56 protein-coding genes (1 of these 56 cut by a window edge) are annotated in these 55,069 nt (G+C 68.7%); 23 read left to right on the top strand and 33 right to left on the bottom strand.

Annotated elements, in window-relative coordinates; all coding sequences use genetic code 11:
* The 3 genes from H5395_RS18835 to H5395_RS07710 form a co-directional block, all read right to left on the bottom strand.
* Positions 1-161, bottom strand: a 161-nt coding sequence (locus H5395_RS18835) for an ATP-binding cassette domain-containing protein (protein ID WP_182791995.1), incomplete at its 3' end; no start/stop codon positions are given.
* Positions 158-1,363 (bottom strand): ABC transporter substrate-binding protein, encoded by a 1,206-nt coding sequence (locus H5395_RS07705; RefSeq protein ID WP_182791996.1) that lies wholly within the window; start codon positions 1,361-1,363, stop codon positions 158-160. The genes H5395_RS07705 and H5395_RS18835, both read right to left, overlap by 4 nt.
* 185 nt (positions 1,364-1,548) lie before the next feature.
* Positions 1,549-2,748 carry an ABC transporter substrate-binding protein gene (locus H5395_RS07710; protein ID WP_182791997.1) on the bottom strand — a complete coding sequence of 400 codons (1,200 nt, stop codon included), beginning with the start codon at positions 2,746-2,748 and terminating at the stop codon, positions 1,549-1,551.
* A gap of 262 nt (positions 2,749-3,010) precedes the next feature.
* Here H5395_RS07710 and H5395_RS07715 point away from each other — a divergent pair, with 262 nt between their 5' ends.
* A complete protein-coding gene (locus H5395_RS07715; protein WP_182791998.1) occupies positions 3,011-3,808 on the top strand; it encodes a peptidoglycan-binding protein in 798 nt (265 codons plus the stop codon).
* A gap of 55 nt (positions 3,809-3,863) precedes the next feature.
* Here the strand turns inward: H5395_RS07715 and H5395_RS07720 are convergent, their stop codons facing one another.
* The 3 genes from H5395_RS07720 to H5395_RS07730 form a co-directional block, all read right to left on the bottom strand.
* Positions 3,864-5,384 carry an aldehyde dehydrogenase (NADP(+)) gene (locus H5395_RS07720; protein WP_182791999.1) on the bottom strand — a complete coding sequence of 507 codons (1,521 nt, stop codon included), beginning with the start codon at positions 5,382-5,384 and terminating at the stop codon, positions 3,864-3,866.
* 591 nt (positions 5,385-5,975) lie between these two features.
* Positions 5,976-6,854 carry an NAD(P)H-hydrate dehydratase gene (locus tag H5395_RS07725; protein WP_182792000.1) on the bottom strand — a complete coding sequence of 293 codons (879 nt, stop codon included), beginning with the start codon at positions 6,852-6,854 and terminating at the stop codon, positions 5,976-5,978.
* Positions 6,851-7,618 (bottom strand): histidine phosphatase family protein, encoded by a 768-nt coding sequence (locus tag H5395_RS07730; RefSeq protein WP_182792001.1) that lies wholly within the window; start codon positions 7,616-7,618, stop codon positions 6,851-6,853. The genes H5395_RS07725 and H5395_RS07730 overlap by 4 nt, the downstream gene beginning before the upstream one ends.
* A 539-nt stretch (positions 7,619-8,157) precedes the next feature.
* Between H5395_RS07730 and H5395_RS07735 the strand changes: the two genes are divergently transcribed.
* Positions 8,158-8,835, top strand: coding sequence for a hypothetical protein (locus tag H5395_RS07735; RefSeq protein ID WP_220494901.1), 678 nt, complete (start codon positions 8,158-8,160; stop codon positions 8,833-8,835).
* Positions 8,836-8,929: 94 nt separating this feature from the next.
* Entirely contained in the window at positions 8,930-9,322 is a 393-nt protein-coding gene (locus H5395_RS07740; RefSeq protein WP_182792002.1) for a TRAP transporter large permease subunit, read from the top strand.
* A 167-nt stretch (positions 9,323-9,489) separates the two neighbouring features.
* Here the strand turns inward: H5395_RS07740 and H5395_RS07745 are convergent, their stop codons facing one another.
* The 7 genes from H5395_RS07745 to H5395_RS07775 all read right to left on the bottom strand — a co-directional run bounded on the left by H5395_RS07745 (position 9,490) and on the right by H5395_RS07775 (position 17,818).
* Positions 9,490-10,248 (bottom strand): SDR family NAD(P)-dependent oxidoreductase, encoded by a 759-nt coding sequence (locus H5395_RS07745; RefSeq protein WP_182792003.1) that lies wholly within the window; start codon positions 10,246-10,248, stop codon positions 9,490-9,492.
* A complete protein-coding gene (locus tag H5395_RS07750) occupies positions 10,245-11,069 on the bottom strand; it encodes a DUF296 domain-containing protein (RefSeq protein WP_182792004.1) in 825 nt (274 codons plus the stop codon). Before H5395_RS07750 ends, H5395_RS07745 begins: the two co-directional genes overlap by 4 nt.
* Before the next feature lie 137 nt (positions 11,070-11,206).
* Positions 11,207-12,820, bottom strand: coding sequence for an acyl-CoA synthetase (locus H5395_RS07755; protein ID WP_182792005.1), 1,614 nt, complete (start codon positions 12,818-12,820; stop codon positions 11,207-11,209).
* Entirely contained in the window at positions 12,817-13,986 is a 1,170-nt protein-coding gene (locus tag H5395_RS07760; protein WP_182792006.1) for an acetyl-CoA acetyltransferase, read from the bottom strand. The genes H5395_RS07755 and H5395_RS07760 overlap by 4 nt, the downstream gene beginning before the upstream one ends.
* A gap of 3 nt (positions 13,987-13,989) precedes the next feature.
* Positions 13,990-14,841 carry an IclR family transcriptional regulator gene (locus tag H5395_RS07765; protein WP_182792007.1) on the bottom strand — a complete coding sequence of 284 codons (852 nt, stop codon included), beginning with the start codon at positions 14,839-14,841 and terminating at the stop codon, positions 13,990-13,992.
* A gap of 1 nt (position 14,842) precedes the next feature.
* Positions 14,843-15,859: a TRAP transporter substrate-binding protein gene (locus H5395_RS07770; RefSeq protein WP_182792008.1), complete on the bottom strand. Its 1,017-nt coding sequence runs from the start codon at positions 15,857-15,859 to the stop codon at positions 14,843-14,845.
* 27 nt (positions 15,860-15,886) lie between these two features.
* Positions 15,887-17,818: a TRAP transporter large permease subunit gene (locus tag H5395_RS07775; protein WP_255440562.1), complete on the bottom strand. Its 1,932-nt coding sequence runs from the start codon at positions 17,816-17,818 to the stop codon at positions 15,887-15,889.
* A 182-nt stretch (positions 17,819-18,000) separates the two neighbouring features.
* Here H5395_RS07775 and H5395_RS07780 point away from each other — a divergent pair, with 182 nt between their 5' ends.
* A complete protein-coding gene (locus H5395_RS07780; protein WP_182792009.1) occupies positions 18,001-18,810 on the top strand; it encodes an SDR family NAD(P)-dependent oxidoreductase in 810 nt (269 codons plus the stop codon).
* Entirely contained in the window at positions 18,807-20,216 is a 1,410-nt protein-coding gene (locus H5395_RS07785; protein WP_182792010.1) for a coniferyl aldehyde dehydrogenase, read from the top strand. Before H5395_RS07780 ends, H5395_RS07785 begins: the two co-directional genes overlap by 4 nt.
* Here H5395_RS07785 and H5395_RS07790 read toward each other — a convergent pair.
* The 10 genes from H5395_RS07790 to H5395_RS07835 all read right to left on the bottom strand — a co-directional run bounded on the left by H5395_RS07790 (position 20,213) and on the right by H5395_RS07835 (position 29,536).
* Positions 20,213-20,443: a hypothetical protein gene (locus H5395_RS07790; protein ID WP_234450737.1), complete on the bottom strand. Its 231-nt coding sequence runs from the start codon at positions 20,441-20,443 to the stop codon at positions 20,213-20,215. The genes H5395_RS07785 and H5395_RS07790 overlap by 4 nt on opposite strands.
* Positions 20,427-22,019 (bottom strand): nitrite reductase, encoded by a 1,593-nt coding sequence (locus tag H5395_RS07795; protein ID WP_182792012.1) that lies wholly within the window; start codon positions 22,017-22,019, stop codon positions 20,427-20,429. Before H5395_RS07795 ends, H5395_RS07790 begins: the two co-directional genes overlap by 17 nt.
* Complete coding sequence (gene nirJ / locus H5395_RS07800) at positions 21,994-23,217, bottom strand: heme d1 biosynthesis radical SAM protein NirJ (RefSeq protein WP_182792013.1); 1,224 nt, start codon at positions 23,215-23,217, stop codon at positions 21,994-21,996. Before nirJ ends, H5395_RS07795 begins: the two co-directional genes overlap by 26 nt.
* Positions 23,218-23,229: 12 nt before the next feature.
* Positions 23,230-23,715: an AsnC family transcriptional regulator gene (locus H5395_RS07805; protein ID WP_182792014.1), complete on the bottom strand. Its 486-nt coding sequence runs from the start codon at positions 23,713-23,715 to the stop codon at positions 23,230-23,232.
* Complete coding sequence (locus H5395_RS07810) at positions 23,712-24,194, bottom strand: Lrp/AsnC family transcriptional regulator (RefSeq protein WP_182792015.1); 483 nt, start codon at positions 24,192-24,194, stop codon at positions 23,712-23,714. Before H5395_RS07810 ends, H5395_RS07805 begins: the two co-directional genes overlap by 4 nt.
* A complete protein-coding gene (locus tag H5395_RS07815) occupies positions 24,191-25,171 on the bottom strand; it encodes an AsnC family transcriptional regulator (RefSeq protein WP_182792016.1) in 981 nt (326 codons plus the stop codon). The genes H5395_RS07810 and H5395_RS07815 overlap by 4 nt, the downstream gene beginning before the upstream one ends.
* Complete coding sequence (locus H5395_RS07820; protein ID WP_182792017.1) at positions 25,168-26,361, bottom strand: cytochrome D1 domain-containing protein; 1,194 nt, start codon at positions 26,359-26,361, stop codon at positions 25,168-25,170. Before H5395_RS07820 ends, H5395_RS07815 begins: the two co-directional genes overlap by 4 nt.
* Entirely contained in the window at positions 26,358-26,681 is a 324-nt protein-coding gene (locus H5395_RS07825) for a cytochrome c (protein ID WP_182792018.1), read from the bottom strand. The genes H5395_RS07820 and H5395_RS07825 overlap by 4 nt, the downstream gene beginning before the upstream one ends.
* Positions 26,674-27,459, bottom strand: a complete 786-nt coding sequence (gene cobA, locus H5395_RS07830) for a uroporphyrinogen-III C-methyltransferase (RefSeq protein ID WP_182792019.1) — start codon at positions 27,457-27,459, stop codon at positions 26,674-26,676. The genes H5395_RS07825 and cobA overlap by 8 nt, the downstream gene beginning before the upstream one ends.
* Positions 27,460-27,541: 82 nt before the next feature.
* On the bottom strand, positions 27,542-29,536 hold the full coding sequence (locus H5395_RS07835) for a nitrite reductase (RefSeq protein ID WP_304612830.1): 1,995 nt from the start codon (positions 29,534-29,536) through the stop codon (positions 27,542-27,544).
* Between the two features lie 199 nt (positions 29,537-29,735).
* Here H5395_RS07835 and H5395_RS07840 point away from each other — a divergent pair, with 199 nt between their 5' ends.
* The 9 genes from H5395_RS07840 to H5395_RS07880 all read left to right on the top strand — a co-directional run bounded on the left by H5395_RS07840 (position 29,736) and on the right by H5395_RS07880 (position 39,624).
* The gene (locus tag H5395_RS07840) at positions 29,736-31,934 is read left to right on the top strand and encodes a NosR/NirI family protein (RefSeq protein WP_182792020.1); all 2,199 of its coding nucleotides are present in this window, start codon (positions 29,736-29,738) and stop codon (positions 31,932-31,934) included.
* Positions 31,931-33,133, top strand: coding sequence for an NnrS family protein (locus H5395_RS07845; protein WP_234450735.1), 1,203 nt, complete (start codon positions 31,931-31,933; stop codon positions 33,131-33,133). The genes H5395_RS07840 and H5395_RS07845 overlap by 4 nt, the downstream gene beginning before the upstream one ends.
* Positions 33,133-34,011: an FAD:protein FMN transferase gene (locus H5395_RS07850; protein ID WP_182792021.1), complete on the top strand. Its 879-nt coding sequence runs from the start codon at positions 33,133-33,135 to the stop codon at positions 34,009-34,011. The genes H5395_RS07845 and H5395_RS07850 overlap by 1 nt, the downstream gene beginning before the upstream one ends.
* A gap of 108 nt (positions 34,012-34,119) precedes the next feature.
* The gene (locus H5395_RS07855; RefSeq protein WP_182792022.1) at positions 34,120-34,572 is read left to right on the top strand and encodes a cytochrome c; all 453 of its coding nucleotides are present in this window, start codon (positions 34,120-34,122) and stop codon (positions 34,570-34,572) included.
* A 16-nt stretch (positions 34,573-34,588) separates the two neighbouring features.
* Positions 34,589-35,977: a cbb3-type cytochrome c oxidase subunit I gene (locus H5395_RS07860; protein ID WP_182792023.1), complete on the top strand. Its 1,389-nt coding sequence runs from the start codon at positions 34,589-34,591 to the stop codon at positions 35,975-35,977.
* A 5-nt stretch (positions 35,978-35,982) separates the two neighbouring features.
* Positions 35,983-36,786 (top strand): CbbQ/NirQ/NorQ/GpvN family protein, encoded by an 804-nt coding sequence (locus tag H5395_RS07865; protein ID WP_182792024.1) that lies wholly within the window; start codon positions 35,983-35,985, stop codon positions 36,784-36,786.
* 65 nt (positions 36,787-36,851) lie between these two features.
* On the top strand, positions 36,852-38,807 hold the full coding sequence (locus H5395_RS07870) for a nitric oxide reductase activation protein NorD (RefSeq protein WP_182792025.1): 1,956 nt from the start codon (positions 36,852-36,854) through the stop codon (positions 38,805-38,807).
* Positions 38,804-39,352 (top strand): cytochrome c oxidase subunit 3, encoded by a 549-nt coding sequence (locus H5395_RS07875; protein ID WP_234450734.1) that lies wholly within the window; start codon positions 38,804-38,806, stop codon positions 39,350-39,352. Before H5395_RS07870 ends, H5395_RS07875 begins: the two co-directional genes overlap by 4 nt.
* Positions 39,352-39,624, top strand: a complete 273-nt coding sequence (locus tag H5395_RS07880; RefSeq protein WP_182792026.1) for a cytochrome C oxidase subunit IV family protein — start codon at positions 39,352-39,354, stop codon at positions 39,622-39,624. The genes H5395_RS07875 and H5395_RS07880 overlap by 1 nt, the downstream gene beginning before the upstream one ends.
* Positions 39,625-39,628: 4 nt before the next feature.
* On the opposite strand, the gene H5395_RS07885 is transcribed toward H5395_RS07880, so the two are convergent.
* A complete protein-coding gene (locus H5395_RS07885; RefSeq protein ID WP_182792027.1) occupies positions 39,629-40,330 on the bottom strand; it encodes a Crp/Fnr family transcriptional regulator in 702 nt (233 codons plus the stop codon).
* Positions 40,331-40,441: 111 nt separating this feature from the next.
* Complete coding sequence (locus H5395_RS07890; protein ID WP_182792028.1) at positions 40,442-41,143, bottom strand: glutathione S-transferase N-terminal domain-containing protein; 702 nt, start codon at positions 41,141-41,143, stop codon at positions 40,442-40,444.
* Positions 41,144-41,230: 87 nt separating this feature from the next.
* Here H5395_RS07890 and mscL point away from each other — a divergent pair, with 87 nt between their 5' ends.
* Entirely contained in the window at positions 41,231-41,683 is a 453-nt protein-coding gene (gene mscL / locus H5395_RS07895; protein ID WP_182792029.1) for a large conductance mechanosensitive channel protein MscL, read from the top strand.
* A gap of 73 nt (positions 41,684-41,756) precedes the next feature.
* Positions 41,757-42,221, top strand: a complete 465-nt coding sequence (locus H5395_RS07900; RefSeq protein ID WP_182792030.1) for an Lrp/AsnC family transcriptional regulator — start codon at positions 41,757-41,759, stop codon at positions 42,219-42,221.
* A 213-nt stretch (positions 42,222-42,434) separates the two neighbouring features.
* Here the strand turns inward: H5395_RS07900 and H5395_RS07905 are convergent, their stop codons facing one another.
* Positions 42,435-42,818, bottom strand: coding sequence for a hypothetical protein (locus H5395_RS07905; RefSeq protein ID WP_182792031.1), 384 nt, complete (start codon positions 42,816-42,818; stop codon positions 42,435-42,437).
* Positions 42,819-43,114: 296 nt separating this feature from the next.
* On the opposite strand from H5395_RS07905, the gene H5395_RS07910 reads away from it, so the two are divergent.
* Positions 43,115-44,284, top strand: a complete 1,170-nt coding sequence (locus tag H5395_RS07910) for an HPP family protein (RefSeq protein WP_182792149.1) — start codon at positions 43,115-43,117, stop codon at positions 44,282-44,284.
* Here H5395_RS07910 and H5395_RS07915 read toward each other — a convergent pair whose 3' ends face one another.
* Together H5395_RS07915 and rpsU are read right to left on the bottom strand one after the other, a co-directional pair.
* A complete protein-coding gene (locus H5395_RS07915) occupies positions 44,285-44,641 on the bottom strand; it encodes an OsmC family protein (RefSeq protein ID WP_220494903.1) in 357 nt (118 codons plus the stop codon). It lies immediately after the preceding gene.
* A 212-nt stretch (positions 44,642-44,853) separates the two neighbouring features.
* Positions 44,854-45,060 carry a 30S ribosomal protein S21 gene (rpsU, locus tag H5395_RS07920; RefSeq protein ID WP_182792032.1) on the bottom strand — a complete coding sequence of 69 codons (207 nt, stop codon included), beginning with the start codon at positions 45,058-45,060 and terminating at the stop codon, positions 44,854-44,856.
* 102 nt (positions 45,061-45,162) lie between these two features.
* Here rpsU and H5395_RS07925 point away from each other — a divergent pair, with 102 nt between their 5' ends.
* Positions 45,163-45,819: a COQ9 family protein gene (locus H5395_RS07925; protein WP_182792033.1), complete on the top strand. Its 657-nt coding sequence runs from the start codon at positions 45,163-45,165 to the stop codon at positions 45,817-45,819.
* Positions 45,819-46,808, top strand: coding sequence for an NAD(P)H-quinone oxidoreductase (locus H5395_RS07930; RefSeq protein WP_182792150.1), 990 nt, complete (start codon positions 45,819-45,821; stop codon positions 46,806-46,808). The genes H5395_RS07925 and H5395_RS07930 overlap by 1 nt, the downstream gene beginning before the upstream one ends.
* 306 nt (positions 46,809-47,114) lie before the next feature.
* Here H5395_RS07930 and H5395_RS07935 read toward each other — a convergent pair whose 3' ends face one another.
* A complete protein-coding gene (locus tag H5395_RS07935; RefSeq protein ID WP_182792034.1) occupies positions 47,115-47,741 on the bottom strand; it encodes a ribonuclease T2 in 627 nt (208 codons plus the stop codon).
* Between the two features lie 156 nt (positions 47,742-47,897).
* On the opposite strand from H5395_RS07935, the gene H5395_RS07940 reads away from it, so the two are divergent.
* Positions 47,898-48,632, top strand: coding sequence for a DUF1013 domain-containing protein (locus H5395_RS07940; RefSeq protein WP_182792035.1), 735 nt, complete (start codon positions 47,898-47,900; stop codon positions 48,630-48,632).
* Positions 48,633-48,638: 6 nt separating this feature from the next.
* Here H5395_RS07940 and mutS read toward each other — a convergent pair whose 3' ends face one another.
* The gene (gene mutS, locus H5395_RS07945) at positions 48,639-51,266 is read right to left on the bottom strand and encodes a DNA mismatch repair protein MutS (protein WP_182792036.1); all 2,628 of its coding nucleotides are present in this window, start codon (positions 51,264-51,266) and stop codon (positions 48,639-48,641) included.
* Positions 51,267-51,392: 126 nt separating this feature from the next.
* Between mutS and H5395_RS07950 the strand changes: the two genes are divergently transcribed.
* Positions 51,393-52,226 (top strand): 2-keto-4-pentenoate hydratase, encoded by an 834-nt coding sequence (locus H5395_RS07950; protein ID WP_182792037.1) that lies wholly within the window; start codon positions 51,393-51,395, stop codon positions 52,224-52,226.
* A gap of 104 nt (positions 52,227-52,330) precedes the next feature.
* Entirely contained in the window at positions 52,331-52,645 is a 315-nt protein-coding gene (locus tag H5395_RS07955; protein WP_182792038.1) for a multidrug efflux SMR transporter, read from the top strand.
* Here H5395_RS07955 and H5395_RS07960 read toward each other — a convergent pair.
* From H5395_RS07960 to H5395_RS07970, 3 genes are read right to left on the bottom strand one after another with little or no spacing between them, the layout of a single operon-like run.
* Entirely contained in the window at positions 52,642-53,388 is a 747-nt protein-coding gene (locus H5395_RS07960; RefSeq protein WP_182792039.1) for an amino acid ABC transporter ATP-binding protein, read from the bottom strand. The genes H5395_RS07955 and H5395_RS07960 overlap by 4 nt on opposite strands.
* Positions 53,385-54,035 (bottom strand): amino acid ABC transporter permease, encoded by a 651-nt coding sequence (locus tag H5395_RS07965; protein ID WP_182792151.1) that lies wholly within the window; start codon positions 54,033-54,035, stop codon positions 53,385-53,387. Before H5395_RS07965 ends, H5395_RS07960 begins: the two co-directional genes overlap by 4 nt.
* 24 nt (positions 54,036-54,059) lie before the next feature.
* Positions 54,060-54,812 carry an amino acid ABC transporter substrate-binding protein gene (locus H5395_RS07970; protein ID WP_182792040.1) on the bottom strand — a complete coding sequence of 251 codons (753 nt, stop codon included), beginning with the start codon at positions 54,810-54,812 and terminating at the stop codon, positions 54,060-54,062.
* 128 nt (positions 54,813-54,940) lie between these two features.
* On the opposite strand from H5395_RS07970, the gene H5395_RS07975 reads away from it, so the two are divergent.
* Positions 54,941-55,069, top strand: the 5' portion of a protein-coding gene (locus H5395_RS07975; protein WP_182792041.1) for an NADP-dependent malic enzyme. It continues 2,154 nt past the right edge of the window; only the first 129 of its 2,283 coding nucleotides appear in the window; its start codon is at positions 54,941-54,943; its stop codon lies beyond the right edge, outside the window.

Consider the following 55,069-nt stretch of genomic DNA (forward strand, 5'->3'; position numbering starts at 1 on the left):
GTGGTCTTGCCGGCCCCGTTGGGGCCGATCAGCGCGTGGATGCGGGCATGGTGGACGTCGAGGTTCACGTTGTTGACGGCCGTGAACCCCGAGAAGTCCTTGCCGAGGCCGCGGGCGGTAAGCACCACCCGCGGTTCGTCGTCGTTCAGGACTTCTGTCATCCGGTGACCAGCGGGCAGCCGGATTCGGCCGGGTCCATGTAGGCTTCCGCACCGGGGATGGTGGCCCGGACGTGGTAATAGTCCCACTCGCCCTGGCTTTCTTCCGGCGTCTTCACCTGCATCAGGAAGACATCGTTCATCAGCCGGCCGTTCGGGGCCACGGTGGCGTTGCGGGCGAAGGCGTCGTTGATCGTCATCCCCTTCAACTGCTCGGAAACCTTGGCGCTGTCGTCGCTGCCCGCAGCCTCGACCGCCTTCAGATAGGACAGCACCGTCGAGTAGGTGGCGGCATGGACCATCGTCGGCATCCCGCCGGTCCGTTCCTTGAAGCGGTTCCCGAACTCGCGCGATTCGTCGTCGCGGTCCCAGTAGAAGGTTTCGGTCAGATACAGGCCCTGCGCCGCCTGCAGCCCCAGGCCGTGAACGTCCGAGATCATCAGCAGCAGACCGGCGAGGTTCTGGCCTGCCTGGGTCAGCCCGAATTCGGCCGCCTGCTTGATGGCGTTCTGGGTATCCGTCCCGGCGCTGGCGAGACCCACTACCTTGGAACCGGATGCCTGTGCCTGCAGCAGGAAGGCCGAGTAGTCGGTCGAGTTCAGCGGATGGCGGACCGCGCCCAGCACCTGGCCGCCCGCGGCCTCGACGGTCCTGGTGGTGTTTTCCTCAAGCGAGTAGCCGAAGGCATAGTCGGCCGTCAGGAAGAACCACGAGTCTCCGCCCTGCGCCACGACCGCGCCGCCGGTGCCCACCGCCAGCGCATGGGTGTCATAGGCCCAGTGGAAGCTGTAGGGGGTGCAGGCCTTGCCGGTCAGTTCGGTCGTGCCGCCGCCGGTGATCATCGTGACCTTGTTCTTCTCGGCCGCGACTGCCTGGACGGCCAGTGCCACCGAGGATGTCGTCAGGTCCATGATCGCATCGACCTGGTCGGTGTCGAACCACTGGCGCGCGATGGACGAGCCGACATCGGCCTTGTTCTGGTGGTCGGCGCCGACGATCTCGACCGGGGCGCCCAGCACGGTGCCGCCGAAATCCTCGACCGCCATCCGCGCGGCCTCGACCGAGCCGACGCCGCCCACGCCCGAATAGGGGCCGGACTGGTCGTTCAGGATACCGATCTTCACCTTGCCGTCGGTGAGTTCCTGCGCCGTGGCCGTGCCAGCCACAAGCGCCGCCGTGGCGGCGGTGATGTATAGAAACTTCATGTAGTCCTCCCTGTCATTCTTATCCGGACGCGGGTCCGGGGGTGACGGCGCCTTGCGTGACGCCGGTCACTGTTCCACTGCGGATGATTGCCGCAGTCCTTTGTCTTCGCAAGACTTTTGGATGGCATTTTCTGCATTTGCACAGGTCCTGGAAGCGCGCCTGCGGGGTTCTGCCGCGGCCGTCCTTACTGCACCATCGGGCAGCCCGACTGCGCCGGGTCCAGATAGGCCTGTTCGCCCGGAATCGTCGCCTTGATCTCGTAATAATCCCACTCGCCCGTGCTTTCGGCGGGGGTCTTCACTTCCATCAGGTAGACATCCGAGATCATCCGCCCGTTCGGCCCGACCCGCCCGTTTTCGGCAAAAGCGTCGCTGACCGGCAGTTCGCGCATCTTGGCGGCGACGGCCTCGGTTTCGTCCGTTCCCGCGGCCTCGATGGCCTTGAGGTAATGCAGAACGCCCGAATAGGTGCCGGCCTGGATCATGTTGGGCATCTTGCCGGTGCGTTCCTTGAAGCGGTTGGAAAACTCGCGGCTGGCCTCGGTGCGGTCCCAGTAGAAGCTTTCGGTCAACGTCAGCCCCTGTGCGGTTTCCAGCCCCAGTCCGTGGACCTCGGCCAGTGTGAACAGCAGCCCGGCCATGCGCTGGCCGCCCTGCACGATCCCGAACTCGGCCGCCTGCTTGATGGCGTTCTGGGTATCCATCCCGGCATTCGCCAGCCCCACCACCTTCGCGCCCGAGCTTTGCGCCTGCAGCAGGAAGGAGGAAAAGTCGGTCGCCGCCAGCGGATGCCGGACCGAGCCCACCACGGTGCCGCCCTTTTCGGTGACGATGGCGCCGGTATTTTCTTCCAGCGAATAGCCAAAGGCATAGTCGGCGGTTAGGAAGAACCAGCTGTCGCCGCCATCCTCGACCAGCGCGCCGCCGGTGCCCACGGCCAGCGCATGGGTGTCATAGGCCCAGTGAAAGCCGTAAGGAGAGCACGCCTTGCCGGTCAGGTCGGCGGTGGCCGCGCCGGTCACGAGGTCGATCTTCTTCTTCTCGGCGCTCAGCGCCTGCACGGCCAGCGCCACAGACGAGGTGGTCAGCTCCATGATCGAATCGACCTGCTCGGTGTCGTACCACTGCCGCGCGATGTTGCTGGCGATGTCGGCCTTGTTCTGGTGGTCGGCGCTGACGATCTCGATCGGCGCCCCCAGGACGGTGCCGCCCATCTCCTCGACCGCCATGCGCGCGGCCTCGACCGAGCCGAGGCCGCCGAAATCCGCATAAACCCCCGACTGGTCGTTCAGGATGCCGATCCTGACCTTGCCATCCGAGACCTCGGCGAAGGCGGGCGCGCCGAGAAGGGCCGCCACCGCGACCGACGTGAAAAACCGTGCCATCAATTTCCTCCCTGTGGGTGTCTTGCGCCGCAATCGCGGCACAGCCCCTTTCCTCCGCCGCGCAGACTGACCAAAGCGCAGGTGCCTGACAAGCGCCGCGATGGGGCATGGCCCGAGATGCCGTAACGTCGCATGATGGCCCGCCATTCCATCCGCGGAACCAGCGCACCCTTGCGGCGCTATACCTTCGGACGCCCCTTGGGGGCATGAGGGTCCGCGGGCGCCGGCCCCGGATTGCGGGACATGAGGAAAGGGCCACCCGATGGTCAGGACGATGCTTTCGGCGGCGCTTGCCGCCACGCTGCTTGCCACGCCCGTGCAGGCGCAGGACGTGGGCGAGATCGTGGGCGGGATCGCGCGCCAGTATCTGCAGCAGGAACAGGACCGTGCCGCATTCGCGCAGACGCAGAGCGCGAACACGCTGTCGGCCTACCAGTCCTACCTGCGGCAGTTCCCGAGCGGGATGTATGCCCAGCAGGCGCGCGAGCGGGTGCAGCGTCTGGGCGGCGCAGTGGCGCCCCTGAGCAATCAGGCGGGCTCGGGCGTGACAACGGGCACCCAGGCGGGTTCGGGGACGACCACAGGCACCCAGGCCGAGGTGGCCGGGGCTGCGCTGACCGCAGATCAGCGTGTCGCGGTGCAGCGCCGCCTGAATGCGCTGGGCTACAACACCAATGGCCTCGACGGCAATTTCGGTCCCGGCACCCGCCGTGCCATCTCGCTGTGGCAGCGCGACCGCGACTATACCCAGACCGGGACTCTGACCCAGGCGCAGGCCAGCGAGATCCTGCGCGGGCAGGCGCCAGCGGCCTCTGAGGGCACGGGCGGCAGCGCCGCCGCCAGCGGTCCGGCGCAGGACGAGGCGGGTCTGGGCCTCAGCCGCCAGCAACGCGCCGAGGTGCAGGCCGGGCTGACGCGGCGCGGCTTCGACACGCGGGGCGTGGACGGCGTCTTCGGGCGCGGCACCCGCAACGCCATCGCGGCCTGGCAGCGGGCGAACGACCTGTCCGCCACGGGCTACCTGACCGCCGCGCAGGTCGAGCGGCTGACTGCCCGCTGATCCACAAAAAAGGCCGCCCTGCCGGGGCGGCCTTCGTGATTGGGACTGCGCCTCGTCATCCTGCCAGATCGCCGCTGATCAGGTAGTCGGGCAGGTTCTGGAAGGCGACGGGCCGCAGGAAGCGGCGGATCGAGAGTGTGCCGACCGAGGTCGCGCCGAAGTTGGTCGAGGCGGGATAAGGCCCGCCGTGGACCATCGCGTCGGCGACCTCGACCCCGGTGGGGTAGCCGTTCGCCAGCACCCGCCCGGCCTTCTGGGCGAGGATCGGCAGCAAGCGGCGGGCAAGGTCTGCGTCCTCGGGGTCGGTGTGCAGCGTCGCGGTCAACTGGCCGGGGAAGCCGCGGGCGATGCGTTCCATGTCCTCGGGCGAGCTTGCGCGGACAACCAGCCCGAGGGGCCCGAAGACCTCCTCGGCCAGGTCGTTCTCGCCGAGGAAGGCGTCCGCCGTCGTCTCGTAGAGGTTGGGCGAGGCGCTGCGCTCGGCGCTGTCGGTGGTCAGCACCGGCTTGACCGCGTTGGACTTGCCCATGCGGTCCACGCCCTCGCGGTAGGCCTGTGCGATGCCGGGGGTCAGCATGGTTTGAGGTGCTGTCTGCTCAAGCGCGGCGCGGGCCGAGGCGATCAGGCGGTCGGCATCAGGGCTGTCCAGCATCACGGCGATGCCGGGGTTGGTGCAGAACTGGCCCGCGCCCATGGTCAGGGAACCTGCCCAATTCGTCCCGATCTCCTCGCCGCGTGCGGCGGCGGCTGCAGGTAGGACAAACATCGGGTTGACCGAGCCGAGTTCGCCGAAGAAGGGGATCGGCTCGGGACGGGCGGCGCAGAGGTCGAACAGGGCGCGGCCGCCCTGCAGCGAGCCGGTGAAGCCCACGGCCTTGATGCGCGGGTCCGTCACCAGCGCCTCGCCGACCTTGCGGTTGCCGCCCTGGATGAGGGAGAAGACGCCCTTCGGCATCCCGGTCTTCTCGATCGCGGCCAGCACGGCCCCGGCCACGATCTCGCCGGTGCCGGGATGGGCGGAATGGCCCTTGACCACGACCGGGCAGCCCGCCGCCAGCGCCGCCGCCGTGTCGCCGCCCGCGGTCGAGAAGGCCAGCGGGAAGTTCGAGGCGCCGAAGACCGCGACCGGGCCGACGGGCAACTGGATCATCCGCAGTTCGGGCCGGGCCGCGGGCTTGCGGTCGGGCAGGGCCGCGTCATGGCGGCGGTCGAGGTAGTCGCCCTTGCGGATGTGATCCGCGAACAGCCGCAACTGGCCGGTCGTGCGCCCGCGCTCGCCTTGCAGGCGGGCCTCGGGCAGACCGGATTCCTGGGTGCCGATCTCGGTGATGGCCTCGGCGCGGGCCTCGATCTCGTCGGCGATGGCGTCGAGGAAGCGCGCCCGCTCCTCGCGAGAGGTCGCCGCATAGGCATCGAAGGCCCCGGCCGCCGCCTCGCAGGCGCGGGCGACGAGTTCGGGGGTGCCGACGGCGAACTCATGCGCCGGACCGTGCGCGGGGTTGGACGTGAAGGTTTCCGTTCCGCCGACCCATTCGCCCGCGACCAGATGCTTGCCGTGAGGGGTGAAGCCTGACATTCCCTGATCCTTTCGCTGGTGCGCCGGCAGATGCAGCGCGAGAGCGCCCTGTGCCGGCAGATGGGCCGGTCATCCCCCGTCGGCGCCCTGGCTGCAAGGGTCAAGGGGAAGTGAAGGCGCGGCTTTGATGGCAGAGGTCGGCAGGAAGCGGCAGACGAGGCCGCCCTGCATCGGCTCTCGACCGGCAGACAACATCGGGTTCCTCGCTGGCCGGGAGGCTTCATTTGCAGGGCTGCATCCGGCGGGCCTGTTGGTTAAGGCAAACTCGGTCAAGATGGTGGCGAGTCGCCCGAAGATGGGTATTTGGGCCAGAAAGAAGCCTTGGAGGCGGGGCGAACCGATCGCTCGGGATTGCAGGGGCGACGGTCACAAAGTTTGTTCCGGGAGGCAGGCCATTCTGCCTGCAGTGCCGGACGGGCCGGGAGCGAAGTCGGCCGCGACGAGGGGCGGGTCGCCCGATGGGGTGGCCGGGCCAGAAGGGAACATGAAGGGGACTGCCGAAGCAGGTGTTCAAGACTGTTCCGCGGGAATGGTGCGGATGCCGAAGAAGGCCACCGACGCCTTGCCCGCATTCCCCGGCAATGATCCCGCCTAGATGCCGCGCATCAGGCTGGGCACCTCGGCAGGCAGTTCGCGGGCCATGAAGCCCATGGGACCCAGACGCTCGGCCAGCCGCCGCCCGGCCTCGCCATGCAGCCAGACGCCCCAGCAGGCGGCCTCATAGGCAGGCAGGCCGCGGGCGCAGAGCCCGGCGATGATGCCGGTCAGCACGTCGCCCGAGCCGCCCGTGGCCAGCCCCACGCCACCCCCGCCATAGGCCGCGACCTCTCCGTCCGGGCTGGCGATCAGGGTCGTGGCGCCCTTCATCACGATGACCGCCTTCAACCGGGTGGACCATTCCACCGCGATCTCGTCGCGCCGCGCCTCGATCTCGACCGCTTCCAGCCCGGTCAGTTGCGCCATCTCGCCCACATGGGGCGTCAGGATCGCGCCGCCCGCCAGCACCTCGACCTGAGCCAGCCGCGCGGCGGCCGCCCCCACGCAGGCGGCGTCGATCAGCACCGGCCCTGCGTCCGCCGCAGGCAGCAGCGCGTCCATCATTGCCAGCGCGGCCGAGGGCGAAGCCATCGCCGGACCCAGCACTAGGCAGCCGCAGCCGTCCAGCCGTTCGGCCAGCGGTGCGGCATCGGCGATCTCGCCGTCCTCGTCATGGGGCAGGGCGAAGATGCCCGCCTCGGGCATGGCGATGCCGGTGGGGATCGCCAGCGGCTCGGGCAGGCCCATCTGGACCTTGCCCGCGCCCGCGCGGAAGGCCGCCAGCGCTGTCAGGATCAGCCCGCCCGGCACCCGCAGCGAGCCGCCGACCAGCATTACCCGGCCGCGGCTGTTCTTGTCGGTGTCCTCGGGGTGGACAGGCAGGGGATGGCGGCGCAGCCAGGCCGCGTCGAGGATCGAGGACGCCTCGCTCATCCCCGGTTCCCCACGATGGCGTCGGGTTCGCGGGTGACGGGGGTGTCCTCGGCCTCCATCGGGGCGGTGACGTTGTAGCGCACCAGTTTCAGCCCGCCATCGGTGCCTTCGGCACCCGCTTCCCAGCAGTATTCGGTGATCGAGCAGTTGGCGACATCCGCCTGCCGGTCGATGTCGAGGATCTGCTGTTCCGTCATCCCCTCGATGACGTAGCGCAGGCAGAGGACGACGACCTGGTGGGCCACGATCATCACCCGGCAGCCGCCGTGGTGCAGGGCCACCGTGTCCAGCAGCGCCCGCAGGCGGAAGATCACGTCGCACCAGCTTTCACCCCCCGGGGGGCGGTGGTAGAACTTGCCGATCATCGCCCGCAACTCGGCCTGCTGGGGGAACTCGGCGCGGATGCCCTTGCCGGTCAGCCCGTCGAGGATGCCGAATTCTTTTTCCCGCAGGCGCTCGTCCAGATGGATGCGGGTGTCCGCCGGGCAGCCGCCAGCGTCCCGGAAGATGCGGGCGGTTTCCATCGCCCGCAGGTAGGGCGAGGCCAGGACCACGTTTGGCCGCCCGTCTTCCTTCCCCTGCGAGAACCAGTGGCCGAGCGCGCGGGCTTGCTGTTCGCCCAAGGCGGAGAGCGGCACGTCCACGTCGCGCCCGGTCAGGTCGATCCGGGCCATGCCCTGCTGATAGGCGAAGTCCCGGGCGACATTGCCCGCGCTTTCCCCGTGCCGCACGATCCACAGCCGCTCGGGCCATCTTGGCGTCATGATCCGTCTCCCGTCCGTTTGCAGCGACAACACGCGGCGGGGCTGTCCGGTTGCCGCATCGCCCCTTTGGAGGCCGGAGTGTTTCCGTCGATCTCTGGGGCACTCGGGCCGCCGGTCCGGGGGGACGGGCCTTGCCCGCACCGCAATGCCCGCCAATGGCCCGGCCTTTCGGACGGCGCCCCTCTGGCCAGCCGGCGCCCTGCAACCCGGACCTCCTCGCGCCCTTCCCGTGCGCCGGATCGTGATCGAGAGCGGCATGACCGCCATCCTCCGTTCCGCCCTTGCGCCCTGATGCTGATGGCGACGCCCGCCCTGGCCGAGACTCTGACCATGTCCTCGTGGCTGCCGCCCGGCCACCCGGTGCGGGTCAACGCGATCCTGCCCTGGGCGAAGGATGTCGAGGCGGCGACCGGGGGCCGGGACAGGATCGTGGTGCCGGGCAAGCCTCTCGGCACCCCGCAGGCGTATTTCGACCTGGCCGCGACGGCATCGCCCATGGCCAGAACCCGTCGTCCGAGGGCGACCGCTTCGCCGGGGCGATGGTCGGGCCGTTCAGCCGCATGGGCGACGACGCGGTGGCAATCTGGCAGGTCTATACGGGCCAACTCGACCCCCATGCGGAACATGCGGTCACGCATCTGCCGGGACTGTGGATGCATGGGCCAAGGCTGATCCACACCGGAAAGGTCAGAATCGGGACGCCCACGGATTTCGCCGGCCTCAAGCTGAGCGTCTCCGTCGGCAATGTCCGCGACCTGCTGGAGGCTCTGTGCGCGACGCCCCTGTTCATGCCGGCCCCCGTTATCTACGAGAAGCTGTCGCGTGGGGTCATCGACGGCGGCGCCTTCGGCTACGATTCGGTGACCGCATTCAACCTGACCAACCATGTCCGCTACGCCATGCGGGTGCCGGGGCATGGTAATGAACGAGGACCGCTGGGCCGCGATTTCCGAGGAAGACCGCGCCGCCATCGAGGCGCGGTCCGGCGAGGCGCTGGCCCGCCGCAAGGACGAGGCCTGGAGCGCCGCCGACGCCGCCACGATCGATCGGATGACCTTGGCCGGGATCGAGATCCACGATGCCTCGGACCCATCGCCGCCAGGGTGGACGAGATCGCCGGGCGGCTGGAATCCGAATGGATCGCGCGCATCGGCGCTGGGCATGACGCGGGCGCGGCGCTGGCCGACTACCCCGCGCAGACAGCCGCCGCCCAATGAGCCTGACGGGTGAGGCGCCCCGCGCCGCGATCATGCCCGCACCGCCCGCCTCGGTGGGCGGCTGCTGGCCGCGACGGGGGCAGGTCTCGGGCTGATGGTGGTCGTGACCGGCATCGACGTGGTCGGGCGCCACATGTTCAACCGCGCCATCGCCACCGGCATGATCTTCAGCATTATCATCGGGGCCGAGATCTTCGGCGAATTCGTGACGGTGGCCGGAGTGACGCAGGGAGTGTCGGCCCTGATCGCCGGCCGCGGGCCTTGGACGGCGATGCTGTGCATCGTGGTGATCTACCTGCTGCTCGGCTGCGTGCCGGAATACCTGTCGATAATGCTGCTGAGGGTGCCGGTGTCCTTCCCGGTCGTCGCCGGCATGGACTGCGGGACCGAGGCGCTCGGCTCGCAGGAGGCGACCCTGATCTGGTTCGCGGTCGTCGTTGTCGTGACCATGGAAATTGGGCTCATCATCCCCCGGGGGCCGGGATGAACGTCTTTTTTTGGGTTCGGTGGTGCGGGACGTGCCGCTGGCGACGATTTTCCGGGGGATATTTCCTTCTGGGACGCCGACATGCTGCGGCTGGCGCTGATCGTCGAGGCCCCGGAATCTCGCTGAGGCTGGTGACCCAGGGCTGCATGACGCCCCGCCCCCCTGCTTCACTCGGCCCGGCGCAGCGCCGGCAGGCCCACGCCCGTCGCATCGAAGCCGCCGTCCACGGCCAGCGTCTGCCCGGTGACGAAGCTCGCGTTCTCAGAGCATAAGAAGACGATGCCTTCCGCGATTTCGCGCGCCTCGCCATAGCGGTTCAGCGGGATCGCGTCATAATAGGCAGCGATGATCTCGGGCGCATGGACCGCCATCGCCAGCTTGGTGCGGACCGGACCGGGGGCAATGCAGTTCACGCGGATGCCCATCTCGCCCAGTTCGGCGGCATATTGCTTTGTCAGGTGGATGACGGCGGCCTTCGAGGTGCCATAGGCCACCCGCAGCGTGGACGCCCGCAGCCCCGAGATCGAGGCGATATTGACGATCGCGCCCTTCGTCTCCGCCAGCGCCGGGGTCAGCGCCTGGGTGCAGAGGAACACGCCGTCGAGGTTCGTGGCCATCACCTCGCGCCACTGCGCGAAGCTGACCGTCTCGGCGCGGGCGAACAGCGCCACGCCCGCGTTGTTCACCAGCGCGTCGATGCGGCCGAAGTGCGACAGCGCCTGCTCGCGCATCTGCTCGACCTGTTCGGGGATGGACACGTCGGCCACGATGGGATGAACCCCCTGCAGCGTGCCCGAGGCAGCGGCCAGTTCGTCCCCGTCGCGGTCCACCATCGCGACCTGCCAGCCGCCTTCGAGGAAAAGCTCGGTCGTGGCAAGGCCGATGCCGCGGGCGGCGCCGGTGACGAGGGCTACTTTGGTGGTCATGGTCTGTCCTTGAAAGGTTCGATCAGAAGTTCCAGCGTCACGCCCACGGGATTCGCCCCGCGCGCGAGGACGCCGTGAGAGATGGCGCCATCGATATCGACGACATCGATGGGCAGATGGGCGCGGCCGTTTTCCAGCCGCGCGCCCGCAAAGCGCAGCTCGGTTGCAAGGCAATCGACGCGGGTGCCGTTCTGGAACAGGATATGGTCGATGCTGCCGAGGCCGTGGACACGGGCCGCGCTCCAGCCTGCTCCGGCGCAAAGGCCTTCGACGGCGGTGACGACATCCTCGCCCGGCGCAATGCGGGCGATCAGGCCGGGGGCGTCGGGCAGGCCGCCGGAAATCTGGAACAAGGTGAAGTTCGTTTCCGCATCGGGGCGCGAGTCGAACCATGCGTCCCGCGCGCCGATGCCGGTCACTGCCGTTTCCTCGGCCACCACGCTGTCGAAGGGCAGCAGATGCCCCATCGCCTTGCCCTCAGACGTGGTCCACAGCCCGTGACAATGCAGAAACGCCGCGCCGTCGCGCCGGCCGACGCTTGCCGTTGCAGCCTCGATCCACACCCGACCTTCCGGTGCGAAGGTGGTCGAATACCATGCCGCATGAGAGGCATCGCTGGATAGCGCAGGCAGCACGTAGCGCATCGGATCGCAACTCACGCCCTCAAGAAAGACCACGCCCCCCGGGCAACCCGCCCTGGCAAAGAGCCGCGCGACCCCGGCCATCACCGTCTCGCCCGCCTGCAGCACTCCTGCGACGGGCACCAGCCGCGTCTTTGCCGCCTGCAGCCGCTCGGCCGCGCGCGGCCCCGGATGGATCATGCGCGCGTCCTTCGTCTCTTCGGACGGTTCCAAATCTCCCGGACTGGCGAGCGCCCGGGAAACGATCCGGTGGACCGTTTCCGGCGAGTCAGAGGTGGAGCCCGAGGGAGGCAGCGCCCCGGTCGCAGCATCCGACGTCATGCCGATGCTTCCCCGGTCAGCCCTTGCCGCTCCAGTTCCTCGCGGATCATCTTCTTGGTGATCTTGCCGTAAGCCGACTTCGGCAGCGCCTCCCACATCACAAAGCGACGCGGCATCTTGTAGCGGGACAGCTTGCCGTTCAGATGCGCGGCCAGTTCCTCGGGCGTGACCTGTGCCCCCTCGCGCGGGACGCAGACGGCCCAGCCGACCTCGCCCCAGAGGGGGTCGGGCATCCCCAGCACGGCGACCTCGCTGATGACGGGGTGCGTCAGGATCTTCTCCTCGACCTCACGCGGATAGACGTTCGAGCCGCCCGAGATGAACATGTCCGACTGCCGGCCGGTGATGTAGAAGAACCCGCGCTCGTCCATGTGGCCCAGATCGCCGGTTCGGAACCAGCCGTTTCGGAAGGATTCCGCGTTAGCCTTGGGGTTATTCCAGTAGCCCGCAAAGACGGCGGGGCCGATCACGCAAAGCTCGCCGGTCTCCCCGGGCGCGAGTTCATTGCCATGGTCGTCCTGCACCTGCACCTCGACTCCCGTGCGGGCAAAGCCGCAGGTGCCGGTCAGGCCGTCGTCGGTTGCGCTGTGCAGATACGTCGGCAGGACGGTGATCGCGCCCGTGACCTCGCCCAGCCCGAAATACTGGACCAGCACGGGGCCTAGCACCTCCAGCGCGCGCTTCTGGTCCTCGCGATACATCGGCGCGCCCGCGTAGATGACATAGCGCAGCGAGGAGAGGTCGGCCTGCGCCGTCGCCGGATGCTCGACGATCAGCTTGAGGATCGTCGGCACGGTGAAGATGGTCGAGACGCGCCATTCCGCGATCAGCGCGCAGACGGTGTCCACGTCGAACCTCTCGGACGGCATCAGCACCGTCTTCACCCCGCGCGCGACCTGCGTCAACTGGTGGACGCCCGCGCCATGCGACAGCGGCGCCACCACCAGCGAGGCATCGGCGGGCGTCAGCCCCGGCATCAGGTCCGCAAGGTGGTTCGTGACGACAAAAGCCATCTGCCCGTGGGTCAGGACGGATGCCTTGGGTCGCCCCGTGGTGCCCGAGGTGAAGAAGAACCAGCAGGGATCGTCGCGGTCCACCACCGCCACCTGCGGGCGCTGGCCCATGTAGTCCTCGGTCAGCGCCTCCAGCGAGGTGCCGAAAGCCGCGCCGCCGATCGTCAGCTTGAAGCCCAGATCGCCGCAGGCCGCCGCGTGGTCGGGAAAGGCGGCGTTGCAGATCAGCCCGGTCGCGCCCGAGGCCTGCACCTGATACGCCACCTCGTCGGGCGTCTGGCGGAAGTTCGCGGGCACCCAGACGCCGCCCGCGCGCCAGACGGCGAACATGGCCTGCATCATCTCGGGGCAGTTCTGCGACTGGCAAAGGACGCGGTCGCCTTTCTTCAGCCCCAGCCGGTCCTGCAACGCGGCGGCCAGCGCGTCGGTGCGGGCCTCGAACTCGACCCAGGTCCAGCGGCGCTCGCCCATGACCAGCGCGATCTCGTCGGGCAGACGGCGGGCGGACTGGGTGAGGAAGCCCGCGAGGTTCATCACCCGCGTGGACATCGGCAGGGCGGTCGCCGCAGCGGCTCCGGGCAGGGTCGCGTCGTTCATTTCACCCTTTCGAGGATCGAGCAGTAGTTGGCGACCGCCGCACCCCCCATGTTGAAGACTCCGGCGAGCTTGGCGCCCGGCACCTGCATCCCGCCCGCTTCCCCTGTCAGTTGCAGGCAGGCCATGACGTGCTGCGAAACGCCCGTGGCCCCGATGGGATGGCCGCGCGACTTGAGCCCGCCCGAAGGGTTCACCGGCAGCGCGCCGTCCATCCGAGTGGTGCCGTTGCGCACGACCTTCCAGCCCTCGCCCGGCGCGGCGAGACCCATCGCCTCGTATTCGATCATCTCGGCGATGGTGAAGCAGTCGTGGGTTTCCACGAGGTCGAGGTCCATGATGCCGACCCCCGCCTGATCCAGCGCATCCGCCCATGCGCGGTGCGCGCCCTCGAAGGCGATGGGATCGCGGCGGGACAGCGCCAGCACGTCGCCCGCCTGCGCGCGCGCGCGGAAACGGATGGCGCGGGACAGGGTCTCGGCCATCTCGACATCCGCCAGCACGATGGCCGCCGCGCCGTCCGAGATCAGCGAGCAATCCGTGCGCCGCAGCGGCCCTGCCACGCGCGGGTTCTTGTCGGACGGCGTGTTGCAGAACTCGACGGAAAAATCCTTCTGCATATGGGCAAAAGGGTTGCCGGTGCCATTCTCGTGGTTCTTGGCGGCGATCATCGCCAGTTCCTCGGACCGGTCGCCATGGCGCTGGAAATAGGTGTTGGCGATCTGGCCGAAGACGCCCGCGAAGCCGCCTTCGACATCCGCCTCCTCGGGGACGTAGCTGGCGGCCAGCAGGATGTCGCCGACCTCCGAGACCGGGGTCGCGGTCATCTTCTCGGCCCCGATCACCAGCGCCACCCGGCCCCGCCCAGAGGCGATGAAGTCGGCGGCGGCATAAAGCGCGGCCGAGCCGGTCGCGCAGGCGTTTTCCGTCCGCATGAAGGGCACGCCCGCCAGTTCCGGCGTGCCCATCGCCACCAGCGCGCCCTGAAAATCCTGCCGCGAGAAGCCGTTGTTCCAGACGCCGACGAAGATTCCGTCGAGTTGGTCGGCCGTCACCCCTGCGTGGGCGAGCGCGGGACCCGCGACCTCGGCCATCAGGGCGGTGGTGTCGGGGGCCTCGGACTTGCCGAAGCGGGTATGGGCCCAGCCCACGATCAGCGGCTCGGTCATGGTCTATCCTCTCGCGGTGCGTAGTGGTGGCGGCGCGGGTGTCGCGCCGGGGGTGAGGGGGCGGGCCAGCCGCGCCTCGATCAGCGCGGTCTCGGTCCGCAGCAGGCGGACGAGTTCCGGTTGCCGCGCCGCGCCCATGCGGGACTCGACGGCGGCGATGGTCAGCGCGGCGGCAGGGCGACCGTCGGGCCACAGGACCGGGACAGCCACGCCCCAGCTTCCCGGCACGACCCGGCCGGGGTTCAGCGCAAAGCCCCGTTCCCGCGCCAGCGCCACATCGGCGGGCAGATGCCTTGCGGCCTCGCCCATCCGGGCGGCGGTCGCGGGGACGATGCGGTCCAGTGTGGCCACCGCTTCCTCGGGCGGCAGGGCGGCCAGCAGGGCGAGCCCGCCCGCGCCCACGCCCGCCGGATTCCGGTCGCCCGCCAGCAGGGCATGGGTGCGGATCGGATAGGCTCCTTCCTCGCGCATCAGGCAAAGGACCTCGTCGCCCTGCGCCACCAGCAGAAAGGCGCTGTCGCCGCTGTCCCGCGCAAGGCGGGCCACGCAGTCGGCGGCCTGTTCGGTCATGTTATGCCGCCGACCCGCGTGCAGGCCCAGAAGGAACGCGCCCGCACCCAGATGATAGGCCCGCGTGCCCGTGTCCTGTTCGACCAGATCAGCGCCCATCAGCGAGATCAGCAGCCGCCGGGCGGTGGGCTTGGCCACCCCCGCCGCCTGCGCCAGTTCCGACAGGGGCGCGCCCTCAGACGGGGCACGGCCCACGGCGGCCAGCAGCGCAAGCGCCCGGTCCACGGCCTGCGCCCCGCCCGGAAGGGCGGGGGAGGCTGCGGAAAGTGGCGCCTGCGCCACCATGTCAGGCCAGCGGCCTTCCGACTGAGCGTTCCAGGATCGCCCAGGCCTCGTCGCCGAACTTGCCCTTCCATTCGGCGTAGAAGCCGGCCTCGCGCAGCTTCTGCTCGAAGGGCGCGGGATCGACGTCGTTGAAGGTCATGCCCGTGGCTTCCAGGTCATCGCGCAAGGACTGGTTCAGTGCCATCACGTCCTGCCGCTGCGCCATGCCCGCGTCGTTGAGGTTCCTCGACACGATCGCCTGCAGGTCCTCGGGCAGCGCGGACCAGGCGCGGCGGTTGCCCAGCATCCAGAAGCCGTCCCACATGTGGTTGGTCATGGAACAGTAATCCTGCACCTCGTTCAGCTTCGAGGTCGAGATGATCGCCAGCGGGTTTTCCTGCCCGTCCACGATCCCCGTCTGCAGCGCCGAATAGGTTTCGGCGAAGTTGATGGATGCCGGCGCCGCCCCGAAAGCCGTGAACATTGAGGTCCAGAGCGGCGAGACGGGCACCCGGATCTTCATCCCCTCGAAATCGGCGGGCGTCGTGATCGGCCCGCGCGAGGAGGTGGTCTGGCGGAAGCCGTTGTCCCAGATCTTCTCCTGCACGATCAGCCCGCCCGCCTCGATCTGGGCGCGGGCATAGGCGCCAAGCTCGCCGTCCATGGCGGCCCAGACGGCATCGTAGTTCGGGAAGGCAAAGCCGATGCCGCTGATGGCGGCGTTCGGGATCAGGGTGGAGAGGATCAGGGGCGAGAGCAGGAAGAACTCGACCCCGCCCGAGCGCAACTGCCCCAGCACGTCGGTGTCCGCGCCAAGCTGGTTCGAGGGGAAGACCTGGATGTCCACGCGACCGCTTGATTCCTCCAGGATCCTCGCCACGGCCTCGGCCGCGCGGACGTTGGTCGGGTGGGTCATCGGCTGGTTGTTGGCCAGCTTGTAGGTGAACTCGGCAGCCCGAGCGGCACCGGGCCGGACGAAGGGCGCGGCAAGGCCGAGGGCTGCAGCCCCCATCAGCAGGGTGCGGCGGTTGGTTTTCACGGGTTTGTCTCCTCCCAGAGATCAGCTTCAGATGAAGGCGGTGGAAATCGCGGGCACGGCGGCGATGACGCCAAGGCCCACCAGCAGCGCGACGAGGTAAGGCCAGATGCGGCCCATCACGGCGTCGGGCGAGATATTGGCGATCTTGCAGGCGATGTAGAAACCGATGCCGATGGGCGGCGCCATCAGGCCGATGTTCATCGCGGTCACGATCACCATGGAATAATGAATGTCGTTCACGCCCAAGGTGCGGGCCAGCGGGAACATGATCGGCGCCAGCAGAACGATGGCGGGCAGCCCTTCCAGCACGCAGCCGAGGATCAGGAAGATCACGATGGACGCAAGCATGAAGATCACCGGACCCCCCGGAAGGTCGGTCATCATCGCCGTCAGGTCACGGGCAAAGCCCGACTGCGTCAGCGCCCAGGACATGGCCGAGGCGGTGCCGAGGATCAGCAGGATCGCCCCCGACATGGCGACGGTTTCGACCAGCATCGGCACGATCCGGCGGCGCGGGATGCCGCCGTAAAGGACGACGCCGATCAGGAAGGCATAGACGACCGCGATGGCCGAGACCTCGGTCGCGGTGGCGATGCCGCCGCCGACGAGGCTGCGGATCAGGAAGGGCAGCACCAGTGCCGGGGCCGCGATCAGCAGGGTGCGGCCGATGATGCCGGGACGGGCGCGGCGGACGCCGGCCATGTCCTCGTCCCGCGCCTTCCAGCGGGCCAGCAGCGCGAGGACCAGCAGCAGCACCATGGCGATGACGAAGCCCGCCTTGAACAGCCCGGCGATCGAGACTCCGGCGGCCGACCCCAGCACGATCAGCACGATGGACGGAGGCACCGTGTCGGCCATCGCGGCACCCGTGGCCAGCAGCGCCGTCATCTCGGCCGGCGAATGGCCGCGGCGGCGCATTTCCGGGAACAGCGCCGGGGCGACGGTCGCCATGTCCGACACCTTGGACCCGGAAATCCCCGAAACAAGGAACATCGAGCCGAGCAGCACATAGCTCATCCCCGCCTTCACATGGCCCAGAAGCGAGGCGAGGAAGTTCACGATGGCCCGCCCCATCCCGGTTTCATCGAGGATGCAGCCCAGCAGCACGAAGATCGGCACCGACAAAAGAATCAGCGAGGACATTCCTTCGTCGATCCGGCCCATCATCACGAAGACCGGCGCATGGCTGGCGAATGTCAGGTAGGCGAGCGTGCCCGTGGCGAAGCAGAAGGCGATGGGCACCCCGATCGCCAGCAGCGCCGCCACGACCAGCCCGAGGAAGATCGGCAGGTTCCAGTTGCCGATGGCGGCAAGGCTCGGCCGGGCGACCCACAGCAGCCCGACGATGGCCCCGACCAGCAGCAGCGAGGATGTGATCGCGCCCCAGTTCCGGGTGCGGACCGTGGCAAGGACCATCAGCAGCGCCATCAGCCCGATGCCCGCAGGCAGGGCCGAGGCCCGCCACGACATCGGCAGCCCCAGCGCGGGCGAGGTGACGAAGGATTCTTCATAGGCATAGCTGACCGCCTCGGGCAGCAGCCGCAGCAGCAGGATGCAGGTGACGACCAGCCCCGCGACCTCGACCCAGGACCGGATGCGCCGGGGGATCATCGGCAGGAAGATGGTCAGCCGCAGATGCTCGTGCCGGTCCACGGCGATGGCCGCGCCCAGCATCGCCATCCAGATGAAGGCCAGCGAGGCGAGTTCGTCCCCCCAGATCAGCGGATGGTGCAGGACATAGCGGAAGACGACATTGGCCAGCACCGTGACCATCATCACCGCCAGAAGGGCGGCGGCGGCAAGCTCGACCGGACGCATCCAGGGTTCGGCCTTCTTCGGCGCGGCCAACGTCTCGATGCCGCCAAGAGCCACCTCGGCGCCGGGCTGTTCGGCCAGCTCCATCCCGTCTCCTCCGTCCTGACCGCGTTCCGAATGGCGGAGTGCCGCCTGTCGTTTCATTCGCGCGCGCCTATGAATACGACCCTTGGGTTTCATCGCAACCGGCAATCTGTCCGATCGTGAAAGGTCCGCCATATGAAACAGGCTTGGCGATCTTTGCGCGCCTTGGCGCTGACGCCACGTCCTCTCCCGCCACCTCCGCCCCTGCGTATAATCGGGGACGGCGGGACAAGGGGCTGAGGATGACCGAGATCAAGAGCGCCACGGCGCTGGTGACAGGGGGCGCATCGGGGATTGGGCTTCTGGTCACGCGGCGGATGTTCGCTGCGGGCGCGGCGCGGGTGGCCTTGTGGGACATCGACGCGGCGGCGCTGGACCGCGCCGTGGCCGGGTTCCACGCCGAAGGGCTCGACGTCACAGGCACCCGCCTGGACCTGTCCCGGCCGGATGAGATTGCAGCGGCAGTGGCCGAGGCCGAGGCGCAGGGCCTTGCCCCTGACATCCTGCTGAACAACGCAGGCATCGTCTTGGGCAAGCCCTTCGCCGTCCATACGGAGGCCGACATCCGCCGCACGATGGAGGTCAACGCCATCGCGCCGATGCTGGTCGCCCGAGCCTTCCTGCCCGGGATGGTCGCGCGAGGGCGGGGACACATCGTCAACATCGCCTCGGCCGCGGGGATGCTGTCGAACCCGAACATGTCAGTCTATTGCGCCAGCAAATGGGCGCTGATCGGCTGGTCGGATTCGCTGCGGCTGGAAATGCAGGCAGGCCGGACCGGGGTCCGCGTGACCACCGTCACCCCCACCTACATCGACACCGGGATGTTCGCGGGCGCGAAGCTGCGCCTGATCCCCGTCCTGCGCCCCGAGGCCGTGGCCGACGCCATCCTCCGCGCCATCCGCCGCGACCGGATCTTCCTGCGGTTGCCGGGGCTGGTGAACTTTCTGCCCTTCCTCAAGGGGATCATGCCGGTGCGCGCCTTTGACGCGCTGGCTGGACGGCTCTTCGGCATCTACGGCTCGATGGACCGCTTCCGGGGGCGCGAATGACCCTGACCGAGATCTTCGAACGCCAGCGCGCCGGCTTCGCCGCCGACCCGCGCCCCAACCTGAATACGCGACGGCAGGCTTTGGCTCGGCTGGCCTCGGCAGTCCGCGCGCATGAACCGGCGCTGATCGCGGCGGTGGATGCGGATTTCGGCGGCCGCCCGGCGGCGGAAACGCGGCTGCTGGAACTGCTGCCGCTTTACGACGCGATCGCCCACGCCCGCCGCCACCTGCGCGGCTGGATGCGGCGCAGGCGGGTTCCGGGCTCGCGCTTCCTGTGGCCGGCGCGGGCCTTCCACGAATACCAGCCGCTTGGGGTGGTGGGTGTGATCGGGGCCTGGAACTATCCTGTGCTGCTGACGCTCGGGCCGGCGGTAGACGCGATCGCCGCGGGAAACCGGGTGCTGGTCAAGCCCTCGGAAATCGCCCCCCGCGCGGCCGAGGCACTAGCGGCGTTGGTGGCCGATGCCTTTCCGCCCGAGCAGGTGGCAGTCGTCACGGGGGATGCCGGTCTGGCGCAGGCCATGACGCGGCTGCCGCTGGATCACCTCGTCTTCACCGGTTCGACCCGCGTAGGGCGCGAGGTGATGCAGGCCGCGGCCGACAACCTGACCCCGGTCACGCTGGAACTGGGCGGCAAGTCGCCCGCGATCCTGCACGACAGCGCCGATCTGAGCCGCGCGGTGCCGCGCCTGATGGCGGGCAAGCTGCTGAACGCGGGACAGACCTGCGTTGCGCCGGATCATGCGCTGGTCCCGCCCGCCCGTATGGCCGAGTTCGAGGCGCAGGCCCGCCGCGCCGTCACCGCCATGTTCCCCAACGGACTGAACGGCGATTACGCGCGGATCATCTCGGACCGGCACCTGGCGCGGCTGCAGGGCCTTGTTGCCGAGGCGCGGGAAGGCGGAGCGCGGGTGGTGGAACTGGCCCCCGTGCCGCCCGGCGCGAACGGCCGCATCATGCCGCCCACGCTGGTCTTCGACGCGCCCGAGAACATCGGCCTGATGCGCGAGGAAATCTTCGGCCCCGTCCTGCCGGTCATCCCTGCGGCCACACTGGAGGAGGCGCTGGACCATGTGAACGCCCGCCCAAGGCCTCTGGCGCTCTACTATTTCGACGACGACCGCGCCAGGCAGGATCTGGTGCTGGCCCGCAGCATGTCGGGCGGCGTCACCCTGAACGACTGCATGTTCCACGTGGGCCAGCAGAACCTGCCCTTCGGCGGCGTGGGGGACAGCGGCATGGGCGCCTATCACGGCTTTGATGGCTTCGCGCGCTTTTCCAAGAATCGTCCGGTGATGGCGCAGGCGCGATGGGCGGGGACGGCGCTGGCCCGTCCGCCCTGGGCCGCGCGCAGGCGGCTGATCGGGGCGATGCTGGCAATCGCGCGGCGCGGCGCCTCTCGCTAGCGTTCCGCCTCGTCCAGCAGCCCGCCGACCCAGCGGGTGGCGAGCCAGGTGGCAGGCACCGCCAGCGGCACCGCGACGATCAGCGTGGCGATGGGCGAGAGGTTCGGCCAGCCGACCGAGGCCGCGATCAGCCCCAGCATGAACAGGTTGATCGCCACCGCACCCCAGACGAAGGGCGACAGGATCAGCCCCAGCCGCAGCAGGTTCCTTTTAGTGGCTGGTTCCATCCGAGAAGGTGATCTTGTTCCAGACATTGTATTTCCCCGAGGGCTTGCGCATCGGCAGCCGCCGCACCTCCTCCAGCGTCTTGGCATCATAGACGACGACCGCCCCGTCATCCTCCCAGATCGAGACCAGCGCGTATTTGCCATCCTTCGTGAACTCGGTATGCGCCACGGTCTTGCCGGGGGCGGGGTTCACGGTCTTGACGATTTCCAGCGTCTCTTTGTCGATGATATGGACCTCGTCCTTGTGGGGACCGAAGAACACGTCCGCCCAGACGTAAGGCGAGGTCTCGTGGCTGCGCAGGAAGAAGCCGGGGCCGTTGGTCTCGATCTGCTTCACCAGCGTCCAGTCGGTCATGTCGATCACCGACAAGACGCCTTCGTTCAGGTGCGGCGTGGCCATGACCTTGTGGCCCTCGCGGTCCCAGGTGATGCCCGATCCCAGATGCGGCATCCCCGGCAGCGGCAATTCGGCCACCTTGCCGCCGCTGGTCAGGTTGATGACCACGCCCTTGGTGCCCTCGCGGTTGGTGCCGATCAGGTTCTTGTAGCCGGGGTCGAAGAAGAAATCGTCCAGCGGCTCCTCCGTGCGGATGCGGCGGCGGGCGAACAGCCCCTCCTGCGCGCCGAAGGCCTCGATCGCGTCCTTTTCGTAGGTATGCACATAGCCGTCGTAATAGGGTCCGGCCTCGGGGTCGGTTGCCACCTCCCAGATCTCGGGCGCGTCCTTCAGCGCAAGGATGAAGCTTTTCCGTTCGGGCGCCTGATAGACCGCGCTGACCCGGCTGGGGGTGCCGTCGCGGGCCGCCACATCGATCACGCGCACCGGTTCCAGCGTCTCGGTAGACAGGATCGTCAGTGTCTGCGGCAGGTAGTTGGCGACGGCGAGCCACTGGCCGTCATGGCTCATGGCGATGTTGCGGCTGTTCAGGCCCGCGCGGACGCGGCCCACCTCTTTCAGCGACCAGATGTCGTATTTCTCGACCCAGCCGTCGCGCGACATGACAAAGACATAGCGCCCGTCGGGCGAGAACTTCGGTCCCCCATGCACCGCATAGGGCGTGCCGAAGCGGTCCAGCACGTCAAAGGTGTCGCCGTCCAGCACGCTGACGTGATGGTCCCCCGTCTCGACTACCAGCGTGATGTTCATGGGATCGGCGGTGAAGACCGGCTTCTCGGCGGGGGTGTAGTCCGAGGCCATCTCGCGGCTCGCCTCGATGTCGGCGACGGTCCAGCTTGGGGTTTCGGCCAGAGGGGACTTGATGAACTCGACCAGCGCGGCGATGCGCTCGGGCGACAGCTCGTCGGCGAAGCCCTCCATCTGGGTCGAGGGGCGACCGTGGGCGATCACCTCGTCAATGCCGCGCACGCGCTTCAGCGTGTCGGGGATCAGCGCGGGGCCGGTGCCGCCCAGCCGGTTCTCGGCATGGCAGGACGCGCAATGCTCGGCATAATCCGCCGCCGCATCGGCCCAGGCCGCCAGCGGGGCCAGCGCCAAGGCTGCTGCACAGAGGATGTCTTTCGGCCCCAAATATCCCCGCCGGAGGCGTCTTTCAGAAGAAACGATGCGCGGGGTCATGGCTTTTTCCACGGAAGGGCGTCACGGTCAGCCGTTCGAGGTCGTCCTCGACCCCGATCTCGGCATTGGACATGTAGCAGGCCGGGTCCTCGGCCCAGGGGTCGCCGGTCAGTTGCAGGGCGCGGATGCGGGTGTTGCCGCCGCAGACGTCCTTGAAGGCGCAGGCGCCGCAGCGCCCCTTCAGCGGGCGCGGGCGGGTCCGCAGCGTGGCCAGCATCGGATCGTCCCCCGTCCACCATTCGGTGAACGGCTTTTCCTTGACCGAGCCGATCGTGTAGTCCGACCAGTAGGTGTCGGGATGGACCTTGCCCTGTGGGTCGATGTTGGCGACGCCCAGCCCCGAGGAGTTCCCGCCCCAAGCCACCAGATGCTCGCGGACATGGGCCACAGTGGCGGCATCGAAGTTGCGTTCGGCCCAGCGCATGAACCACACGGCGTCGGCGTCGTTGTTGCCCGTCACGATCTCCAGCGGGCGGCCATTGGACACCGCGTCCCAGCCGTGCTCGATCAGCAGGTCCATCGCGCGGCGGGTATGGGCGTGTTCCTGATCCTCGCCCCGGTGCTTGTCGCCGCGGCCGGCATAGACGAGGTGCGACAGGTAGAACTTGTCCACGCCTTCGGATTCGCACAGGTCGAGCATCTGCGGCAACTGGTCGCCGTTGTCCTTGGTGATGGTGAAGCGCAGCCCGACCTTGACGCCCCTCGCCTTGCAGGCGCGCACGCCCGCCAAGGCATTGGCGAAGGCGCCCTCGACGCCCCGGAACCAGTCGTTCGTGGCCCCGATCCCGTCGAGGCTGATCCCCACGTAGTCGAAGCCCAGCGCCGCCACGCGGTCGGCCACGTCCGGCTCTCCCAGCTTCGTGCCGTTGGTGGACAGCGACAGGTGGCGGAAGTCCAACTCACGCGCCCGTTCGGCCAGTTCCCAGAAGTCGAAGCGGCTGAGCGGCTCGCCGCCCGACAGGATCAGGGCGGGGATGCGGAAGGCCGACAGGTCGTCCAGCACGCCCAGCGCCTGCTCATGGGTCAGCTCGCCCGGAAAGACGTGGTCCGAGGACACGGTATAGCAATGCCGGCACTTGAGGTTGCAGGTCCGGGTCAGGTTCCAGATCACCACCGGCTTGACCGATCCGGGCGTGCCGCGACGCCGGACAGGGGACGGCTCGACAAGCTGGTGCATATACTGGGTCAGGCGGAACATGGGCGGCCCCTTTCATTCATCGCGCAGGCGCAGCCCGGTCTTCTTCAGGATGCGGGTCGAATAGAGGATATCGTGGCCCCGGCAAGTGTCACCAAGGATGGCGGACACTTCGCCGCGCTTGGCCTCGACTTCCTCGCGGCTGCTGCCGTGTAGCATGGCGAACAGGTTGTAGGGCCAGTCTGGCAGGGCGCGGGGGCGCTGGTAGCAATGAGTGACGAAAGGCAACGCCCCGATCCGGGCGCCGAGTTCGCTGATGCGGTCGTCGGCCACGTCCCAGACGCTCATCCCGTTGGCGGTCATGCCCAGCGCATAATGGTTCGGGGCGACAGCGATGCGGCGGATGATGCCCCGGTCCTGCATCGCGGACAGGAGGGCGATCACCTCGGTCTCGGTCAGCCCCACGGCTTCCGCGACCGCGGCGTAAGGCTCGGCCACCAGCGGCAGCCCGGCTTGCGTCGCCCGGATGAGTTGGCGGTCGATGGCGTCGAGCGGGGTCATGCCTGCACCCGGAAGCCGATGAAATATTCTTCCAGCTTGGGAAACAGCATCACCTTCAGCCCCGTCTCGTCCTCGATCGCCTGCGCCGTCCGCTCGATCCCCTTGGGCACATCGGTCGCCAGCACGAACCACATGTTCAGCGCGTGGGTGCGCTCATAGTTATGCGCGACCTCGGGATGCGCATTGACCTTGGTCAGGACCTCGTCGAAGCGGTCGGCGGGCACGGCCATCGCGCAAAGGCAGAAGGCCCCGCCCATCGCGGCCGCGTCGAAGAAGGGACCGAATCGGGTGATCGCGCCCAGGTCCCGCAGCCGGGTCAGGCGGGCGATCAGATTTTCGCCGGTGATGCCAAGTGCCGCGCCCGCGTCGTCATAGGGGCGGGGGGTCAGGGGAAAGCCGTCCTGCAGGGCGTTCAGGATGGTGCGGTCGGTCGGGTCCAGCGCCTCGGGCGGCAGGACGGTGCGGGAGGGTCGGGTCATGCGGCCTCGATCAATGCGCCGCGCTGCTTGAAGCAGCGGGTCGAGAACAGGATCTTGTGGGGCAACCCGGCCAGTTCCGGCAGGGCGCGGGCGCGGTCCAGCACCTCCATCGCTTCCTCGCGCGAGCGGGCATGGATCATGCAGAACAGCGGCCAGTCCCAGACACCCGGCACAAGCCGGCGCTGGTAGCAGAGCGTCACCCCCGGCACCTGCGACAGCGCCCGGCCTGCGGCTTCGATGGCACCTTCGGGCAGTTGCCAGACCACCATCGCATTCGCCGCCCAGCCCAGCGCCCGGTGGCGCACGATCACGCCAACTCGGGTCAGGATGCGAGCCTCGGCCAACGCCTTGATGCGGACGATGACCTCGGGCTCGTCGCGACCCAGCCGTTCGGCCAGCACGGCGAAGGGGATGGGGACGAGGTCCAGCCCATCGGACAGCGCCTGCATCAGCGGGCGGTCGTCCTCGCGCAGCACGTCCATGTCGGGGGCGCGGTCCAGCCCCAGCGGCTGGCGCGGGCCGCGCAGGCGGAAGCCGAGATCGATGTTGAAGGGCCGCACCAGCGGCAGCGACAGGACCGGCAGGCCGGAGGCCGTCTCGATCCGGGCCAGCGAGGCGGCAAGCTCAGGTTCCGAGGGCGCGGTGGCGACGAACCACAGGTTCCAACGGTCCTCGCGCAGGTAGGAGTGGTTCACGCCCGGCTCGGCGCTGACCACCGCCGCGACCTCCTCGATGCGGTCCTCGGGGATCGCCAGCGCCGCCAGCGTCGAGGCGCCCGCCGTGTTCGGCCGGCAGGTCGCGCCCACGCGGCTGATCCGGCCGCAGTCCTGCAGCCGTTGCAGCCGGTTCAGCACGTCCGTCTCGGTCGTCCCCAAAGCATCGGCCATTGCCGCAAAGGGTCGGGGGACCAGGGGAAGATCGCGCTGAAACTCGTCCAGCAGTCGGGTGTCGAGGCAGTCGGGCGAAAGTTCCGTCATAGCCCGGTCCTGTGGGCGCGGGCAGTGAAGAAGATGCCGGAAGGGGCCTGCGCCTCGATCTCGCCCAGCTTCTCGTAGGTGCGGGCGTCGTGGATCACGACCTTGTTGTCGTCGCGGGCGGAGAGCCAAACCTCTCGCCCGCGCGGCGTGAACTCCATGTGCAGGATGCCGTTTCCGGGTTCCAGCGTCTCTTTCACCTCATGGGTCATGCTGTCGATCACCTGCACGGTGCCGTTGTCGGGCATGGCGAAGTTCACCCACAGTTCGCGCCCGTCGGGGCGGGCGGTGACGAAGATCGGCTGGCCCGCGACAGCGGTGCGGCCGGTTTCCTCGCCGCTTTCGGCATCGGCCCAGAGCACCTGGTGCAGCCCCACGGCGGGCAGGGCATAGGTGGACCCTGCAAGCGTCCAGCCCTGCAGATGCGGCATCTTGTAGACGGGCAGGTCGGGCTCGTTCTTGCCGTAATCGGGCAGGATGCGGCGCGGCTGGGGCGGGTCGGCCCACAGGTCGATGGTGGTCAGGCCCTTTTCCCCGAACAGCCCCACGATGTAGGTCCGCCCGTCCGAGGTCATCAGCGCGTCATAGGGGTTCGCGCCCACGCCCTCGATCCGGGTGATCTGCGGGTTCGCTGGGTCGGCGGAGTGATCCAGCACCCAGACCTCGCCCGTGTCCCACGTCGCCACGACGAAACGCGAACCCGGCGCATCGGCCAGTCCGACCGTCTTCGACTCCATCGGGATGTCTGCGACTTGCTCCAGCGTGTCGGCGTCGAAGACCTTGACCCCGCCGGGTTCATAGTTCGACACCGCGACCAGCCTGCCGTCGTCCGAGATCGCGCCGCCGATCGCGTTGCCGCCCTGCACGACGCGGTTTTCCAGCCTGCAGGTCAGGATATCCACCTTGGACAGTCCGCCGTCGCGGCCGAAGACATAGGCGAAACGTTCGTCGGGCGAGAAGGTCAGCGAGGCGTGCGAGAGATCCCCCAGCCCCTCGACCCGGCACAGGGCAGCCCGGTCGGACTGGTCCACGACAAGGACCGATCCCGTCGCCCGCTCGATCACCACGCCAAGGTCGCCCGTTCCGCGCGGTTCGTCAGAGGGACCAGCGAGGGCGGCGGACTCTGCGGCACCTTGAGCATTGGCTGCCATGGGCAGGGCCAGCGCGAGGGCGGCGAGGCAGGCGCGGATCATTCGGTCTTCTCCTTCATCAGGTAGTCGGCGATCCACAGCGCCTCGGCCTCGGTGATGAGGGGACGCCAGGGCGGCATCGCCGTTCCGGGGACGCCGTCGAGGATGATCGCGGCCAGTCCCTCGGGGTCGTGGTCCGCCAGGTCGGCGGGAGTGATGGGCTTGCCCAACCCTCCCTTCAGCGTCAGGCCGTGGCAAGAGCCGCAGTCCTGGATCACCATATGTTCAAGTTCGGCCTGCCGCGGGGGCGCGATCTCGGTTGCCGCCACCGCCGCTGAGGCCACCGCCGCGATGACCGCGCCGATCAGCCATGCGTCAGCCATTCCCCACCACACGCAGATGCGTGCCGCGAAGCTCGCGCGGCAGGGGCAGGGCGGCGGTGTCGTAAAGGCCGGCGACGCGACCGATCATGAACAGGACCGGCGCCTCCATCGGCGCGCGCGCAAGGTCGGCGCCGATCTGGGTCAGGTTGGACCGCATCCGCGCCTCGCGCGGCGTCGTGGCATGAGCCACGGCCAGTACCGGCAGGTCCACGGGCATTCCCGCGGCGATCAGCCGGGCGGCGATTTCCGCCATGTTCGCCGCGCCCATGTAGACGACCAGCGTGGTTTCGGGATCGGCGAGGCTTTCCCAGTCAAGCTCCAGCACCTCGTCGCGGGCGCGGTGACCGGTGACATAGCGCACACCGGTGGCCAGCCCGCGATGGGTCAGCGGCACCCCGGTCGAAGAGGCCGCGCCCTGGGCGGCGGTGATGCCGGGGACATAGGAATAGGCAACGCCTGCGGCGGCCAGCTCCTCGGCCTCTTCCGACCCCCGGCCGAAGATCAGGGGATCGCCGCCCTTCAGGCGCAGGACGGTGTGGCCCTCGCGCGCAAGGCGGACCAGAAGCTCGTTGATCTGGTCCTGCGGGACGGAATGGAAGCCAGCGGACTTGCCCACGGAAATGCGGCGGGCGGAAGGGGGAAGCAGCGCCATGATCTCGGGGCTGACGAGGCGGTCGTGGACCACGACCTCGGCCGATTGCAGCAGGCGCATCGCGCGGACCGTCAGCAGTTCGGGATCGCCCGGCCCTGCGCCGATGAGATAAACCTTGCCCGCCATATGCGTTTTCCCTTGCGGCTTTGTGCTGGGGAGAGGTGGGGCGCGCAGGTTGCACCGCGCGCCCCCTTTGCAGGTCAGACGATCAGTAGACGTCGTTCTGCGTGTTGTAGACGTTGAACTTGCCGGTCGGCGTGACCAGACGCTCGTCCTTGATGACGTGCTTCAGTTCCAGCGTCTTGTCGTCGATCACGACGATGGCCGATTCCTGGTCCTTGCCGTTCCAGACCGAGAACCAGATTTCGGTGCCTTCCTTGTTGAACTCGCCCTGCACCACGCGGGGCTGGCCTTCGGTGATCTCGGCCATTTCCGCGATGTTGAGGGTGATGATCTCGGGGTCGGACCCGTCGCCCGGCATCTGGGTGATGTCGAAGACCGCGACCGAGCCCGAGATCGCCGCATCCGGGTTCAGCGTCGCATCCACATAGAGATACTTCGAGTTCGGATGCGTCTTGACGAAGAGCGAGCCGCCGCCCAGCGCCGGAAAGCTGTCCACGATCTTCCACGCCTCGTCGGCACGGCCTTCCGGGTCGGTCCCGATCAGCGCCACCGATTCGTCGCCCAGGTGCGAGGTCGCCCAGACCGGCCCGTAGGTCGGATGGACAAAGTTCGCGCCGCGGCCCGGATGCGGGGTCTCGCCGCCGGTTTCGGTGATCGCCGCCAGCTTGCCTTCCTTGGTGTCGATGACCACCAGCTTGCCGCGGGCGTTCGCCGCCGTGATGAAGTAGCGCTTGGAGGCGTCAAGGCCGCCGTCATGCAGGAAGCGCTCGGTCTCGATCTCGGTGATCTTCAGGTTTTTCAGATCGGTGTAGTCCACCAGCTGGATCTTGCCGGTTTCCTTGATGTTGACCAGGAACTCGGGCCGGTAGTGCGAGGACAGGATCGCGGCCACCCGGGGTTCCGGGTGGTAGGTCTGCTCGTCATAGATGTTGCCGCGGGTCGAGACGATCTTCAGCGGTTCCAGCGTGGCGCCATCCATGATGACATACTGGGGCGGCCAGTAACCGCCGGCGATGGCATACTTGTCCTCCCAGCCCTCCATCTTCGACGTCTCGACGGAACGCGCCTCCATCCCGATCTTGATGGTGGCGACGATCGAGGGATCTTCCATCCACAGGTCGATCATGTCGACCTTGGCGTCGCGGCCGATCACCAGAAGGTAGCGGCCCGAGGCCGACAGCCGGCTGATGTGGACGGCGTAGCCGGTGTCGATGACCTTGCGGATCTCGTAGGACGAGCCGTCGATCAGGGCGATCTGGCCCGCGTCGCGCAGCGTGACCGAGAACAGGTTCTCGATGTCCCAGTCGTTCTGCTTCTCGGTCGGGCGCTGTTCCGGCGGGACGATGACCTGCCAGGTGTTGCGCATCTCGGGCATGCCCCATTCGGGCGGCGCCGCCGGGTCCAGCAGCAGGTAGTTCGCCATCAGCGTCACCTGCTCGGCCGACAGCTCGCCCGAGGTGCCCCAGTTCGGCATCCCGGCCGGAGAGCCGTATTCGATGAAGCTGTGCAGGTAGTCGAAGCCCAGCTCGCGCGTCAGGTCGGGCGTCAGCGCCTTGCCGGTCGCGCCGTTGCGCAGCACGCCGTGGCAGCCCGCGCAGCGTTCGAAGTAGATGGTGTTGGCCTCGTCGAACTGGGCCTGGGTCAGCGTCGGGATGCCCTCGGGGGCGCCGGGAACGGGAAGCTGTTCCTGCGCCAGCGTGGTCAGGGCCGGTTCATACTGATCCTGGGGCTTCGAGGTATGGTCGACGACCTCGGATTCCAGCACCTTCTGTTCCTCGGTCGGCAACTGGGCACCTTCCGAGCGCGGCAGTTCCTCGACGGTGGTGTCCGGGCCGGCGATGGGGCCGGTGACGGAGTTCAGTTCGGCGGCGGCCTCGGTGCCTGCCGCATCGCGGGCCGTTCCGCTGTCTGCCGCGGTCGCGGCCGGCGCGGCTGCGTCATTGGCGGGGGCTGTGGCTTCGGCCGGTGCGGCGGTCGCGGGGTCGGCGGTCTGGGCCGCCGCGATTCCCGCGCCGAAAACCAGGGCCAGTGCCGCAGACGCCAGAAGCGACGTCCTGGCCGTATGCGCTGGGAACTTCATGAAAATTCTCCGTTCTGCTGGTGAGGCACGGGTGACGTTAGAGACAGAGCATCACAAGTCTTTGACTTCGGTTAAGGTCGGCGCAATGAAACTGCGCGAATGTGGCGCCTGGCGGCCCGGCGCGACGCTTTGCCGCGACCGCCAGGCTAGCAAGGGCCGGACGGGATTGTCGATGATTTTGCCCAATTGCATGACCCGGATGATTTCTCTGGCCGCGGCCCTGCTGCTGGGCGCCCTGTGCGTCCTGGCGCCTGACCCTGCGCCGGCGCAGGACGCGGGATACGGGCGGGCCGCGCAGGCCGAGGCGGTTGCCCCGGCGGAACCCACGCCCGCACTGGCCGCTACCCTGTTTCAGATACCCCCCGGCACGGCGCCCCGGCTGACCCGGCAGGAAACGCCGGTTCCCGCCTGGCTGGTCGAAGCAGAGGAGGGGACCCTGGGCCTGATCGGCTCGACATGGGAGCTTGCGGGCTCGACCGGCTATTCGGGCCGGCCGCTGGACGTGCTGGTGGCGGTCGCGCCGGACGGCCGCATCGCGGGCGCCGAACTGATGCGCCACGCGGAGCCCGTGCTGACGCTGGGCATCTCGGACGCCGACATCGCGGCCTATGTGGGCAGCTTTCGCGACCTTGACATGCGCGCCCCCGCCGATGCCGGACAGGAGATGCCGGACGTGATCTCGCGCGCCACCGTCACCACGGGGGTGATCCGCGACGGGCTGCTGCGCAGCGCCCGCATCCTTGCCGGCGCGCAGGACGATGGCGGGGTCATCGACCGCGTGAGCTACACGCCGCTGGACTGGCAGGGGATCGTGGACACGGGTGCGCTGGGCCATGCCTACGTCAGCATGGCCGACGCCGCGCAGGCCTTCGCCAGCGCCCGCCAGCCGCTGACCCCCTCGGACGGGCCGTTTCTCGACCTCTGGTCCGGCATCATCGACCCGCCCACGGTCGGGCGGAACCTGCTTGGCCAGCAGCGCTTCAACGAGGCCGCGGCCGCCGCGCCGCCGGGCGAGGCGCTGCTGGCGGTCTTCTCGCGCGGGGTCAGTGGACATCGCGGCACCGGCTGGCGCCGGGCGGGCAACTTCGAGCGGATCGCCGTCACCCAAGGGGCGGTCAGCCTGACCCCGAGCGCCGACGCCTATGCCCAGATCAACCGCATCGCCGCCGAGGGCGTCCCTCGGTTCACCGAACGCAGCCTGTTCCGCATCAACGCCGACCCGGAACAGGGCGGCATCGACCTGACGCAGCCCTTCACCGTCACCGTGACCAACACCCGCCCGGCGGCGGAGGGCGGCACCCTGAGCCTGCCCGTCTCGGTCGAGGTGTCGGTGCCGCAGGCCTTCCGTGCTGCCCCGCCCGCGCCGGAACTGCCGCTGTGGCAGCAGTTCTGGATCCAGAAGCAGCCGCAGATCGCCGTTGTCGGCGCGATGCTGGGGGTGCTGGGGCTGGTCCTTTTCGCGCAGGAATGGCTGGTCCGCCGCGCGGGCCTGTGGCGGCAGGTGCGGCTGGCCTATCTGTCCCTCACGCTGGTGGTGCTGGGCTGGTGGCTTGGCGCGCAGCTTTCCGTCGTGCAGGTGGTGGCCTTCCTGCACGCGTTGCTGTCGGGTTTCCGGTGGGAGACCTTCCTTGTCGCGCCGCTGATCTTCGTGCTGTGGTCCGCCGTCGCGCTGGGGATGCTGTTCTGGGGCCGCGGCGTCTTCTGCGGCTGGCTGTGTCCCTTCGGGGCGCTGCAGGAACTGACGAACGCCGCCGCCCAGAAGCTGGGGGTCAGGCAGGTCGCCGTGCCGCAGGCGCTGCACGAACGGCTCTGGGTCATCAAGTATTCGCTGTTCGTGGCGATCGTGGCGCTGTCCTTCTATTCGATGGAGCAGGCGCTGATCCTGGCCGAGGTCGAGCCCTTCAAGACCGCGATCTCGATGCGCTTCATGCGGCCCTGGCCCTTCGTCGCCTTCGCCGTGGCGCTGCTGGCGGCGGGGCTGTTCATCGAGCGTTTCTTCTGCCGCTATCTCTGCCCGCTCGGCGCGGGGCTGGCGATCCCGGCCAAGCTGAAGATCTTCGACTGGCTCAAGCGCCGGCCCCAGTGCGGGCGCGAGTGCCGGCTGTGCGAGACCAAATGCCCGGTCGGCGCCATCGACCCCTTGGGACGCATCAACGCCAATGAATGCGTGATGTGCCTGCGCTGCCAGACCATCATGAACGACGAGGCGACCTGCCCCGTCCTCAAGCGCCGCTCGCGCGGGCCGGGAGGCTTTACCGCGCCCCCGATCCCGACCGCGCCCGCGTCGCCCGCCGTTCCCCCACCGCTTGAACCGACGCAGGTGCCCGCAGGCGCCCACGCAGGCGCGGCCTCGCCGGCGCAGCCGCCGGCCTTCCGGTCCCAGAAGGTGACTCCATGACCATGACTGCCTCTCACGCTTCGCCCGCGCCCCTTCCCGTCATCTTCCGCGACGGCTGGCGCGTCTTCTTCATGGCCGCAGGGCTTTACGCCCTGGCCGCGATCGCCGTCTGGCTGTGCTGGACCGCCGGCCTGACGGACCTGCCCTTCGGCCCCGGACCCGTCGCCTGGCACGCGCATGAGATGATCTTCGGCTTCGCCACCGCCGCGCTGGGCGGGTTCTTCCTGACCGCCGTGCCGAACTGGACCGGAGGGACTGGGCCTTCGGACCGCTTCGTGGCGCTGGTCGCCGGGCTGTGGTTGGCGGGCCGGGTCGCTGTCTGGTTCTCGGGAGCGCTGCCCGCGGGCGTGGTGGCGCTGGTCGATCTCGCCTTCATCCCGGTGCTGGGCGCGCGGATGGTGGCGATGCTGATGCAGAAGCCCAAGCCGCAGAACCTGATGTTCATCGTCCTGCTGACGCTGGTCTGGGTTTCCAACCTTCTGGTGCATCTGGACTGGATGGGCTGGACGGCGACCGAGGGGCAGGGGATGCGCGGTGGCCTGCTGACGGTTTCGGCCATGATCGCGATTCTCGGCGGCCGCGTGACCCCGGCCTTCACCCGCAACGCCCTGCTGCGCGCTGACCCTGCCGTCGCCCCGCCGGTATCGCGCAAGTGGTTCGACGTGGCCGGGATCGCGCTGGCGATCCTGACCGCCGTTCTGGCGCTGGTCGCCGCGCCTGCCGTGCTGACAGGCCTCGCCGCGCTTGGGGCGGGGGTGGCCGCCGCGCTGCGCCTGTCGGGATGGCGGACGCGGGCCACGCTGGGCGAGCCGATCCTCTGGGCGCTGCATGCGGGCTACGGGATGCTGGCGCTAGGCCTTATCGTCTGGGGACTGGCATTGCTGGGCCTCGGAACCGAGGTCGCGGGGCTGCATATCCTCGGCATCGGCGCTATCGGCGGCATGACGCTGGCAGTGATGAGCCGGGCGAGCATCGGCCATTCCGGTCGCCCTCTGCGCGCCCCCGCGACCATCGCGCTTGGCTATGCGCTGATGCCGGTGGCGGCGGGCCTGCGCTGGGCGGCCTCGACCTGGCCGGGGGCGTTCCACGACCTCGGGACTTTGGGCGCGGGGCTGCTGTGGATCATCGCATTCGCGTTCTTCCTGGTGGCGCTGTGGCCGATCTGGACCACCTCGCGCCCCGCAAAGGGGGCCGTGTGATGACGCTGCCGCGCCGCCGCTTTCTTGCCATGTCGGCCTGCGCGATCGCGCTGCCTGCCGCAGCGCAGGCCCGGCATCGCTGGCAGGGGGTGGCGCTGGGCGCGGATGTCGCGCTGACGGTCGAGGGTGGCGATGCCGCCGCCGCCCGCGCCTTCTTCGCGGAAGCCGAGCGCAGCCTGCGGGCCATCGAACGGCAGTTCTCGCTGTTCGCCGGGTCCGAGCTGGTGCGGATGAACGCGCTGGGGCGGCTGGGCCACCCTTCGGACGACATGCTGGCCCTGCTGGATCTGGCAGGCCGCGTGCATGAGGCGACGGGAGGGGTCTTCGATCCGACCGTGCAGCCCTTGTGGCAGGCGCGACGGCTGGGGCAGGACGAGGATGCGGGCATGGCGCTTGTCGGCTGGCGGGACCTGCAGGTTGCGCCCGGTGAAATCCGGCTGACCCGGCCCGGCATGGCGCTGACGCTGAACGGGATCGCCCAAGGGTTCGCCGCCGACAGGCTGGCCGAGGTCGCCGCCCGCCACCACCTGACCGATGTGCTGATCGACGCGGGCGAGGTCCGCGGCCTTGGCCCGCGCGACTGGCGCGCCCGTATCGAGACGCCCGATGGCCGCGTGGTGCGCGAGCTTGCCCTGCGGGGCCGGGCGCTGGCAACCTCGGCGGCGATGGGCACGCGAATCGGCCCCGATGGCGACCGGCCGCATATCATGGGACCGGGGGGCGAGGGGCCGCGCTGGGCAGTCGCCTCGGTCAGCGCGGACAGTGCGGCGCTGGCGGATGCGCTGTCCACCGCCGCGATCCTGATGGATCGCCCGGCGATCGACCGTGCGCTCGGGGCTTTCCCTAATGCACGGATCGAGGCGCTGGTGGCCCTTTAGCCTCAGCCGAGGAACAGAAGGATCACGGGGCGTTGACTTTGGGCAAGGCCCCGTCCCTCATGATCGCTATCCGTATGATTGTGTAAACTGCTCGAAGGGACCGCCGCCATGAGCGACGTTATGACCAAGAGCATGGCCCGTAACGTCTTCTATGGCGGGTCATTGTTCTTCATCGCGATATTCGGCGCGATGTCCGTCCACAGCCATATCTATGTCCTCAATGTCTCGACAGACCGGACTGCCCTGACCGAAAGCGTTGCTGCCGGAAAGCACGTCTGGGAAAACAAGGGCTGCGTGAACTGCCATTCGCTGCTGGGCGAGGGCGCCTATTTCGCCCCCGAGTTGGGCAACGTGATGCGCCGCTGGGGGGTGCAGGACGACCCCGACGCGGCGGCGGAAACCCTGACCGCCTGGATGGAGGCGATGCCGACGGGAATCGAGGGACGGCGGCAGATGCCGAACTTCAACCTCACCGACGAGGAGCATCGCGCGCTTTCCGACTTCCTGCGGTTCGTGGGGTCGGTGAACACCCAGAACTGGCCGCCGAACGACGCCGGCTGAGCCGAGAGGGACCACCATGAGATACGCAACTCAGAAAATCGCCTACGCCTATTTCGGTGTGGCCATGGCGCTCTTCGCGCTGCAGGTCACCTTCGGGCTGATGATGGGCTACGTTTACGTCAACCCGAACTGGCTGGCCGAGATCCTGCCCTTCAACATCATCCGCATGCTGCACACCAACGCGCTGATCGTGTGGCTGCTGCTGGGCTTCTTTGGCTCGGCCTATTACCTGCTTCCCGAGGAAGCCGAGCGCGACATCCATTCGCCCGCCATCGCCTGGCTGCAACTGGTCATCATGGTGGTGGGCACGCTGGGCGCGGTCCTGACCTATATCTTCAACTGGTTTTCGGGCAACTACTTCCTGGGCACCCAGGGGCGCGAGTTCCTGGAACAGCCCACCTGGGTCAAGGTCGGCATCACCGTCGCCGCGCTGCTGTTTCTGTACAACATCACCATGACGGTGCTGCAGGGCCGCAAGACCGCCATTTCCAACGTCCTGCTGCTGGGCCTCTGGGGGCTGGCGCTGTTGTGGCTGTTCGCCTTCTACAACCCCCACAACATCGTGCTGGACAAGATGTACTGGTGGTATGTCGTCCATCTGTGGGTCGAAGGCGTCTGGGAACTGATCATGGCCGCGATCCTGGCCTTCCTGATGCTGAAGCTGACGGGGGTGGACCGCGAGGTGGTCGAGAAGTGGCTGTATGTCATCGTCGCGACCGCGCTCTTCTCGGGCATCCTCGGGACCGGGCACCATTACTACTGGATCGGCCTGCCGGCCTACTGGCAGTGGGTCGGGTCCATCTTCTCGTCCTTCGAGATCGTGCCCTTCTTCGCGATGATGGCCTTTGCCTTCGTGATGGTCTGGAAGGGGCGGCGCGACCACCCGAACAAGGCGGCCCTGCTGTGGTCGCTGGGCTGCACGGTGCTGGCCTTCTTCGGCGCCGGCGTCTGGGGCTTCCTGCATACGCTGCACGGGGTGAACTACTACACCCACGGCACCCAGATCACGGCGGCGCACGGGCACCTGGCCTTCTACGGCGCCTATGTCTGCCTGGTGCTGGCGATCGTGACCTATGCCATGCCGATCATGCGCAACCGCGATCCTTATAACCAGGTGCTGAACATGGCGTCCTTCTGGCTGATGTCGGGCGGGATGCTGTTCATGACCTTCACCCTGACCTTTGCGGGCACGGTGCAGACGCACCTGCAGCGGGTCAACGGCGAGGCCTACATGGACGTGCAGGACCAGTTGGGCATCTTCTACTGGATGCGCTTCGGCTCGGGCATCGCCGTGGTGCTGGGGGCGCTGCTGTTCATCTACTCGATCGCCGTCGTGCGGCGCGAGGTGGTGACGCCCGGTCCGGTGCAGGCCCACAAGGACGCTCATCTCGAGCCTGCGGAGTGAGCGCGATGAACGCACATGCTGACATGAAGGGGGCGGACGCCCCCTTCTACCTGCCCCAGAAGGACGAGATCTCGGTCTTCGAGGCAGCCGCGAAGAATGACCTGCCGGTGTTGCTGAAAGGGCCGACCGGCTGCGGCAAGACCCGCTTCGTTTCGCACATGGCGGCGCGGCTGGGCCGACCCCTTTACACCGTCGCCTGCCACGACGACCTGTCGGCGGCCGACCTGATCGGGCGCTACCTGCTGAAAGGGGGCGAGACGGTCTGGGTGGACGGGCCGCTGACCCGCGCAGTGCGCGAGGGGGCGATCTGCTATCTCGACGAAGTGGTCGAGGCCCGCAAGGACGTGACGGTCGTGCTGCACCCCCTGACTGACGACCGCCGCATCCTTCCCATCGACCGCACGGGCGAGGAGCTTGAGGCCGCCCCCGGTTTCATGCTGGTCGCCTCCTACAACCCCGGCTACCAGAACATCCTGAAGACGCTGAAGCCATCCACCCGCCAGCGCTTCGTGGCGATGGAGTTCGATTTCCCGCCCGCGGCCCAGGAAACCGCCATCGTCGTGCAGGAAAGCGGTCTTGACGAGCGCCGCGTGGCCCTGCTGGTGCGGCTTGCGGGCAAGCTGCGGGCGCTGAAGGGGCAGGACCTGGAAGAGGGCGTATCCACCCGGCTGGTCGTCTATGCGGCGACGCTGATCGCCGGGGGCATGGACCTGAACCGGGCGATCTCGGTCGCGATGATCGAGCCGCTGACGGATGACGCCGACATCAAGCGCGGCCTCGCCGATCTGGTGGTGGCGGTTCTAGGTTGAGACGCAGATCCGGGGGCCAGCCCCCGGACCCCCGGGATATTTGGACAAAGAAGAAAGGCACTATCATGGCCGCGCGTGTGGACTGGCGCGAGATCGAGCCGTGGGAGCCGGAGGAAAGCATCGGCAAGCTCTGGCACGGCTGGGCCAGCGGGTTCGATTCGGTGCCGGTGCACGAGGATGCGCGGGTGCATCTGTCCGAGGTCGCGGGCCGGCTTGCGGTGCTGTTCCGGGGCCTCGGCGGCGATCACTCGATCGAGATGCGGCCTGCGGGCGATCGCGTCAGCCGCCATCGGCTGAGTTGGCTGCGCCGTCTGGGGACCGAGGCCGAGGCCCTGCCTGTGCCCGAGTTCGACGGCGGCATCCTGCGCCTGCCCGCGACGCTGGCGCTGCTGCCCACGCCCGAGGCGAACGGGGCGCTGTATCTGTGGCTCGCCGCCCATGCCGCGCATCTGGTCGCGCCGGTCGAGACGGGCGACGACCCGCTGCGCCGCGATCTGGCGCGGCTGGCGGCAGCGCGGGGGACCGTGGAACGGGTGGCCGAGGCCGCCCCGGGGCTGATGGGGCTTTACGACGAGTTGCGGGGGCTGATCCTTGCGGGACGGCCGCGTGGAAACCTGCCCCCCGAAGAAGCGGCGGTCGAGGATGTGGCCCGGCATCTGCTGGGCGACGATGCGCCGCTGTCCTCCCGCGCCGCCGAAATGCTGGCGGCGCTGGACGGCGACCTGTCGGGCTTCACCGCGCCCCGCCGCTATCAGCCGATGCGGCCGCTGCCCCTGTGGGTGGTGTCCGAGGCGGGCGCGGCCTCGTCCCCCGACCGGGTCGAGACGCGCGAGGCCGACGGCGAGGCCGTGGAAACCGGCGAGCATCAGGAACGCACCATCCGCGCCCGCCGCAGGCAGGCCGACGCGGCCGACCGCAAGGACAGCCTCATCATCAACAAGTTCGAGGCGATCCTGAGTTGGGCCGAGTTCCTGAACCTCAACCGCCGGGTCGATGACGATGACGACGACAGCGCCCGCAAGGCGCTGGACGACCAGGAGGAACTTGGCCTCGGCCAGATCAGCAAGGCTCCTGCCACGCGGCTGAAGTTGCATCTCGACCTTGCCCCCGAGGACGTGGACCGCGAGGCGCTGTCGGGCGTCTTCACATACCCTGAATGGGACGCAAAGGCGGGCCGCTACATGCCCGCCCATGCCCGCGTGCTGGACAGCGAGGGCAAGCCGAACGAAGCCGGGGCCGCGGCCTTCGACGACGCCGCGCGCCGCCGCATCCGCGCCGTCCGCCGCCAGTTCGAGGCGATGCGCCCCGGCCGCGTCATCACCACCGGCCACCGCGATGGCGAGGAACTGGATCTTGACCTCACCGTGCGGTCGCGCGTGGGGATCACCGTTTCGGGCGAAGGCTCGGACCGGATCTGGAAACAGTCGCGGCCGCAGAACCGCGACCTTGCCGTGTCGATCCTGCTGGACATCTCGCGGTCGACCGAAAGCGCCGTCACCGGCCGCGCCGTCATCGACATCGAGCGCGAGGCGCTGGCGGCCCTGACCTGGGGGCTGGATGCCACCGGCGACCAGGTGGGGGTGCAGGCCTTCTGCTCGCTGAAACGCGACCGGGTCTTCGTCACGACCTGCAAGCGCTTCGACGAACCCATGTCCTCGCTGGTCGAAGCGCGCATCGCGGCGCTGCGTCCGGCCTTCTACACCCGTCTGGGCGCGGGCATCCGCCATGCCAGCGCCACGCTGGGGGGGCAAGGGCGCCGTCGCCGGCTGCTGCTGGTCATCACCGACGGCAAGCCCAACGACCTTGACCATTACGAGGGCCGCCACGGCATCGAGGACAGCGCCATGGCCGTTCGCGAGGCGCGCCGCGCGGGCCATTCGGTCTTCGGCATCACCGTGGACCGCGACGGCAAGTCCTGGTTCCCGCGCATCTTCGGGCAGGGCGGGCACGCGCTGATCCCGCATCCCGACAAGCTGCCCGAGGCGCTGCCGCATATCTACCGCCAGCTTGTCGGCGCATGACCGAGGCTGTCCATGCCCGCACCGGCCTGCCCGGCGAGCTGATCATGTGGGTGCTGATCATCAGCGAACTCGCGATCTTCGGCGCCGCGCTGCTGATCTTCCTTGTGCTGCGGCTGGGCGATCCCCAGGGCTTTGCCGCCGCGCAGGACCAGTTGCACCGGCTGTCGGCGGGGGTGAACACGATGGTCCTCGTGACCTCAGGCCTTGCGGCGGCCTTGGCGACCCGCGCCGCCGAGGCCGGGCGGCAAGCGCCTGCGCGGCGCTGGCTGGCCGCGGCGATCCTGCTGGGCGGGCTGTTCCTTGTCCTCAAGGGAATCGAATACGCCGATGCCGCCCAGCGCGGGATCGGGCTGGAAACCCATGTCTTCTTCACCTTCTACTGGCTGCTCACGCTGTTTCACGCCGCCCATGTGGTGGCCGGCATGGTCCTGCTGGGGATCGTCGCCATCCATGCCCGCGCGCCCGCGGTCGAGGCCGCGGGCCAGTTCTGGCACATGGTCGATCTGGTGTGGGTGATGCTGTTTCCCGTGATCTACCTGCTGTGATGCGCGGGCTTTCCGATCCCCTTCTCCGGGCCTGGCTGGCGCTGATCGCCCTGTCGGGGATTGCGACCGCCCTGGCGCTGCTGCGCCCGGATGCGCCGCCATGGGCCGGGACCGCCGCGGGGGCGGTGATCCTGGGGCTTGCCTGGCTGAAGGCGCGGGTGATCCTTGACCGCTATCTCGATCTTGCGGGCTACCCTGCGGCGCGCAGGGGGTTCGGCGCGGGGCTGGGGTTCTTCGCCCTCGCGGCGCTGGTGCTTCATGCGCTGGCGTGACGCCTCAGCGCAGCCAGGACTTGGCCGGGTCTTCCGAGACCAGCTCGCGCAGCCGCTCGACATCCTCGATATGGGCGACGGCGGCCTCGATCCGCACGCCGTGCTGGCGCAGCTTGGCAAAGGCACGCGACAGCGTTTCGGGCTTCATCCCCAGCCGGCCCGCGATCAGCGCCTTGTTGTAGGGCAGCGCCACCGAACAGTCCCCCTCCTCGCAGCCGTTCGAAAGCGTCAGCAGGAACTCGGCCACCCGCTGCACGCCGGACCGCGCCTTCAGTTCCTCGATCTGGGTGACGAGATGCTGCAGGTGGACGAAGACCGCGGCCAGCATCGAGGTGGCCAGCACCGGATCGGTCTGCAGCAGGTGGCGCATCCGCACCCCGTCCAGCCGCAGAAGCCGGGCGGGGGTGATCGCCTCGGCCGAGGCCGGATAGGGCTGGCCCCGCAGCGCCGCCGCCTCGCCGAAGCTGCGGCCCCGGGTCATGACGCTGACCACCGCCTCGGCCCCGCTGGCGGCGATCCGGTAAAGCTTGATCCATCCGTCCAGCACGATGAACAGCGCATTCGGCGGCTCGTCCTGCAGGAAGATGGTCTGGCCGGTCTCGAAGACCTGAACCTGCGTGCCCTCCAGCAGCGTGGCCTGCAGCGGCGCGGGAAGATTGGCCAGCAAGGCCGACTTGCTGGCGACCTGTAGGTCGGCGGGCGTCATGATGTCCTCGATCACGGGATGGCGGGCGCGGGGCGACGACCATAACGGGGCGTCGGCTGCGCGGCAACGGCTGGCGTGGACGGAAGGCACCCTTGCGGATGCCCCCCGGGATCAGGCGGCCCCGACGGTCAGACCCCGCTGGACGGCGGGGCGGGCCAGGAAGCGGTCCATCCAGGCGGTGACATTGGCAAAGCCGGAAAGCTGCACCAGGTCCTGCGCCTCGTAGTTGACGGTCAGCGTCCGCACCCAGGGGCCGGTGGCGATGTCGGCGATGGAATAGTCGCCGGTGATCCAGTCGCGCCCGTCAAGCTGGCGGTCGAGCACGCCCAGAAGCCGCCGCGTTTCGTTCACATAGCGGTCGCGCGGGCGCTTGTCCTCGATCTCGGACCCCTTATAGCGGTGGAAGAAGCCCAGTTGCCCGAACATCGGACCGATGCCGCCCATCTGGAACATCACCCACTGGATCGCGTGATACCGCGCGGCGCCGTCGCGCGGCAGGAACCGCCCGGTCTTGTCGCCGAGATAGATCAGGATCGCGCCGGATTCCCACAGGCCCATGGGCTTGCCGTCCGGCCCGTTCGGGTCGATCAGGGCGGGGATCTTGTTGTTGGGGTTCAGCGACAGGAACTCGGGCGTCAACTGATCCTCGGGGTCGCCGATGCTGATGCGGTGGGTGTCGTAGTCAAGGCCGCATTCCTCCAGCATGACCGAGGCCTTGATGCCGTTGGGGGTGTTCAGCGTGTAAAGCTGGATCACGTCCGGGCGTTTCGGCGCCCAGCGGCTGGTGATCGGAAAGCCACTCAGGTCGAACATTCGGCTGCTCCTTGGTGAAACATTTGTTTGCGATCCGCAGGCATGGCAAGCTGACACAAGCCACAGTCGAGGGCGGAAGGACAGGTCATGATCAAGGAGTTTCGCGATTTCATCGCAAAGGGCAATGTCATGGACATGGCCGTCGGCATCATCATCGGCGCGGCCTTCACGGCCATCGTCGCCTCGATGGTGGGCGACCTGCTGCAGCCGGTGCTGGGGCTGGCGACCGGCGGCACGGATTTTTCCAACTGGTTCCTGGCCATGGACGGGGAAGACTATCCCACCCTGCGGGCCGCGCGCGACGCGGGCGCGCCGGTCTTCGCCTATGGCAGCTTCGTCACGGCAGTGATCAACTTCCTCATCATCGCCTTCGTGGTCTTCCTGCTGGTCAAGGGCGTGAACCGGATCAAGGAGTCCGCCGTCCGCAAGCAGGTGGCCGAGGCATCCGCCGCCGGTCCCTCGACCGAGGCGCTGCTGGCCGAGATCCGCGACCTGCTGGCCCAGCGCCCCACGGCCGAGCATCCGGGGGCCGAGCGCTAGTCGTTTTCATCTGGCCTGCGCCGTCCGCCCCGCTAGGCTCGGGGATGCCCCGAACCGCAGCGAGCCTTGAAAGATGAGTTCCGACCTCGACCCGACCGACCGCCGCATCCTGTCGGTTCTGCAGCGCGAGGGCCGCATCTCGAACGCTGATCTCGCGGCGCGGATCAACCTGTCGGCCAGCGCCTGCCATCGCCGTGTCCAGCGGCTGGAGGAGGCGGGCTTCATCGCAGGCTACGTGGCCCTTCTAGACCCGCGCCGGCTGGGCCGCACCACCACCGTCTTCGTGGAAATCACCCTGTCCGGCCAGGCCGATGAGTTGCTGGACGCCTTCGAGAAGGCCGTCCGCGCCATCCCCGACGTGCTGGAATGCCACCTGATGGCGGGCACGGCGGATTACCTGCTGAAGGTGATGGCCGCCGATACCGACGACTTTGCCCGCATCCACCGCCAGCACTTGGCCCGCCTGCCGGGGGTGGCGCAGATGCATTCGTCGTTTGCGCTGCGGGTGGTGCTGCAGACGACGGCGCTGCCGGTGTAGGAGGCAGGCTGCCTGCGGGAATGCTGCCGTCTCACTCCCGTCACCGAAACCGATGGGGGTCAGGACCTGCCAGTTTTTCGTTCTTCGGGCGCCTGGATGCTTCATGCTGCCCGGCGTCGGGGCGTTTCCTGTGGCAAGAGCAAACCGGCGGCTCGGCCGCGGATCACCGGGCACAAGCGACTTGCACGCGGTCCCCCGAACGAGGGGCGCCCCCTAGTCCCTCCAGTATGGAAGGTCGATGCGGCAGAAGCTTCCGACGGACATTCCGACCGAGATCGAGCCGTCGCGCGGCCCCGAACCGAACTGGGACAGCCCTGCGCCCTCGGCCTTCTTCGCAGGATCGAGCGTGAAGACGATGCCCTCTCCGGCTAGGCGCGGCTTGGGGGTCGCTCTCCAGATCCGGGCCTTGCCCGGTTGTCCCAGAACGCGCCGTGCAAAATCGCCTGCGGCGCACCAGTAATCGGTGTCGTCCCGTCGCACCTCGTGGGCAACCGCGATCTCGGCGGGGCCGACCTGCGTGGCCCTCATGCCATTCTGGGCCGTGAAGGCGGCTGCCGACATCGGCAGCATGAGCGGAACAAGGAATATCAGTCGCATCGCTGACTCCTGTGGGCAGAGGCATTTCTGATCCTCCATCCTCGAAAGTGGGGCAGGGGAACCTCCGGGGCAAGCACCTGTGGTTGGGGGACGGGTGCGGCGCAAGCAACGCCTTTCCGGTCTTTCAGGCAGCCAAGGGCCATCCCGATGCGGCATCGCTTCCCGCCAAGCCGCCGGCCGCGGCCGTGCTGTCCCGCATCCGCCGTCCGGCCCGGCAGGCGCGCGAGGCGCCCATCCGGCTTCGGTCGGGCTTGCGGGATGCGGCGGGGGGCAATACCCACCGGCGTCATTCCATGATGAGGCATCCCGTGCCCCCAGCCGCCTTCCCGACCCATTCCCGCCTGCGCGCCCTCGGCCCCACCGCCGCCGCCGTCCCGGCAAGGGAGGCGCTGCGGGCGGGCCTCGGCGCAACCCTCGGGCTGGCTGTGACGGCCGCCTGCGCGCTGGCTTTCTCGCCCGACCTGTGGCTGGGGATCTACCTGATCGCGCCCTTCGGGGCCTCCTCGGTGCTGCTGTTCGCGGCGCCGAACAGCCCACTGGCGCAGCCTTGGCCCGCCATCGTCGGCAACACCGTCGCGGCGCTGACGGCGATCCTCGTCTGCCGCTTCGTGTCCGACCCGCGGCTGTGCATCCCGCTGGCGGTGGGGCTGGCGATCGTGGTCATGGCGCTGTGCCGCGCGACCCATCCGCCGGGCGGGGCGGTCGCCATGACGGTGGCGCTGGGGGCCGAGCGGATCGCGCCGCTGGGGCTGGGCTTTGCGCTGCTGCCCGTGGCCACGGGAACGGCGATCCTTGTCGTGGTCGCGGCCCTTTACGCCCGTGCCACCGGGCGCCGCTATCCCCTGCGCCAGTTCCATGAACCCAACCCGAACGGCACCGCCGATCCCCCCGCCATCGAGCGGCTTGGCCTGACCGAAGACGAACTTTCCCACATCCTCGTTCGCTATCGCCAGTCGCTGAACCTGGGCGTCGAGGACCTGGCCCGGCTGGTCGCCGCTGCCGAGATCCAGGCCGCGTCCCACCGCACCGACGTGCAGACCGCCGCCGACATCATGTCGCGCGACCTGGTGACGGTCGGCCCCCGCGCCCCCCTGCGCGAGGTGGCGGAACTGTTCACGCGGCACGGCTTCACTTCGCTGCCGGTGGTGGAAGGGGATGGCCGCTTCCTCGGCATCATCTTCCAGTTGCACCTGATCGCCAGCGACTGGGCGCTTGCGGACAGCGGGTTCAGGAAGCTGCTGCCGCGGCGCGGCGCCACCGGTTGCGCCGCCGACGTGATGCAGGTGGCGCCGCCCTCGGCCGCGCCGGATTCGCCCATCGCCGCGCTGCTGCCGCATCTGGCCACCCACCGGACCGACGCCGTGCCGATCCTCGATGGAAACGAAATCGTCGGCATCGTCACCCAGACCGACCTGATCGCGGCGCTGGCCCGGCAAAGCCTGCGTGCCGAACAAGCCCCGGCCTGATCAGGACCCCATCGCGACCGAGACCGGGATGCCTCGCGGCAGCGAAATGCCGACCATCGAGCGGCGCTTCGCCTTCTCGATCACGGGCGCGGGGTCCGACCCGTCCGCCATGCTGCAGCGCACGGTCATGTCGGCACGGGTGGCGATAAGGGGATCGCCGTCAAGAACCAGCGCCACCTCGACCGAGATCGAGCCGATTCCGGCCCCACGCCGATGGGCGACATGGCGAAGGTCGTTGCAGAAGCAGCCCCCGATCGCCAGCTCCAGCAGTTGCGCGCCGTTGAAGCCAAGGCCGAGGCCCCTGGGCCTTCCCCTCGGGCCGGTCCACCACAAGCGTATGGCTGCCGGCCCAGCCAAGCGCGGCCTCGGTCCCCGCGACATTCGCCAGACTGACCGTGACGGTGGGCATCCAAGCCTCTCGCGCCTGACCCTGCGACCCTGAGGCTAGCACGACGCAGGGGCGCTGTCTGCCGTGCATCCGGCGCAACGAAAAACCCCCGCGGCATGGCCACGGGGGTTCCTTGAACCATCCGGTTCGCTGCGCCTGACAGCGCGCCGTCGCAAAGCCCTTACAGCGCGCCTTCGCGCAGGGCCTTTTTACGGGCCAGCTTGCGGGCGCGGCGGACGGCCTCGGCCTTTTCACGGGCCTTTTTCACCGACGGCTTCTCGAAATGCTGCTTCAGCTTCATTTCACGGAAGACCCCTTCGCGCTGAAGTTTCTTCTTCAGGGCACGAAGCGCCTGTTCGACGTTGTTGTCGCGAACGCTCACCTGCATGTGGTTGTCACCACCTTCCTAGGTTAGAGTTGATCTTGATTGCAGGACGCAGCCCCTTAGCGCAGCCTGCCCGCGATGTCCACCCTGACGGAGGTTTTTCCGATGCAACACGACCGCGACCGGCTGCTGGAGGCCGCGCTGACGCATGTGCCCTTTGACGGGATGAACGACCGCGCCCTGCTGGCAGGCGCCCGCGACCTGGGGATGTCGCCCGAACTGGCGCGCGTCCATTTCCCGCAAGGCGGCGCGGGGCTGGCCGCCGCCTATCACCGCAAGGGCGACGCGGAACTGGCGCGGCTGCTGGCGGCCTCGCCGTCGGTGGGGCGCTTCCGCGACCGCGTGGCCGACGCGATCTGGCGGCGGCTGCAGCTTTCGGACCCCGAACTGGTGCGCGCGGGCGCGACGGTGATGGCGCTGCCGCAGAACGCGGGCCTCGGGGCGCGGCTGATGTGGGAAACGGCGGACAGGATCTGGACGGCGCTGGGGGACAGGTCCGAGGACGTGAGCTGGTGGACCAAGCGGGCGACACTGGCCTCGGTCTGGGGGGCGGTGGTGCTGTATTGGCTGGGCGACCATTCGGACGGGCGGGCGGACACCCGCGCCTTCATCGACCGCCGCATCGGCGACGTGATGCAGATCGAGAAAATGAAGGCGAGCCTTCGCAAGCTGCCCGGCGTCGGCGCACTGACCGACCTGAGCACCGGCTGGATCAGGAAGCCCCGCCCCCGGCCCGCGCCCGGCCACGGGGGGCAGGCATGATGACGGTGCCGCACGAGATGCAGGTCGTCGAGATCACCCGCCCCGGCGAGGCCGATGTGCTGCAACCCGCCCGCCGCCCCGTGCCCGCCCCCGGCGCGGGCCAGATCCTGATCCGGGTGGCCTATGCCGGTGTGAACCGCCCCGACGTGCTGCAGCGGCAGGGGAATTATGCGCCCCCGCCCGGTGCCTCGGACCTGCCGGGGCTGGAATGCGCGGGCCATGTCGCGGCGGTGGGCGCGGGCGTGACCCGCTGGCAGGTGGGAGACGCCGTCTGTGCCCTGCTGCCGGGCGGGGGCTACGCGGAATACGCCCTGACGCCCGCCGAGCACGCCCTGCCGGTCCCCGAGGGCCTGAGCCTCGCCGAAGCCGCCTGCCTGCCCGAAACCTGCTTCACCGTCTGGTCGAACGTGGTCACGCGTGGGGGCCTGCAGGCGGGCGAGCGGTTCCTCGTCCACGGAGGCTCCTCGGGCATCGGCACCACCGCGATCCAGATCGCCGGCGCCCTCGGCGCGCGGGTCTGGGCGACGGCCGGAACGGATGAGAAATGCGCCGCCTGCGCGCGTCTGGGTGCCCATGCGATCAACTACCGCGAGCAGGATTTCGTCGAGGCGCTGCGCGCCGAGGGCGGCGCCGACCTGATCCTCGACATGGTGGGGGGCGACTATGTCGCGCGCAACATCAAGGCGATGGCGGACGATGGGCGGCTGGTCTTCATCGCCTTTCTCGGCGGATCCAAGATCACGCTGAACCTTGCCCCGGTGATGATGCGGCGGCTGACCATCACGGGGTCCACCCTGCGTCCGCAGTCCGACCTGGCAAAGGCGCGGATCGCCGAGGAACTGCGCGCCCATGTCTGGCCGATGGTCGCGGCGGGCAAGCTGCGCCCGGTGATGGAGGCCGAGTTCCCGCTGGATCAAGCCGCCGCCGCCCATGCCCACATGGAAGCGGGGGATCACATCGGGAAGATCGTGCTGCGGGTTGGGGAATGAGTTCCCTTCCTTCATCGCCCCTTCGTTACCTGCAACGATGCCCCTGCGTCCCTGCCGGAGCCTCCGGAGGGGATATTTGACGCCGAAAGACGCATGGGAAAAGCGCACACACCCCTCGCCGGCGCTCGTCCGCGAGGGATGTGGCGTCTCTCGGCGCGGTCATCGGCGTCCCCGCCTGTACCGCTCGACCTGTGTTGCAGGGAAAAGTTGAGAAAGAGTTAGCATACGTCTTTCGGCTGGAAATATCCTCCGGGGGTGAATGGGGCTTTTCCCCATTCAGGGGGTGGAAAACCCCCTTGCAACGCCTCAACCCGGCGCTTCTACCAGCATCCGCGAACGGCAGTCCCGCCGGACATCCGGGGCGCAGTCGCGCGGTTGCAAGTCCCGGGTCAGGCAGATGCGAACCTCGTCCAGCCTTCCATCGTCGCAAGTCACGGTGATGCCGTCGCGCGTCAGTTCGGGGTTCACGTCGATGAAGGCATTCTCGATCGCCCGAGCTTCAAGCCGGACATCGCGGGGCAGCATCCGCAGCACTGGCGGGATCTCGACCCCTTGGGCAGTCTGGCGGGTTGCCTGGTAGTAGTCCGGTCCCGACAGCCCCGAACAGCGGCCGTGCTTCTGCCACTGGTACCAAGCCATGTCGGCCGATGGCATCACGTCCACCATCGCCCGGCTTTCCCGGCGCGAGGGGTCGCGTTCATCCGTCTCGCACCAGTCCGGCCAGCCGCGTTCATATTGCGGCCAGAGGCCGTGGACGACGAAGCCCGTGCGCCGCTCCGGCTCGCATTGCGGCTCGTTGCGGCCCGCGCCTTCCGTCGCGCACCAACTGGGCGACCAACTGAGCGCCAAGACGTAGTAGTCGAACTCTCCCGCCACGTCCTGTGCGGCCAGCGGCAGGGGAATCAGTAGGCCGGCAAGGACAAGGCGTTTCATGCGTCCGAAGCTAGGGCCCGCGCGTTCAACGAAAAAGGGGGTTCAAACGCCGGGGGCGCGGGCGTATATGGAACGGCAATTCCCCCCGAAATTGTGGACTGGCCCTGCGGCCGACCCGGTTTCCCGGCCGGGAGAGATATTGCGAAGGAGCAACCCATGAACAAGCCGCTGATGGCCAAGGCGACCGCCGTCTGGCTGGTCGACAACACCACGCTCAGCTTCAAGCAGATCGCGGATTTCTGCGGGATGCACGAGCTTGAGGTGCAGGGGATCGCCGATGGCGACGTGGCGGCGGGGGTCAAGGGCTTCGATCCCGTCGGCTCGAACCAGCTCGACCCGGCCGAGATCGAGAAGGGCCAGAAGGACCCGGCCTACAGGCTGAAGCTGAAGCACAACCCCGCCGCCGAGGGCGAGGAGCTGCGCCGCGGCCCGCGCTATACGCCCTTGTCGAAGCGTCAGGACCGGCCCGCGGCGATTCTCTGGCTGGTCAAGTTCCACCCGGAACTGGCTGACGCGCAGATCGCCAAGCTGGTGGGGACGACCAAGCCCACCATCGCCTCGATCCGCGACCGGACCCATTGGAACATGCAGAACATCACCCCGATCGACCCGGTGGCGCTGGGCCTTTGCCGCCAGTCGGAACTGGACGCGGCGGTGCAGAAGGCCGCGAAATCCAAGCCCGAGGTCATGTCGGACGACGAGCGCCGCAAGCTCGTGTCCACCGAATCGAGCCTGTCGATGCCGGAAGAGCCGCGCCTGCCGTCGTCCATCGCGGGCCTGGAAAACTTCTCGCTGACCCGCGAGGAGGAGAAGCCCGAGGCTGATCTGGACGCCGCGAGCTTCTTCAACCTGCCGGAAGGCGACAACGAGGAAGAAGGCGAGGACCGCTGAGACGCCTTACGCCTGACGCGTCAGCGCGACCAGCTCATAGACCAGATCCAGCGCCTCGCGCGGGCTGAGCGTGTCGGGCTGGACCGCCTGCAGCCGCTTTTCGGCGGCTGAGTCCTTCTTCTGCGCCGGTGCAGGCGCAGGTGCCGCCCGGAACAGCGGCAGGTCGTCGATCAACGCGGCCGGGCGCGCGGCGCCGTCCCGCGCACCGGCTTCCAGCGCGTCAAGGATTTCCCGCGCGCGTTCCACCACTTCGGGGGGAAGCCCTGCCAGCCGGGCCACCTGCACACCATAGCTGCGGTCGGCGGCGCCCTTGCGGACCTCATGCAGGAAGATCACGTCACCGTTCCACTCGCGTACCGCGACGGTGGCGTTCTCGACCCCCTCCAGCTTGGCGGCAAGCTGGGTCATCTCGTGGTAATGGGTGGCGAACAGCGCCCGGCAGCGGTTCCCGCTATGCAGATGCTCCAGCACCGCCCAGGCGATGGAGAGGCCGTCCCAAGTCGCGGTGCCGCGTCCGATCTCGTCCAGAATCACCAGCGCAGCCGGATCGGCCTGGTTGAGGATCGCGGCGGTTTCCACCATTTCCACCATGAAGGTGGAGCGCCCGCGCGCGAGGTCGTCCGCCGCACCGACGCGGCTGAAAAGCTGCGACACCAGCCCGACATGGGCGCGGGCTGCGGGCACGAAGGCCCCGGCCTGCGCCAGCACCGCGATCAGCGCATTCTGCCGCAGGAAGGTCGATTTCCCCGCCATGTTCGGCCCGGTCAGCAGCCAGATCGCCGGGGTCGTCCCTTCGGTCAGGGCGCAGCCGTTGGCAACGAAGGGCTCTCCCTTCCGCTTCAGCGCGCGTTCCACGACGGGGTGGCGGCCGCCCTCGATTACGAAGGCGCGGCTGTCGTCCACGACAGGCCGGGCCCAGCCCTCGCCGGTCGCAAGGTCTGCGAAACCGGCGGCCACGTCGATCTCGGCCAGCGCCCGCGCAGCCTGCCCGATGCGGGCCGACTCGTCCAGCACGGCCCGCACCAGCCGGTCGAAGACCGCGCGTTCCAGTTCCAGCGCCCGGTCGCGGGCGTTCAGGATGCGGGTTTCCAGTTCCGAAAGCGTAACGGTGGTGAAGCGGATCTGATTCGCCGTCGTCTGGCGGTGGATGAAGCGCTCGTTCAGAGGCGGGGCGAGCATCCGCTCGGCATGGGTGGTCGTCGTTTCGATGAAATAGCCCAACACGTTGTTGTGCTTGATCTTCAGGCTGGCGACGCCGGTTTCCGCGATGTAGTCGCCCTGCATCCGGGCGATGACGCCCCGGCCTTCGTCCCGCAGCGCCCGCGTGTCGTCCAGTTCGGCGTCATAGCCTGCTGCCACGAAGCCGCCGTCGCGGGAAAGCAGCGGGGGTTCCGCCACCAGCGCCTCGTCCAGCAGATCGATCAGCGCGTCGTGCCCGACCAGGTTGCCTGCCGCCTCGGCCAGCAGCGGGTCGCCGCCGCCAATCAGCGCCGCGATCCGCACCGCCGCCGTCAGCCCGTTCCGCACGGCGGCAAGATCGCGCGGCCCGCCGCGTTCCAGCGAAAGCCGCGAGAGCGCCCGGTCCATGTCGGGCACCCGCGCCAGGGCGTCGCGCAGGTCGGCAGTCAGTCGCGCGTCCTCGACCAGCGCCGCCACCCCCGCCTGCCGCCTGTGGATCAGCGGCAGGTCGCGGCTCGGCGCGGAAATGCGACGTTCCAGCAGCCGCCCGCCCGGCGCTGTCACCGTCCGGTCGATGGCGGCGAGCAGCGAGCCCTCGCGCCCGCCCGACAGCGCCTGCGTCAGTTCCAAGTTGCGCCGGGTGGCCGCGTCGATCTGCATGGTGCCATGGCCGCTTTCCCGCACGGGGGGCGACAGCCGCGGCATCCGCCCGCGCTGGGTCAGCATCAGGTAATCCGCGATGGCGCCCATCGCCGACAGTTCGGCTCGGGTGAACTGGCCGAAGCCGTCCAGCGTCTCGATGCCGTAAAGCTCGCAAAGGCGGCGGACGGCGGCGGTGGAATCGAAGCTGGCCGCGGAAAGTTCGGTCAGCGCGGCGCCGGCCTCATGGGCCACGTCGTCCAGCTTTGATCCGTCCAGCGCCAGCAACTCGCGCGGGGCGTGGCGGGCGAGTTCCGGGCCAAGGCGGACCTGCGGGCAGGGGGCGACCCGCAAGGCGCCCGTGGAAATGTCCACCCAGGCCAGTGCGCAGTCGTCCCGCACCGTGGCGAAGGCGGCGAGGAAGTTGTGCCGCCGCGCCTCCAGCAGCGATTCCTCGGTCAGCGTGCCGGGCGTCACCAGCCGCACCACGTCGCGGGCGACGACCGATTTCGAGCCGCGCTTCCTGGCCTCGGCGGGGTCTTCCATCTGCTCGGCGATGGCCACGCGGAACCCCTTGCGGATCAGGGTCAAAAGGTAGCTTTCGGCGGCATGGACCGGAACGCCGCACATGGGGATCGGCTCGCCCAGGTGGGTGCCGCGCTTGGTCAGGGCGATGTCCAAGGCGCTCGCGGCGGCCACCGCGTCCTCGAAGAACATCTCGTAGAAATCGCCCATCCGGTAGAACAGCAGCGCCCCCGGGTTGGCCTCGCGGATCGCGAGATACTGGGCCATCATCGGGGTCGGCTGATCGGTCATGGTCGGGCCTCGGGTCGGAACCCTGCCGTTCTAGTGGGGCCCGCGCGGCTTTGGAACCGGCCGGATTCCATTGGACATGGACCGGACCCGCTGGCAGCGTCATGTAAACGGGAAAGGGAGGGTCCCATGAGACTGATCGCCGCCACCCTGATGCTGGCCGCAGGCCCGGCCTTGGCCGACTGCCCGCCCCCGGCGCAGATGCAGGAGGCCGCCCGCGCCTGGGCTGCGGGCGAGCGCCTGCCCGACCCCGGCGTCACCACCGTCGAGGATGCCGCCTGCGCCTATGCCCCCTTCCGCGAAGCGCTTGAGGCCGAGATGGGCGCGCCCGTCGGCTGGAAGGTCGGCTTCACCTCGAAGCCCGCGCAGGAACGCTTCGGCGTCACCGCCCCGGTCGCGGGCGCGCTGTTCGCGCCGATGATCTTGCAGGACGGGGCCGAGGTCTCGCTGGCGGGCAGCCGCTCGCCCTTCTACGAGGCCGACCTGATCGTGACCGTCGCCGACGCCGCGATCAATCAGGCGACCACGCGGGAACAGGTCGCAGCCAGCCTGTCCGACGTGCGCCCCTTCATCGAACTGCCCGACATGGCTCTGGCCGAGGGGGTGAAGCCCACGGGGCCGATCATGGCCTCTTACGGCGTGATCCCGTGGCGCGGGGTCATCGGGCAGGGCGTGGCGTTGGCCGACCTGGCGGACCCGGTGGCGGACCTCGCCGCGCTGACGGTCGAGCTGAAGGCCGAGGGCGCCGAGCCGGTCACCGGCACGGGCGAGATGCTGCTGGGCCATCCTCTGGACGTAGTGCTGTGGCTGATCGGCCATGGCGGCGTGACGTTGGAACCGGGCCAGATGATCTCGCTCGGCTCGCTCAGCCCGCTGGTCGAGGCAACGCCGGGACTGACAGTGACGGCCGATTACCAGATCGGCGGTAAGCCGATGCGCGTGGCTGCGACGCTGACGCCATAGCTGTTGAACCGGCAAACGGGCGGCGCTAGCGTCGCCGGGCAGGGACGGTCCTGCCCCTATGGAACCGCATCCGGGACGGCCCGGCGTGAAAGCGAGGTCGTCTGATGGCATGGGCGCAACTGTTCGTGGCCGGCATCCTGGAAGTCATCTGGGCCTATGCAATGAAGCAGTCGGACGGCTTCTCGCGGCTTTCCTACACCATCATCACCTTTGCCGGCATGATCGCCAGCTTCTGGCTGCTTGCGCTGGCGATGCGCCTGCTGCCGCTGGGCACCGCCTATGCCGTCTGGACGGGGATCGGGGCGGCCGGGGCCTTTGTCCTTGGCATCGCCCTGCTGGGCGAAAGCGCCTCTCCCGGCCGCCTGATCGCCGCGGCGATGATCGTCGGCGGCATCGTCCTGATGCGGGTCGCGTCCTAAAGCACCCGCTGCAGGAACTCGCGCGTTCTCGGGTCGGTGGGCTCTGTGAATATCCGCTCGGGCGGGCCTTCCTCGACGATGAGGCCGCCGTCCATGAAGACCACGCGGTCGGCGATCTCGCGGGCGAACTGCATCTCATGCGTCACGACGACCATGGTCTGCCCGGCCTCGGCCACGCGGCGCATCAGGGCCAGCACCTCGCCCACCCATTCGGGGTCGAGCGCGCTGGTGGGTTCATCGAGCAGCATCAGGTCCGCGTCCAGCGCCATCGCCCGGGCGATCCCGATCCGCTGCTGCTGGCCGCCCGACAGGTTCGCGGGCCAAGTATCCGCCCGGTCGGCAAGGCCGATGTCCTGCAGGATCGCCATCGCGCGGGCGTCGGCCTCGGCGCGGGCCATGCCCTGCACCACCACCAGCCCCTCGGCGATGTTCTGCCGCGCGGTCTTGTTGGCGAACAGCGCGTAGTTCTGGAACACGAAGGAGGTCCGCCGCCGCATCGCCAGCACCTGGCCGCGCGAGGCTTTCGCGGCATCGACCGACAGATCGCCCACCTGCACCGTGCCCGCCTGCGCCCGTTCGAGGAAGTTCCAGCAGCGCAGCAGCGTGGATTTGCCCGTCCCGGAGGGACCGATCACCGCCACGCATTCCCCGGGCTCGACGCAGAGGTCGATGCCGCGCAGCACGACGTTCTCGCCGAAGCGCTTGGTCAGGCCGGTCAGGCTCGCCCCGCAGCGCCCGCTCATGCCGCGCGCCTCCGGGCGTTGCGGCGTTCGAGCCAGCCCTGCACCCGTGCCAGCGCCTCGACCATGATCCAGTAGAGGCAGGCGACCACGAGGAAGGATTCCAGATAGCGGAAGCTGCCCGCCGCCTCTTTCTGTGCCGCGCCCATCATCTCGGTCACGCCGAGGGTGAAGGCCAGCGAGGTCGATTTCAGGATGTCCACGAAATAGTTGACCATTGTGGGGGCAAAGACGCGGGCGGCCTGCGGCAGGATGATCCGCCGCATGGTCTGCCCTTCGGTCATGCCCACCGCACGCGCCGCTTCCCACTGGTCGCGGGGCACGCCGGTGATCGCGCCGCGCAGCGATTCCGCCATGTAGGCCGCGAAATGCAGCGTCAGGCCAAGGATCGCGGCCGTCACCCCGTCGATGCGGATGAAAGCCGGGATCGCCTGCGGCAGCCCGTAGTAGAACAGGAACAACTGCACCAGCAGCGGCGTGCCGCGGAAGAAGCTGATGAACACCCCCGACACCTGGTGCAGGACCGGCACCCGCAGGACGCGGATCACGGCCATGATCGCCGCCAGCACCAGCGCGCCCGCCATCGAGGCCACCGCCATGCCGATGGTCAGCGGCACATAGCGCAGGATGACCGGGATCAGCCCCGCCATGTAGTCGAGGTTCAGCACCCTCGGCTACTCGGCCGCAGGCTTGGTGATGTCGGTGCCGAACCACTTGTCGCTGATCGCCGTCAGCGTCCCGTCCTCGGACATGGCGGCCAGCGCGGCGTCCACGCGGTCGCGCATGGCGACCCCGGCCTCGTCGTTGCGGAAGGGCAGGGCATTCCTGATCTCGCTGAAGGGCGCCCCCGCGAGTTGCAGCGGCAGGCCGCTTTCCTTGATCTTCTGCGCGGAACTGACCCGGTCCATCACGAAGGCGTCCACCCGGCCCAGCGCCACGTCCTGTTCGAGGTTGCCGTCATAGGTGCGGATGTCGATCTGGCCGGCGTTCGGCATCTCGCGCAGCAGCTGCTCGAAGTTCGACCCCAGGCTGACCGCCACCGACTTGCCGGCAAGGCTTTCCGGGCCGGTGATCTCCTCGTTCCCTTCCCGCGTGACCACCTGCGCGCCGTCATAAACATAGGGACGCGAGAAGACGAAGCGCGCCTCGCGCTCGGGGGTGATGGTGATCTGGTTGGCGACGGTATCCACCCGGCCCGATTCCAAGGCCCCGATCAGGCCGGAAAAGGCCATGGTGACGAACTCGACCTGATCGCCGGTCCGTTCGCCCACGGCGTTCATCACATCGACCTCGAAGCCCTGCAACTGGCCCCCTTGGGTGAAGGTGAAGGGGAAGTAGCCGCCCGACATGCCCACCCGGATCGTCTCGGCCGCAGCAGCGCCGGACATCAGGGCAAGGGCGAGGGCGGCGGACAACATCCTGTTCATGGGGAAAGCCTTTCTGCTGGCAGGGCCTCTGGCAACGACGCCGCGACCGCCCGCGTTCCACTGACGCGTTGCGCCGACTGTGCCTTGTCGGCCATTCTGGAGCAACAGGAATGGGGGAGAGAGGGATCATGACCGACAGCAACCAGCCGCACCGCTCGCGGATCACGCCGGAAGAGGCGCTGGCCTATCACCTGGAACCCTGTCCGGGAAAGCTGGAAATCGTGCCCTCGACGCCGATGGCGACCCAGCGCGACCTG

The sequence above is a fragment of the Paracoccus sp. MC1854 genome, from assembly GCF_014164635.1.
Taxonomy (GTDB): Bacteria; Pseudomonadota; Alphaproteobacteria; order Rhodobacterales; family Rhodobacteraceae; genus Paracoccus.

Bases quoted from the DNA above. Each gene is read 5' to 3' on its own strand.
- H5395_RS07705 (WP_182791996.1), bottom strand. From the start codon at position 1,363: ATGAAGTTTCTATACATCACCGCCGCCACGGCGGCGCTTGTGGCTGGC.
- H5395_RS07710 (WP_182791997.1), bottom strand. From the start codon at position 2,748: ATGGCACGGTTTTTCACGTCGGTCGCGGTGGCGGCCCTTCTCGGCGCG.
- H5395_RS07715 (WP_182791998.1), top strand. From the start codon at position 3,011: ATGGTCAGGACGATGCTTTCGGCGGCGCTTGCCGCCACGCTGCTTGCC.
- H5395_RS07720 (WP_182791999.1), bottom strand. From the start codon at position 5,384: ATGTCAGGCTTCACCCCTCACGGCAAGCATCTGGTCGCGGGCGAATGG.
- H5395_RS07725 (WP_182792000.1), bottom strand. From the start codon at position 6,854: ATGAGCGAGGCGTCCTCGATCCTCGACGCGGCCTGGCTGCGCCGCCAT.
- H5395_RS07730 (WP_182792001.1), bottom strand. From the start codon at position 7,618: ATGACGCCAAGATGGCCCGAGCGGCTGTGGATCGTGCGGCACGGGGAA.
- H5395_RS07735 (WP_220494901.1), top strand. From the start codon at position 8,158: ATGGTCGGGCCGTTCAGCCGCATGGGCGACGACGCGGTGGCAATCTGG.
- H5395_RS07740 (WP_182792002.1), top strand. From the start codon at position 8,930: ATGGTGGTCGTGACCGGCATCGACGTGGTCGGGCGCCACATGTTCAAC.
- H5395_RS07745 (WP_182792003.1), bottom strand. From the start codon at position 10,248: ATGACCACCAAAGTAGCCCTCGTCACCGGCGCCGCCCGCGGCATCGGC.
- H5395_RS07750 (WP_182792004.1), bottom strand. From the start codon at position 11,069: ATGATCCATCCGGGGCCGCGCGCGGCCGAGCGGCTGCAGGCGGCAAAG.
- H5395_RS07755 (WP_182792005.1), bottom strand. From the start codon at position 12,820: ATGAACGACGCGACCCTGCCCGGAGCCGCTGCGGCGACCGCCCTGCCG.
- H5395_RS07760 (WP_182792006.1), bottom strand. From the start codon at position 13,986: ATGACCGAGCCGCTGATCGTGGGCTGGGCCCATACCCGCTTCGGCAAG.
- H5395_RS07765 (WP_182792007.1), bottom strand. From the start codon at position 14,841: ATGGTGGCGCAGGCGCCACTTTCCGCAGCCTCCCCCGCCCTTCCGGGC.
- H5395_RS07775 (WP_255440562.1), bottom strand. From the start codon at position 17,818: ATGAAACGACAGGCGGCACTCCGCCATTCGGAACGCGGTCAGGACGGA.
- H5395_RS07780 (WP_182792009.1), top strand. From the start codon at position 18,001: ATGACCGAGATCAAGAGCGCCACGGCGCTGGTGACAGGGGGCGCATCG.
- H5395_RS07785 (WP_182792010.1), top strand. From the start codon at position 18,807: ATGACCCTGACCGAGATCTTCGAACGCCAGCGCGCCGGCTTCGCCGCC.
- H5395_RS07790 (WP_234450737.1), bottom strand. From the start codon at position 20,443: ATGGAACCAGCCACTAAAAGGAACCTGCTGCGGCTGGGGCTGATCCTG.
- H5395_RS07795 (WP_182792012.1), bottom strand. From the start codon at position 22,019: ATGACCCCGCGCATCGTTTCTTCTGAAAGACGCCTCCGGCGGGGATAT.
- nirJ (WP_182792013.1), bottom strand. From the start codon at position 23,217: ATGTTCCGCCTGACCCAGTATATGCACCAGCTTGTCGAGCCGTCCCCT.
- H5395_RS07805 (WP_182792014.1), bottom strand. From the start codon at position 23,715: ATGACCCCGCTCGACGCCATCGACCGCCAACTCATCCGGGCGACGCAA.
- H5395_RS07810 (WP_182792015.1), bottom strand. From the start codon at position 24,194: ATGACCCGACCCTCCCGCACCGTCCTGCCGCCCGAGGCGCTGGACCCG.
- H5395_RS07815 (WP_182792016.1), bottom strand. From the start codon at position 25,171: ATGACGGAACTTTCGCCCGACTGCCTCGACACCCGACTGCTGGACGAG.
- H5395_RS07820 (WP_182792017.1), bottom strand. From the start codon at position 26,361: ATGATCCGCGCCTGCCTCGCCGCCCTCGCGCTGGCCCTGCCCATGGCA.
- H5395_RS07825 (WP_182792018.1), bottom strand. From the start codon at position 26,681: ATGGCTGACGCATGGCTGATCGGCGCGGTCATCGCGGCGGTGGCCTCA.
- cobA (WP_182792019.1), bottom strand. From the start codon at position 27,459: ATGGCGGGCAAGGTTTATCTCATCGGCGCAGGGCCGGGCGATCCCGAA.
- H5395_RS07835 (WP_304612830.1), bottom strand. From the start codon at position 29,536: ATGAAGTTCCCAGCGCATACGGCCAGGACGTCGCTTCTGGCGTCTGCG.
- H5395_RS07840 (WP_182792020.1), top strand. From the start codon at position 29,736: ATGATTTCTCTGGCCGCGGCCCTGCTGCTGGGCGCCCTGTGCGTCCTG.
- H5395_RS07845 (WP_234450735.1), top strand. From the start codon at position 31,931: ATGACCATGACTGCCTCTCACGCTTCGCCCGCGCCCCTTCCCGTCATC.
- H5395_RS07850 (WP_182792021.1), top strand. From the start codon at position 33,133: ATGACGCTGCCGCGCCGCCGCTTTCTTGCCATGTCGGCCTGCGCGATC.
- H5395_RS07855 (WP_182792022.1), top strand. From the start codon at position 34,120: ATGAGCGACGTTATGACCAAGAGCATGGCCCGTAACGTCTTCTATGGC.
- H5395_RS07860 (WP_182792023.1), top strand. From the start codon at position 34,589: ATGAGATACGCAACTCAGAAAATCGCCTACGCCTATTTCGGTGTGGCC.
- H5395_RS07865 (WP_182792024.1), top strand. From the start codon at position 35,983: ATGAACGCACATGCTGACATGAAGGGGGCGGACGCCCCCTTCTACCTG.
- H5395_RS07870 (WP_182792025.1), top strand. From the start codon at position 36,852: ATGGCCGCGCGTGTGGACTGGCGCGAGATCGAGCCGTGGGAGCCGGAG.
- H5395_RS07875 (WP_234450734.1), top strand. From the start codon at position 38,804: ATGACCGAGGCTGTCCATGCCCGCACCGGCCTGCCCGGCGAGCTGATC.
- H5395_RS07880 (WP_182792026.1), top strand. From the start codon at position 39,352: ATGCGCGGGCTTTCCGATCCCCTTCTCCGGGCCTGGCTGGCGCTGATC.
- H5395_RS07885 (WP_182792027.1), bottom strand. From the start codon at position 40,330: ATGACGCCCGCCGACCTACAGGTCGCCAGCAAGTCGGCCTTGCTGGCC.
- H5395_RS07890 (WP_182792028.1), bottom strand. From the start codon at position 41,143: ATGTTCGACCTGAGTGGCTTTCCGATCACCAGCCGCTGGGCGCCGAAA.
- mscL (WP_182792029.1), top strand. From the start codon at position 41,231: ATGATCAAGGAGTTTCGCGATTTCATCGCAAAGGGCAATGTCATGGAC.
- H5395_RS07900 (WP_182792030.1), top strand. From the start codon at position 41,757: ATGAGTTCCGACCTCGACCCGACCGACCGCCGCATCCTGTCGGTTCTG.
- H5395_RS07905 (WP_182792031.1), bottom strand. From the start codon at position 42,818: ATGCGACTGATATTCCTTGTTCCGCTCATGCTGCCGATGTCGGCAGCC.
- H5395_RS07910 (WP_182792149.1), top strand. From the start codon at position 43,115: ATGAGGCATCCCGTGCCCCCAGCCGCCTTCCCGACCCATTCCCGCCTG.
- rpsU (WP_182792032.1), bottom strand. From the start codon at position 45,060: ATGCAGGTGAGCGTTCGCGACAACAACGTCGAACAGGCGCTTCGTGCC.
- H5395_RS07925 (WP_182792033.1), top strand. From the start codon at position 45,163: ATGCAACACGACCGCGACCGGCTGCTGGAGGCCGCGCTGACGCATGTG.
- H5395_RS07930 (WP_182792150.1), top strand. From the start codon at position 45,819: ATGACGGTGCCGCACGAGATGCAGGTCGTCGAGATCACCCGCCCCGGC.
- H5395_RS07935 (WP_182792034.1), bottom strand. From the start codon at position 47,741: ATGAAACGCCTTGTCCTTGCCGGCCTACTGATTCCCCTGCCGCTGGCC.
- H5395_RS07940 (WP_182792035.1), top strand. From the start codon at position 47,898: ATGAACAAGCCGCTGATGGCCAAGGCGACCGCCGTCTGGCTGGTCGAC.
- mutS (WP_182792036.1), bottom strand. From the start codon at position 51,266: ATGACCGATCAGCCGACCCCGATGATGGCCCAGTATCTCGCGATCCGC.
- H5395_RS07950 (WP_182792037.1), top strand. From the start codon at position 51,393: ATGAGACTGATCGCCGCCACCCTGATGCTGGCCGCAGGCCCGGCCTTG.
- H5395_RS07955 (WP_182792038.1), top strand. From the start codon at position 52,331: ATGGCATGGGCGCAACTGTTCGTGGCCGGCATCCTGGAAGTCATCTGG.
- H5395_RS07960 (WP_182792039.1), bottom strand. From the start codon at position 53,388: ATGAGCGGGCGCTGCGGGGCGAGCCTGACCGGCCTGACCAAGCGCTTC.
- H5395_RS07965 (WP_182792151.1), bottom strand. From the start codon at position 54,035: ATGGCGGGGCTGATCCCGGTCATCCTGCGCTATGTGCCGCTGACCATC.
- H5395_RS07970 (WP_182792040.1), bottom strand. From the start codon at position 54,812: ATGAACAGGATGTTGTCCGCCGCCCTCGCCCTTGCCCTGATGTCCGGC.